At 55.0% G+C, this 57,422-nt stretch carries 62 protein-coding genes (2 of these 62 only partly in view); all 62 read left to right on the forward strand.

Annotated elements, in window-relative coordinates; genetic code table 11:
• Positions 1–27, forward strand: partial view of a flagellar motor switch protein FliG gene (fliG, locus tag JJB07_RS20140; RefSeq protein ID WP_430727236.1) — the 3' end only. The gene continues 984 nt to the left of window position 1, outside the view; 27 of the gene's 1,011 nt are visible here — the last part of the coding sequence; its start codon lies beyond the left edge, outside the window; it ends in the stop codon at positions 25–27.
• A gap of 1 nt (position 28) precedes the next feature.
• Complete coding sequence (locus tag JJB07_RS20145; protein ID WP_347338380.1) at positions 29–784, forward strand: FliH/SctL family protein; 756 nt, start codon at positions 29–31, stop codon at positions 782–784.
• Positions 781–2,106: a flagellar protein export ATPase FliI gene (fliI, locus tag JJB07_RS20150; RefSeq protein WP_201637908.1), complete on the forward strand. Its 1,326-nt coding sequence runs from the start codon at positions 781–783 to the stop codon at positions 2,104–2,106. The genes JJB07_RS20145 and fliI overlap by 4 nt, the downstream gene beginning before the upstream one ends.
• Positions 2,103–2,549, forward strand: a complete 447-nt coding sequence (locus tag JJB07_RS20155) for a flagellar export protein FliJ (RefSeq protein WP_201637909.1) — start codon at positions 2,103–2,105, stop codon at positions 2,547–2,549. Before fliI ends, JJB07_RS20155 begins: the two co-directional genes overlap by 4 nt.
• A 10-nt stretch (positions 2,550–2,559) precedes the next feature.
• Complete coding sequence (locus JJB07_RS20160; RefSeq protein ID WP_201637910.1) at positions 2,560–3,150, forward strand: MotE family protein; 591 nt, start codon at positions 2,560–2,562, stop codon at positions 3,148–3,150.
• A gap of 24 nt (positions 3,151–3,174) precedes the next feature.
• Positions 3,175–4,617, forward strand: coding sequence for a flagellar hook-length control protein FliK (locus JJB07_RS20165; RefSeq protein ID WP_201637911.1), 1,443 nt, complete (start codon positions 3,175–3,177; stop codon positions 4,615–4,617).
• Positions 4,618–4,632: 15 nt separating this feature from the next.
• On the forward strand, positions 4,633–5,028 hold the full coding sequence (locus JJB07_RS20170; protein ID WP_201637912.1) for a flagellar hook capping FlgD N-terminal domain-containing protein: 396 nt from the start codon (positions 4,633–4,635) through the stop codon (positions 5,026–5,028).
• 26 nt (positions 5,029–5,054) lie between these two features.
• Positions 5,055–5,459 (forward strand): TIGR02530 family flagellar biosynthesis protein, encoded by a 405-nt coding sequence (locus JJB07_RS20175; protein ID WP_201637913.1) that lies wholly within the window; start codon positions 5,055–5,057, stop codon positions 5,457–5,459.
• 93 nt (positions 5,460–5,552) lie between these two features.
• The gene (flgG, locus tag JJB07_RS20180; RefSeq protein ID WP_201637914.1) at positions 5,553–6,365 is read left to right on the forward strand and encodes a flagellar basal body rod protein FlgG; all 813 of its coding nucleotides are present in this window, start codon (positions 5,553–5,555) and stop codon (positions 6,363–6,365) included.
• A gap of 16 nt (positions 6,366–6,381) precedes the next feature.
• Positions 6,382–6,621, forward strand: coding sequence for a flagellar FlbD family protein (locus JJB07_RS20185; RefSeq protein ID WP_201637915.1), 240 nt, complete (start codon positions 6,382–6,384; stop codon positions 6,619–6,621).
• Between the two features lie 64 nt (positions 6,622–6,685).
• Positions 6,686–7,033, forward strand: a complete 348-nt coding sequence (locus JJB07_RS20190) for a flagellar basal body-associated FliL family protein (protein WP_201637916.1) — start codon at positions 6,686–6,688, stop codon at positions 7,031–7,033.
• A gap of 32 nt (positions 7,034–7,065) precedes the next feature.
• Entirely contained in the window at positions 7,066–8,064 is a 999-nt protein-coding gene (fliM, locus tag JJB07_RS20195) for a flagellar motor switch protein FliM (protein WP_201637917.1), read from the forward strand.
• Positions 8,057–9,436: a flagellar motor switch phosphatase FliY gene (gene fliY / locus JJB07_RS20200; RefSeq protein ID WP_201637918.1), complete on the forward strand. Its 1,380-nt coding sequence runs from the start codon at positions 8,057–8,059 to the stop codon at positions 9,434–9,436. Before fliM ends, fliY begins: the two co-directional genes overlap by 8 nt.
• A gap of 22 nt (positions 9,437–9,458) precedes the next feature.
• On the forward strand, positions 9,459–9,821 hold the full coding sequence (locus JJB07_RS20205; protein ID WP_201637919.1) for a response regulator: 363 nt from the start codon (positions 9,459–9,461) through the stop codon (positions 9,819–9,821).
• Positions 9,822–9,860: 39 nt separating this feature from the next.
• A complete protein-coding gene (locus JJB07_RS20210) occupies positions 9,861–10,493 on the forward strand; it encodes a flagellar biosynthetic protein FliO (protein WP_201637920.1) in 633 nt (210 codons plus the stop codon).
• Positions 10,490–11,248: a flagellar type III secretion system pore protein FliP gene (gene fliP, locus JJB07_RS20215; RefSeq protein ID WP_201637921.1), complete on the forward strand. Its 759-nt coding sequence runs from the start codon at positions 10,490–10,492 to the stop codon at positions 11,246–11,248. Before JJB07_RS20210 ends, fliP begins: the two co-directional genes overlap by 4 nt.
• A 22-nt stretch (positions 11,249–11,270) precedes the next feature.
• Complete coding sequence (fliQ, locus tag JJB07_RS20220) at positions 11,271–11,540, forward strand: flagellar biosynthesis protein FliQ (RefSeq protein WP_038088881.1); 270 nt, start codon at positions 11,271–11,273, stop codon at positions 11,538–11,540.
• A 12-nt stretch (positions 11,541–11,552) separates the two neighbouring features.
• Positions 11,553–12,338, forward strand: coding sequence for a flagellar biosynthetic protein FliR (gene fliR / locus JJB07_RS20225; RefSeq protein WP_201637922.1), 786 nt, complete (start codon positions 11,553–11,555; stop codon positions 12,336–12,338).
• A gap of 8 nt (positions 12,339–12,346) precedes the next feature.
• Positions 12,347–13,423 (forward strand): flagellar biosynthesis protein FlhB, encoded by a 1,077-nt coding sequence (gene flhB, locus JJB07_RS20230; RefSeq protein WP_201637923.1) that lies wholly within the window; start codon positions 12,347–12,349, stop codon positions 13,421–13,423.
• Between the two features lie 16 nt (positions 13,424–13,439).
• Positions 13,440–15,473, forward strand: coding sequence for a flagellar biosynthesis protein FlhA (flhA, locus tag JJB07_RS20235; protein ID WP_201637924.1), 2,034 nt, complete (start codon positions 13,440–13,442; stop codon positions 15,471–15,473).
• Positions 15,473–16,756: a flagellar biosynthesis GTPase FlhF gene (flhF, locus tag JJB07_RS20240; protein ID WP_201637925.1), complete on the forward strand. Its 1,284-nt coding sequence runs from the start codon at positions 15,473–15,475 to the stop codon at positions 16,754–16,756. Before flhA ends, flhF begins: the two co-directional genes overlap by 1 nt.
• Positions 16,749–17,621 carry a MinD/ParA family protein gene (locus JJB07_RS20245; protein WP_201637926.1) on the forward strand — a complete coding sequence of 291 codons (873 nt, stop codon included), beginning with the start codon at positions 16,749–16,751 and terminating at the stop codon, positions 17,619–17,621. The genes flhF and JJB07_RS20245 overlap by 8 nt, the downstream gene beginning before the upstream one ends.
• A 28-nt stretch (positions 17,622–17,649) precedes the next feature.
• Positions 17,650–18,711 carry a protein-glutamate methylesterase/protein-glutamine glutaminase gene (locus JJB07_RS20250; RefSeq protein WP_201637927.1) on the forward strand — a complete coding sequence of 354 codons (1,062 nt, stop codon included), beginning with the start codon at positions 17,650–17,652 and terminating at the stop codon, positions 18,709–18,711.
• 12 nt (positions 18,712–18,723) lie between these two features.
• Positions 18,724–20,802, forward strand: a complete 2,079-nt coding sequence (locus tag JJB07_RS20255; RefSeq protein ID WP_201637928.1) for a chemotaxis protein CheA — start codon at positions 18,724–18,726, stop codon at positions 20,800–20,802.
• 34 nt (positions 20,803–20,836) lie between these two features.
• Positions 20,837–21,313, forward strand: a complete 477-nt coding sequence (locus JJB07_RS20260) for a chemotaxis protein CheW (RefSeq protein ID WP_201637929.1) — start codon at positions 20,837–20,839, stop codon at positions 21,311–21,313.
• Positions 21,314–21,318: 5 nt separating this feature from the next.
• On the forward strand, positions 21,319–21,939 hold the full coding sequence (locus JJB07_RS20265) for a chemotaxis protein CheC (RefSeq protein WP_201637930.1): 621 nt from the start codon (positions 21,319–21,321) through the stop codon (positions 21,937–21,939).
• Positions 21,936–22,415, forward strand: coding sequence for a chemotaxis protein CheD (locus tag JJB07_RS20270; protein ID WP_201637931.1), 480 nt, complete (start codon positions 21,936–21,938; stop codon positions 22,413–22,415). The genes JJB07_RS20265 and JJB07_RS20270 overlap by 4 nt, the downstream gene beginning before the upstream one ends.
• The gene (locus JJB07_RS20275; protein ID WP_201637932.1) at positions 22,415–22,843 is read left to right on the forward strand and encodes a hypothetical protein; all 429 of its coding nucleotides are present in this window, start codon (positions 22,415–22,417) and stop codon (positions 22,841–22,843) included. Before JJB07_RS20270 ends, JJB07_RS20275 begins: the two co-directional genes overlap by 1 nt.
• 19 nt (positions 22,844–22,862) lie before the next feature.
• Positions 22,863–23,654: a sigma-70 family RNA polymerase sigma factor gene (locus JJB07_RS20280; RefSeq protein ID WP_201637933.1), complete on the forward strand. Its 792-nt coding sequence runs from the start codon at positions 22,863–22,865 to the stop codon at positions 23,652–23,654.
• A 28-nt stretch (positions 23,655–23,682) separates the two neighbouring features.
• Positions 23,683–25,116 carry a flagellar assembly protein A gene (locus JJB07_RS20285; RefSeq protein ID WP_201637934.1) on the forward strand — a complete coding sequence of 478 codons (1,434 nt, stop codon included), beginning with the start codon at positions 23,683–23,685 and terminating at the stop codon, positions 25,114–25,116.
• Positions 25,117–25,149: 33 nt separating this feature from the next.
• A complete protein-coding gene (locus JJB07_RS20290) occupies positions 25,150–25,458 on the forward strand; it encodes a hypothetical protein (RefSeq protein WP_201637979.1) in 309 nt (102 codons plus the stop codon).
• Between the two features lie 13 nt (positions 25,459–25,471).
• A complete protein-coding gene (locus JJB07_RS20295) occupies positions 25,472–26,023 on the forward strand; it encodes a DUF6115 domain-containing protein (protein WP_201637935.1) in 552 nt (183 codons plus the stop codon).
• Complete coding sequence (locus JJB07_RS20300) at positions 26,023–26,499, forward strand: MltG/YceG/YrrL family protein (RefSeq protein WP_201637936.1); 477 nt, start codon at positions 26,023–26,025, stop codon at positions 26,497–26,499. The genes JJB07_RS20295 and JJB07_RS20300 overlap by 1 nt, the downstream gene beginning before the upstream one ends.
• 214 nt (positions 26,500–26,713) lie before the next feature.
• On the forward strand, positions 26,714–27,409 hold the full coding sequence (gene rpsB, locus JJB07_RS20305) for a 30S ribosomal protein S2 (protein ID WP_201637937.1): 696 nt from the start codon (positions 26,714–26,716) through the stop codon (positions 27,407–27,409).
• 113 nt (positions 27,410–27,522) lie between these two features.
• A complete protein-coding gene (gene tsf / locus JJB07_RS20310) occupies positions 27,523–28,176 on the forward strand; it encodes a translation elongation factor Ts (protein WP_201637938.1) in 654 nt (217 codons plus the stop codon).
• A gap of 102 nt (positions 28,177–28,278) precedes the next feature.
• Entirely contained in the window at positions 28,279–28,998 is a 720-nt protein-coding gene (gene pyrH / locus JJB07_RS20315) for a UMP kinase (protein WP_201637939.1), read from the forward strand.
• An 8-nt stretch (positions 28,999–29,006) separates the two neighbouring features.
• A complete protein-coding gene (frr, locus tag JJB07_RS20320) occupies positions 29,007–29,561 on the forward strand; it encodes a ribosome recycling factor (protein WP_201637940.1) in 555 nt (184 codons plus the stop codon).
• Between the two features lie 57 nt (positions 29,562–29,618).
• Entirely contained in the window at positions 29,619–30,392 is a 774-nt protein-coding gene (gene uppS / locus JJB07_RS20325; protein WP_201637941.1) for an undecaprenyl pyrophosphate synthase, read from the forward strand.
• Between the two features lie 10 nt (positions 30,393–30,402).
• Positions 30,403–31,218, forward strand: a complete 816-nt coding sequence (locus JJB07_RS20330) for a phosphatidate cytidylyltransferase (RefSeq protein WP_236588244.1) — start codon at positions 30,403–30,405, stop codon at positions 31,216–31,218.
• A gap of 20 nt (positions 31,219–31,238) precedes the next feature.
• A complete protein-coding gene (locus tag JJB07_RS20335; protein ID WP_201637943.1) occupies positions 31,239–32,393 on the forward strand; it encodes a 1-deoxy-D-xylulose-5-phosphate reductoisomerase in 1,155 nt (384 codons plus the stop codon).
• Positions 32,394–32,412: 19 nt separating this feature from the next.
• Positions 32,413–33,498 carry a flavodoxin-dependent (E)-4-hydroxy-3-methylbut-2-enyl-diphosphate synthase gene (gene ispG, locus JJB07_RS20340; RefSeq protein ID WP_201637944.1) on the forward strand — a complete coding sequence of 362 codons (1,086 nt, stop codon included), beginning with the start codon at positions 32,413–32,415 and terminating at the stop codon, positions 33,496–33,498.
• 92 nt (positions 33,499–33,590) lie between these two features.
• Positions 33,591–35,312, forward strand: a complete 1,722-nt coding sequence (locus tag JJB07_RS20345; protein WP_201637945.1) for a proline--tRNA ligase — start codon at positions 33,591–33,593, stop codon at positions 35,310–35,312.
• 121 nt (positions 35,313–35,433) lie between these two features.
• On the forward strand, positions 35,434–39,795 hold the full coding sequence (locus JJB07_RS20350; protein WP_201637946.1) for a PolC-type DNA polymerase III: 4,362 nt from the start codon (positions 35,434–35,436) through the stop codon (positions 39,793–39,795).
• 180 nt (positions 39,796–39,975) lie between these two features.
• On the forward strand, positions 39,976–40,437 hold the full coding sequence (gene rimP, locus JJB07_RS20355) for a ribosome maturation factor RimP (protein ID WP_201637947.1): 462 nt from the start codon (positions 39,976–39,978) through the stop codon (positions 40,435–40,437).
• A 41-nt stretch (positions 40,438–40,478) separates the two neighbouring features.
• On the forward strand, positions 40,479–41,603 hold the full coding sequence (nusA, locus tag JJB07_RS20360; protein WP_201637948.1) for a transcription termination factor NusA: 1,125 nt from the start codon (positions 40,479–40,481) through the stop codon (positions 41,601–41,603).
• 34 nt (positions 41,604–41,637) lie between these two features.
• Positions 41,638–41,922: an RNase P modulator RnpM gene (gene rnpM / locus JJB07_RS20365; protein WP_201637949.1), complete on the forward strand. Its 285-nt coding sequence runs from the start codon at positions 41,638–41,640 to the stop codon at positions 41,920–41,922.
• On the forward strand, positions 41,915–42,247 hold the full coding sequence (locus tag JJB07_RS20370; protein WP_201637950.1) for a L7Ae/L30e/S12e/Gadd45 family ribosomal protein: 333 nt from the start codon (positions 41,915–41,917) through the stop codon (positions 42,245–42,247). Before rnpM ends, JJB07_RS20370 begins: the two co-directional genes overlap by 8 nt.
• Positions 42,248–42,285: 38 nt before the next feature.
• A complete protein-coding gene (infB, locus tag JJB07_RS20375) occupies positions 42,286–44,589 on the forward strand; it encodes a translation initiation factor IF-2 (RefSeq protein ID WP_236588271.1) in 2,304 nt (767 codons plus the stop codon).
• 102 nt (positions 44,590–44,691) lie between these two features.
• On the forward strand, positions 44,692–45,072 hold the full coding sequence (gene rbfA, locus JJB07_RS20380) for a 30S ribosome-binding factor RbfA (protein ID WP_201637952.1): 381 nt from the start codon (positions 44,692–44,694) through the stop codon (positions 45,070–45,072).
• Positions 45,044–46,042, forward strand: coding sequence for a DHH family phosphoesterase (locus tag JJB07_RS20385; protein WP_201637953.1), 999 nt, complete (start codon positions 45,044–45,046; stop codon positions 46,040–46,042). The genes rbfA and JJB07_RS20385 overlap by 29 nt, the downstream gene beginning before the upstream one ends.
• Entirely contained in the window at positions 46,039–46,959 is a 921-nt protein-coding gene (truB, locus tag JJB07_RS20390) for a tRNA pseudouridine(55) synthase TruB (protein WP_236588245.1), read from the forward strand. The genes JJB07_RS20385 and truB overlap by 4 nt, the downstream gene beginning before the upstream one ends.
• A gap of 18 nt (positions 46,960–46,977) precedes the next feature.
• A complete protein-coding gene (locus tag JJB07_RS20395; RefSeq protein WP_201637954.1) occupies positions 46,978–47,928 on the forward strand; it encodes a bifunctional riboflavin kinase/FAD synthetase in 951 nt (316 codons plus the stop codon).
• A 178-nt stretch (positions 47,929–48,106) separates the two neighbouring features.
• Positions 48,107–48,334 (forward strand): hypothetical protein, encoded by a 228-nt coding sequence (locus tag JJB07_RS20400; RefSeq protein ID WP_201637955.1) that lies wholly within the window; start codon positions 48,107–48,109, stop codon positions 48,332–48,334.
• 306 nt (positions 48,335–48,640) lie between these two features.
• Positions 48,641–48,910, forward strand: a complete 270-nt coding sequence (gene rpsO / locus JJB07_RS20405) for a 30S ribosomal protein S15 (RefSeq protein ID WP_201637956.1) — start codon at positions 48,641–48,643, stop codon at positions 48,908–48,910.
• A gap of 151 nt (positions 48,911–49,061) precedes the next feature.
• Positions 49,062–51,311 (forward strand): polyribonucleotide nucleotidyltransferase, encoded by a 2,250-nt coding sequence (pnp, locus tag JJB07_RS20410; RefSeq protein WP_430727237.1) that lies wholly within the window; start codon positions 49,062–49,064, stop codon positions 51,309–51,311.
• Between the two features lie 109 nt (positions 51,312–51,420).
• Complete coding sequence (locus tag JJB07_RS20415; RefSeq protein ID WP_201637958.1) at positions 51,421–52,173, forward strand: polysaccharide deacetylase family protein; 753 nt, start codon at positions 51,421–51,423, stop codon at positions 52,171–52,173.
• A complete protein-coding gene (locus JJB07_RS24105) occupies positions 52,170–53,180 on the forward strand; it encodes a polysaccharide deacetylase family protein (protein WP_201637959.1) in 1,011 nt (336 codons plus the stop codon). Before JJB07_RS20415 ends, JJB07_RS24105 begins: the two co-directional genes overlap by 4 nt.
• Positions 53,181–53,269: 89 nt before the next feature.
• Complete coding sequence (locus tag JJB07_RS20425) at positions 53,270–54,511, forward strand: M16 family metallopeptidase (protein ID WP_236588246.1); 1,242 nt, start codon at positions 53,270–53,272, stop codon at positions 54,509–54,511.
• Positions 54,512–54,620: 109 nt separating this feature from the next.
• The gene (locus JJB07_RS20430; protein ID WP_201637960.1) at positions 54,621–54,884 is read left to right on the forward strand and encodes a YlmC/YmxH family sporulation protein; all 264 of its coding nucleotides are present in this window, start codon (positions 54,621–54,623) and stop codon (positions 54,882–54,884) included.
• A gap of 108 nt (positions 54,885–54,992) precedes the next feature.
• The gene (dpsA, locus tag JJB07_RS20435) at positions 54,993–55,871 is read left to right on the forward strand and encodes a dipicolinate synthase subunit DpsA (RefSeq protein WP_201637961.1); all 879 of its coding nucleotides are present in this window, start codon (positions 54,993–54,995) and stop codon (positions 55,869–55,871) included.
• 15 nt (positions 55,872–55,886) lie between these two features.
• Entirely contained in the window at positions 55,887–56,489 is a 603-nt protein-coding gene (locus tag JJB07_RS20440) for a dipicolinate synthase subunit B (RefSeq protein WP_201637962.1), read from the forward strand.
• Positions 56,490–56,524: 35 nt separating this feature from the next.
• Positions 56,525–57,422: the 5' portion of an aspartate-semialdehyde dehydrogenase gene (locus JJB07_RS20445; protein WP_201637963.1), read on the forward strand. 140 nt of this gene lie beyond the right edge of the window; the window shows 898 of its 1,038 coding nt (coding positions 1–898); it begins with the start codon at positions 56,525–56,527; its stop codon lies off the right edge, out of view.

Here is a 57,422-nt window from a genome sequence, read left to right on the forward strand (position 1 = left end):
GGCGGAGGAGACGATATCATTGTCTAAGGTGCTAAAAGCTCATCAAGCTCAGTTGACCCAGGGTGCATACTTCGTACACGTTCAACCGATCCGCGAGCCGGAAGCGCCGTTTGACCCGGAAATCGACCAGATCAAACAGGCCGCCTTGCAAGAGGCGGAAAACATCCGAGCGGCTGCCCGTCTTGAGGCGGAGAACATCCTTCTCGCGGCGGAACAGCAAGCTGCACAGCTTCTGGAAGCGGAACGTGCTCGTGTGCAGGCGTTTTTACAGTCGGAAGTCGAGGAAGCAAAGCGCGTCGGATACAACGAAGGCTACGGAGTTGCGCAAGAGACGGTGAACGCTGAGTACGCCGACGCTTTTTCCAACGTGCAACATCTCTACGCGTTGGCAGAAGTAGATCGTCGTCAATTCATCGCTGATTCGGAGCCGATGATCGTCGACCTCGCCTGTCACATCGCCCGCAAGATCATGCACCGCGAGTCTGAAACGGACCGTAGTTGGGTGCTCGATGTGGTTCGAGCGGCGCTGGAGGAAATCAACGACTCCGGCAAAATCGAAGTCCGCGTCCACCCGGACGACTTTGAATTGATCCGCGACAACCGTGACTTTTTGCGAAAGGAAGTGCCGGGCCAAACCGATCTGCTCGTCATCCCCGACCGGGGGGTAGCGACAGGCGGTTGCGTCCTGCACACGTCCTTTGGCAACATCGACGCTCGAATTGATACCCAGTTGGAAGAGGTGAGGAAGGCTTTGCAGGATGTTGCTGCAAACCTGGAATCATGAGCCAAATCCTGCAACTTGACCGTTACCTCAAACGTCTGGACCGCACTCGTACGATCAAAGTCAATGGCAAAGTCACCAAAGTTATCGGTCTGACGATAGAATCCAAAGGCCCGGCTGCTACGATGGGCGATGTCTGCACAATTGAAGCAGAAGGCATGGCTCCGATGTACGCAGAGGTCGTGGGGTTTCGCGAGAACAACGTGCTGCTCATGCCGCTCGGTGACCTTGGCTCGATTGGGCCGGGGCACGATGTGGTTGCAACGGGCAGTTCCTTGCAGATTCCAGTCGGGCCGCACTTGCTCGGACGCGTCTTGAACGGATTAGGCGAACCGATTGACGGCAAAGGACCGCTTGATTGCCATGAGTATGCAAAAGCGACGCAACAACCTCCGAACCCTTTGACCCGCAAGCGCATTCAAGAGCCTCTAAGCGTCGGTGTTCGTTGCATCGATGGTCTGCTGACCGTCGGTCGTGGGCAACGGATCGGTCTCTTCGCGGGTTCCGGTGTCGGAAAATCAACGTTGCTTGGCATGATGGCTCGCAACACCACCGCCGACATCAACGTCATCGCCCTGATTGGCGAGCGGGGGCGTGAAGTACGCGAATTTATCGAGAAAGACTTGGGCGAGGAAGGGTTGAAACGCTCCGTTCTCATCGTCGCAACGTCCGACCAACCGCCTCTCGTTCGCATCAAAGGGGCGATGGTTGCCACTTCGATTGCCGAATACTTCCGCGATCAAGGGCAAGACGTCGTGTTGATGATGGACTCCGTAACCCGATTTGCGATGTCTCAGCGTGAAGTTGGACTGGCTGTTGGCGAACCGCCGACGACTCGCGGGTATACCCCGTCCGTTTTCGCCATGTTACCGCGGCTCTTGGAGCGCGCAGGTACGGGGCACCACGGCACGATTACCGCGTTTTACACGGTCCTCGTGGACGGGGACGACATGAACGAACCGGTCGCCGATGCGGTGCGGGGGATTCTGGACGGACACATCGTTCTCTCTCGAACGCTTGCCAATCGGGGTCATTTTCCTGCGATCGACGTGCTGGCTTCCGTTTCGCGCGTTATGAATGAACTGGTATCACCCGAGCATCGTCGAGCGGCGAATCTGGTCAAACGACTTTCTTCGATTTACAAGGACTCCGAAGACTTGATCAACATCGGGGCCTACCAACGAGGCAGCAACATGCAGATCGACCTCGCGATCCAGTACGCTTCGGCTATTGAACAATTTACCACCCAGGATGTTTACGAGAAAATGGACTTGGAACACACCCAAGCGGTACTGATCGAAGCGTTCGGAGGGATTGACGTATGAGTGTTCGACTGCAGTCCTTGCACAAGATCACCGATCTCAAAAACCGTTTGACCCAACAGGCCAACTGGCGCTACACCGAATCGCTCCGCAATTTGGATACGGAGCGTGAGAAATTGCAAGAATTGCTCAACTCTCACGACCAGGCGATTTTGGAGTTGCACAATCTGACGAACGATGGGGTTTCCGCGCAAGAGTTGCAAGGCTGGATGCATTTTATGCTCTCCCAGCGCACTTTGATCGAGCGGCAGAACCATCTAATAGAAGGAAAACAGTCGGAGTGTACCGAAAAGCGACAAGAGATGACAGATTGTTATCTGGAGGAGCAGAAATGGGTGAAACTCAAGGGGCGTCGATTGGAGGAGTACCAAGAATTCCTGAACAAGATCGGACAGGAAACCTTGGATGAGATCGCCGTGACCGGATATCAACGTACGAAGGGGTGAAGAGAACAGCATGCAAGAGTCAGAACACCGCTACAGCGGGATGGAATGGACGTTTTATATCGTAATCCTCCCGATGCTGTTCACCGCACTGCTGGTTGGAATCATCCTGCAATTCTTAGGCTGGGACATCACCGGCAAGATTGGACATGCGGCACGAGCCATTCCCGGTGTGAGCAAGATCCTCCCGGCAGAACCACAAGAGACGGCGGCGAACGGGGAAACCCAAGCAGATCCTGCCAAGCAACTGCAAGATGCACAAGATCAGATCAAGTCTCTTGAAGACACCAAAAAGCAACTCGAGTCTGACATGGTCAAAAAGGACTCTGAGATCACCAACTTGAAAAAACAGATCGACGATCTCAAGAAAAAACCGGACGCCAAAAAGGACGGCTCCACAACCGGAACCGCCTCGACAACCGATCCTTTTGTCCAACAAGCGCAGGTCTACGCACAGATGAGCCCGACCAAAGCGGCTGCGGTCATGAGCCAGCTCTCCGTCACCGAAGTGAAACACATCTTCTCCAAGATGACCAACGAACAACAAGCAGCGATTCTGGAGAAAATGGACCCGGCGATTGCCAGCAAGATTCTTTCCTCTTGATCCTTTGAAAGGAGGTGAAAGACAATGGATATCCAGGCAACTACAACCCCGGCTGTATCGGGTTCGTCCACCTCGACCGGCACAGCACAGGGCACTGGCAAAACGAATGGCGGCAAGTCGCCTTTCAGCAATCTGTTGCAGACGATTGGCGGCCAAAGCGCTGATTCGGATAACAAGCAAACCGATCCGATGACAGCTGTGCTCGCACTTCTTGCAGGAGGTCTCAATCCGTTTGCACTTCAGCAGATGCCGACCGTAATGACGGCAGATGGTGAGAAAGCGGCAACGCCCGTTGTAAACGTGATGCTTGGCACTCGCTCATTGGATGTGCAACTGGCGGGACTACCGTTGCAAAGCGGAGATCTAGCCGCGTTGTTACAACAATTCGGAGCTTCGTCTAAGCTTCTGGGGGTCTTGCAAGAGCATCCGGAGCAATCTTCGGCCCAAGTGCTGAGCGCACACCCGGAATTGTTCTCTGACGTGGGACAAGCATTGACCAACCTCGTACAACAAGCGGCGCAGAACCCGCAATTGCTTCTGGCACAACCAAAAGCCGCGGTATTAATGGAAGGAATCTTTGCGCAACTGCTGCAATCGGAGGGTGCGGAGGATCGAGCAACGAATGCCACACCGCAAAGCGCGAGCAACGCGCCGGCTGTGAAGCAACCGCAGTTTGGCAAGCTTCAAGCAGCGACGATCACGTCGCTTAACTTGCAAGTCCAAGTCGCGTCTGAACCGACACAAACGACGGCGGCGAGTGCGGGCGCTGCCAACGCGCAGACGTTGCAAGCGACCGTGTTGACGGCCGCGATGCTGTCTGCAGACCATCCGATCCAAGAGCAAGCCAAGTCGGGAGATTCCCTCGACGCAACGCACTTGCTTTCCAACCCGCTTGCAGGAGGGCAAACTCCTTTGCAGAGCGTAAACGCAGAGCGTCTCGCCAAAATGCAACCTGTGGTCACGATGCACGCTGACCAGTTCCACAATCAGTTTGCAGAAATGGTCGTGAAGCGTGCTGCGTTGCTGGAAGCGCCGGGACGTCATGAGTTCCGCATCGTATTGCAACCGCAGGGTCTCGGTGAGATCGAAGTGCGCGTACAAGCGATCGGCAACCAGATTTCCATGCAATTCTCGGCTGACAGTGCAGCAACCAAGGGACTTTTGGATTCGAACCTTTCGAGCCTCAAGTCGCAGTTGCAAGCGCAAGGCATTCAGTTTGACCGTATCGATGTCTCGTCCTCGAACACCAACAACAGCACCAACCAAAATGGAAACGGCAGCCTGAACAGCGGCCTTCCGCAAGATCGTCAATCCGGCCAGAGCTTCCAAGGTCAATCCGGCAACCAGTCGAACCGCAAGCAGAATACCGATCGTTTCTCCATCGACTCTGTTGATGCGGTAGAGATTGCGGCTGCACCTGAGGAGCAGGAGGTACCGGAAGAGGCAAGCCTCGACGTTACGGCGTAAAGGAGGACATTCGAGTTGGCAACGAACAACGTAACATTTGATCCGTCTTCGTATACACGACCGAGCGGCGCGACGACTCCGGCGAAAAAGGAACTCGACCGCGACGCGTTTCTGAAGATATTGATCACCCAATTGCAATACCAAGACCCTTCCGCTCCGATGCAAGACAAGGAATTTATCGCCCAGATGGCGCAATTCAGTTCCTTGGAACAGACAAGCAAAGTCTACCAAGTCAACTCGCTTGCGCTTGGCACGCAGATGATCGGCAACGTCGCCGGTTACCAACTGCCGGACGGCACGATGAAGGAAGGCGAAGTGACCTCTGCTCAAACGGTTGATGGCGTCGTCAAAGTCAAGATCGGCGAAGACATGATCGATTTGAGCCAGATCGTAGAAGTCAAGAAAAAGTAAATCAAAGGCACCAGGGGGTGTAGCTTATGAGTCAGGGATGGCCGATGAGGCCTGTTTCACTGCCGAACGCTCCCCAACCAGAGTTGCCGATCCGAAAGAACCCGACCGCATCTCGAGCGGCCGGTACGGTTTCCTTTCAAGATGAACTGAAGAAGCAACTTCAAACTCAAACGCAACAACCTGTCACGTTTTCCGCGCATGCGCTTGAACGCCTGCGAGTACGCAACATTCGTCTCACTCAGGAGGACATGACTCGTCTTGGAAGTGCCATCGATCGGGTGGCTGCCAAAGGGGGACGCGAGTCTCTGGTGGTCTACCAAGACACCGCCTACTTGATCAACATCAAGAACCGCACGGTGATCACTGCCGTTGACAAGGCGCACATGAACGATCATGTGTTTACCAAAATCGACAGTGCCGTGTTTGCGTAAGGAACTCAATGCAAGGGCTGGCCCACAATGGTGGAGGCCCCTAACCGCCGAATGACAGACGCGGTTACTACCCATAAGAGGAGGAACTAACAAATGCTGCGCTCTCTTTACTCGGGTATTTCCGGCATGCGAGGTTTTCAAACCAAGTTGGACACAATCGGTAACAACGTGGCGAACGTCAACACCGCCGGTTTTAAAGCAGGTCGTGTTATGTTCAAAGACATCATGAGCCAAACGATTCAAGGTGCAGGCGCACCGGCACAAGGTTTCGGCGGGACGAACCCGATACAAGTGGGGCTGGGTGCTACCATTTCGGCAATTGACACCGTCATGAACGACGGTTCGACGCAAGTCACGAACCGTCCGCTTGACTTCGCAATCCAAGGCAACGGCTTCTTCACCTTGATCAATGACAACGGTGAGAAGTTCTACACTCGCCAAGGTAACTTCTACCTCGACAACGCGGGCAACCTCGTCAACTCCGATGGTTGGAAAGTAGCCGATTCCGGGGATCAACCGATCGTCGTGGATATGACAACCGTCAAAGCGTACTCCTTTGACTCCAAAGGGAACCTGTACACAGTTAACAACGACGGAACCACCGACGGAACTCCGACGGCGACCATCGGGTTGACGAAGTTCACGAACCCGTCCGGTCTGGAAAAGGTCGGAGGCAGCCTGTTCCGTGCTTCGGGCAACTCGGGTGATCCGCAACCGGGCACACCGGGCAGTACCGATGTCGGACTTGGCACCCTGCAAGTCGGCGCCTTGGAAATGTCCAACGTGGACCTGACCAACGAGTTTTCCGAGATGATCGTGGCACAGCGCGGTTTCCAAGCGAATTCCCGCACGATCACCGTCGCGGACGAAATTCTCCAAGAAGTCGTCAACCTGAAGCGCGGCTAATCGGTGAACTAAGACCATGATTCCGGTGACCAAATTCAACCGCTCGACGGTGTACGTGAACGCGACACTCGTCGAGCAGGTTGAATCCACTCCAGATACTGTGATCACGCTTGTCAACGGGAAAAAGCTGATCGTTCGCGAGACTGTCGAGGAAGTGTTGAAGAGGGTCGAGGGTTACTACCGAAGAGTTGGACTGATTGCTGTTCAAGTCCAACAGAATGCGGAGGAGACAGATGTTTCGGAACAAGGTATTTAATATCGTCTTACTTATCATTATTTCTGTCGTATTGCTGGGCGTACTAGGAGTAGTCGGGTACAAGATGCTCGGAAGTAAAAGTGCGGACGAACCGGATGTTCCGACCGCAACAGAGTTGCTGGACAGCCAATTTGATATCGGCAAGATGACGACCAATCTGGCAGGCAGTTCCTTGATTCAAGCCACGATCTCCGTACAAGGGGACAGCAAGAAAATGAAGACAGAACTTGAAGAACGCAAAGTGCAAGTGCGTGACATCATCAACTCTGTCTTGCACCAAACCACGCAGGCTGACCTTGAGAAGGCAGATGGCATTGAACTGCTCAAAGTCAAACTGATGGGCGAGTTGAACAAAGTGATGCTTGAGGGGAAAGTGACAAACCTGTACATCTCCGACATCGTCGTTCAATAAAGAACATCCTGGGACAAAGGAGGTGATGACCGATGGCTGAGGTCCTGTCGCAAAATGAAATCGATGCCCTTTTATCCGCTCTCTCTTCGGGTGAGCTCTCAGCAGAAGAAATCCGCAAAGAAGATACGGACCGCAAGATCAAAGTATACGATTTCAAACGCGCCATGCGTTTTTCCAAAGACCACATCCGAAGCATCACGCGGATCTTTGAAAACTTCGCGCGCCTGCTTACCACATACTTTTCAGCCCAATTGCGAACGTTTGTCCAGATTTCCGTTGTCTCTGTCGATCAGTTGCCATACGAAGAGTTCATTCGTTCGATTTCCAAGATGACCATCTTGAACGTATTCAACTGCAAACCGCTTGAAGGAAAGTTCGTCATGGAGGTTCACCCGAACATCGCGTATGCGATGCTCGACCGCTTGCTCGGCGGTGCAGGGCTTGGGACTGATGTCCTGCGTGACCTGACGGAAATCGAGATGACGATTATGGAACGCGTATTCGGACGAGCGCTCGACAATTTCGAAGAGGCCTGGAAAGGCGTCGCAGAGTTGGTGACAGAACTCGATCACTTGGAGGTCAACCCTCAGTTCTTGCAACTGGTATCGCCTAACGAAACGGTTGCCGTTGTCTCCTTGTCAACGAAGATCGGGGAAATCACCGGGATGATCAACATCTGTATGCCGCACGTTGTGCTGGAGCCGATCATTCCGAAACTCTCCACCCACTACTGGATGGGTACTTCGAAGAGTACCAAGGACTTCTCTGAGGAATGGGAAGCCATCCGTCAGAACCTTGGGAAGACCCAAGTGCCGCTGGTTGCTCAACTAGGTTCCTCCACGATCAATGTGGGCGATTTCCTCGCCCTCAATGTCGGGGACGTGATTTCGCTTGACCAAGACGTCAAGGCAAAGCTCCAACTCAAAGTTGGAGAACGCTTGAAGTTCCTTGGACAGCCGGGGACCGTACGGGGCAAAGTTGCGGTACAGATTTCACAAGTAATAGAAGAAGGAGTGGGCGCAGATGAATAAGGATGTGTTGTCTCAACAAGAAATCGATGCCCTCCTTAGGCAGAATGGTGACGACGACGGCACTGACCCGAACTCGGATGATATCCGCTTGTCTGATTACCTGAGTGACTTCGAAACGGACGCACTCGGTGAGATCGGGAATATTTCGTTCGGTACTGCGGCAACGGCGCTTTCGACATTGTTGAGACAGAAAGTTGACATCACGACTCCGAAAGTATCCGCCGTTCTCCGCAGCTCACTGAGCAACGATTTCCCGTTGCCGCATGTGGCGATCAAGGTGGAATATACGGACGGATTTATCGGTGCAAACGTCCTTGCGATTCGCGTGGAGGATGCGCAAATCATCGCGGACCTGATGATGGGGGGCGACGGGACGACAGCTCCGTCTGAGCTCAACGAACTCCACTTGTCAGCTGTTGCCGAAGCCATGAACCAGATGATGGGTTCCGCTTCGACCTCAATGTCCACGATCTTCAATATGATGGTCAACATCACCCCGCCGATTGTGGACGTGATGGACTTTGATAACAAGCAGTCGGCTAGCCTGTTCCCGGATGACGAAGTGCTGATCAAGATTTCCTTCCGTCTGATTATCGGTACGCTGATTGACTCGCACATCATGCAATTGGTTCCGGTGTCATTTGCGAAAGACATGATCTCGAAGTTGACGGGCGGCATGGGCGACAGTGCGGAGCCGGAACCCGCTCCGACACCTGCCCAAGCGATGCCGGAACCGACTCCGGTCGCGACCGCGGCACCTGTACAACCGATGGCTCAACCTTCGCAACCGGTCGCGCAGCCGATGTATGAGGCTCCTGTTGCTGCTGCAGGTGCGCCGGGGCACTACCCGCCGCCGCAACAGCAGTATCCGCCGCAACCGATGTACGCAGAGCAACAACCGCCGGCGGGCTACCCACCGTATCCGCCGCAGCAATACCCGCCGCAATATGCGTACCCTCCGTACCCGCAGCCATATCCGCCACAAGGGTACCCGGGCTATGGGGACCCGGCTGCTCAAGCCACTGGAAACCAACCGCGTCCCATTCAACAAAATGTCAATGTACAACCGGCTCAATTTTCTTCTTTCGATGCGTCCGACATTACTGGTGGACAAGGGAATCTTGACCTCTTGCTAGATATCCCGCTTTCGATTACTGTTGAGTTAGGACGTACGAAGAAATTAATCCGCGACATTTTGGAACTCGTGCCCGGTTCCATCGTACAATTGGATAAATTGGCGGGGGACCCGGTTGATATCATGGTCAACAACAAGTTGGTCGCCAAAGGAGAAGTCGTGGTCATTGACGAAAACTTTGGTGTACGGGTAACGGACATTATCAGTCCGGCCGAACGAGTTCGCAAATTACAGTAATTAGACTAGGGGGAACCAAACAATGTCTCACAAAATCTTGATCGTTGACGATGCGGCATTTATGCGAATGATGATTAAGGAAATTCTCACCCGCAATGGCTATAACGTAGTGGGCGAGGCACAAGACGGCGCACAAGCTGTTGAAAAATACAAAGAACTGCGTCCGGACCTTGTCACCATGGACATCACGATGCCGGAAATGGACGGTATTCACGCGCTGAAGGAAATCCGTGCTTTCGATGTAAACGCACGCGTTATCATGTGCTCCGCAATGGGTCAACAAGCGATGGTTATCGACGCAATCCAAGCGGGTGCGAAAGACTTCATCGTCAAGCCGTTCCAAGCAGATCGCGTTATCGAAGCGATCAAGAAAACTTTGGGCTAAACGTTCCCTGAACGTCAACATTTTAGAAAGGGTGGGGTCATGCGACCGACGATCACTCGTACTATTACCACTTGGTCTGTTGCACTGAGTGTCTTCTGGTTCTCCTCCCCACCTCATGTGTTGGCGGTTGGCGAAAACGTCACAAAAGCGATTCAGGACAAGCAAAACGGTTCCACTCAGACGGTTCCGCCAACTGCCACCGGCGATGGTTCGCTCCTATGGTCGTTGTTGCAACTGGTCTTCGCCTTAGGAATCATAATTGCCATCATCTATTTCTTGATTCGATTCCTTTCGCAGAGGACGAATCTCTCTCGCAACCAAGTGTTCCAATCGCTCGGCGCTCAAGCGCTTGGCAAGGATCGTTCGGTACACCTGGTCTCAGTAGGGGACAAGGTGTATCTGCTCGGGGTGGGGGATACGATTACACTGCTTGATACCGTAACGGATGCGGAATTGATTGAGCGCCTGCGGGAGAATGTCCAACAGCCGATCGTACGTCCCGTTTCCGGTATGCAAGACTGGATCAACCGCCTGCGCCCCAAAGCGAAAGCCCAGGCGGAAGAGATCCAAGTAGAAGAATTGCCGTTTGACGCTGCTCTGCGTGAGAAGCTGAACAACTTGAAGGAAAGGCGTCAACAGACGGTCGACGATTGGCAGGATCCATCCAAATGAAAAACTTGAGAATGCTCTTTCTCTTCGTCGTCATGCTGCTGAGCCTGATGTGGGCCCATCCGGCGCTTGCCGAAGGGACGGTCATCCCAGGGGTGAATATCGGAGTTTCGACTTCGGACAACCCCGAATCTGTTGCAACTTCTCTGCAGATCATCACCATCTTGACGGTGCTTTCCTTGGCGCCGTCCATCTTGGTATTGATGACCTGCTTTACGCGTATCGTCGTCGTGTTGGGATTTGTGCGCAACGCTTTGGCGTTGCAACAGATGCCGCCGACACAGGTTTTGGTCGGATTGGCTTTGTTCATGACGCTGTTTGTCATGTATCCGACTTTCAACCAAATCAATGACCAAGCGCTTCAACCGTATTTGAATGGTCAACTCACACAAACTCAGGCCCTTACAAAAGCTGAGATTCCGCTGAAGCATTTTATGGCCAACCAGACCCGCCCGCAGGACTTGCAGTTGTTCTTGGATTACCGCAAGCAGGCACTGCCGGACTCCGTCGAGGCGATTCCGCTCTCCACGCTGGTTCCGTCCTATGTCATCAGCGAACTGAAGACTGCATTTGAGCTTGGCTTCATGATCTTCATCCCGTTTTTGATCATCGACATGGTCGTTGCGAGTGTGTTGATGTCCATGGGGATGATGATGCTACCGCCAGTGATGATCTCCATGCCGTTCAAGGTTTTGTTGTTTATCATGGTTGACGGTTGGTATCTCGTCGTCAAGTCCCTGTTAGCCGGTTATCAATAAGGTTTTGGGAAGGGTGTTACGCGTGAGCAGTGATTTTGTCCTCTCGCTCGGTCAAAACGCCATCTGGACGATGCTCAAGATCTGTGCGCCATTGCTTGGGGTCGGCCTTTTGGTCGGGTTGATTGTCAGCGTGTTTCAAGCCACCACACAAATTCAAGAACAGTCGTTGCAATTCATTCCGAAGTTGATCGCCGTTTTTGCGGCCATGTTGATTTTCGGTCCGTGGATGCTGTCGCTGACCTTGGATTTTACACGTGGAATCCTTGGCAACTTAAGCTCGTTTATTCGATAGGGGCGATGTCGGATGTTAGATGTCGCACTGCAGTATTCACAGGTATTCCTCTTGGTACTCGTTCGCATGTCCAGCTTCTTTTTCCTGACGCCGTTTTTCGGAACCCGGAACGTCCCGGCGGCCGCGAAAACGGGGCTGGCTTTTTTGTTGACAATCATCGTAACTCCTGCCGTCGCTGATACGAAGATGGGGGCCCTCTACTTGGGAGCCTCGTTTGCCGACTTGGTGCTGGTCTTGCTGAAAGAACTGATGGTGGGACTGACGCTAGGATTGACAGCGGCGATGATCTTCGCAGCCGTGCAGGTGGGTGGGATGTTCATCGACCTTCAGATCGGCTTCGCGATGGCAAACGTTTTTGACCCGATGTCGGGAGCTTCGGCACCGTTGACAGGTCAATTTAAGTATGCACTCGCGTTTTTGCTGTTTTTGGGTCTGGACGGTCATCATGGACTGATTGCCGCCATGCTGCAAAGCTATAACTTCGTGCCCATCGGCGCGTTTCAAATCACGGACAACCTGATGTCCGTGTTGATGCAGACGTTCTCGGCGATGTTCTTGTTGGGGCTGAAAATCGCCATCCCGGTTGTCGCAGCGCTTTTCCTAGTCGATTTCGGGTTTGCGATGCTCTCCAAAGCCGTGCCGCAGATGAACGTTTTCGCTCTCGGGATGTCGGTTAAGACCATCGTTGGCGGTTTGATGATCATCTTCACGTTGCCGGCGTTTGTCTACCTTCTCCGTGGGATGTTCCATACGATGTTTGATCAGATGGACACTATCTTGCGGGTGCTGGGAGGGTAACACCACACATGATTCGTCTGAATCTCCAGTTTTTCTCGGGCGAGAAGACTGAGAAGCCAACCTCCAAAAAACGCGGAGATGCCAGAAAAAAGGGGCAAGTCGCCCGCAGTCAGGAATTTGGACAAGCGGCTGTCCTTCTCAGTGGTCTCTTCACGCTCAAACTGCTGTCCGGGTACTACATCGACCAGTTGACGCACATGTTCCAATTGAATCTCACCACCGGGTTGTACACGCAAATTACTGATCAATCGGTCATTCCGTTATTTTTGCAAATGCTGCTACTCTTGGCCAAGCTCATCTTGCCGATTGCCGGCGTTGTGATGGTCATCGGTGCTTTCACTTCTTATCTACAAGTGGGAACACTGTTTACGTTGAAGCCTCTGATGCCTGACTTCAACAAGATCAACCCGATCGAGGGGTTCAAACGCATCTTCTCGGCGCGCACGTTCGTCGAGCTTTTGAAATCGATTTTAAAAATGGCTGTTATCGGATTCATCGTTTACAGCGAATTGATGGGTGATTGGCAACGGGTTTCACAGCTGGGGGATATGGGCGTGGTAGATATGCTCACTGTCGTCAGCTCTCTGGTCTACGGAATCTTCTGGAAAGTCGGCTTTGCGATGTTGGCACTCGCGGTCGCCGATCTGCTCTACCAACGCTTCGATTTCGAACGCGGACTCAAGATGTCCAAGCAAGAAATCAAAGAAGAGTACAAGCAGCAGGAGGGGAGCCCGGAAGTCAAGGGCAAGATCAAAGAGCGCCAGCGTGCCATGGCGATGCGTCGCATGATGGCCGACGTTCCGAAGGCCGATGTGGTCATTACCAACCCGACGCACTTTGCGATCGCTCTCAAATATGACCCGAATAACATGGAATCTCCGCAGGTGATCGCCAAAGGTGTCGATGAAACCGCCCAACGGATCAAAAAAGTCGCCCGCGACAACAACGTGATCTGCGTCGAAAACCGCCCACTGGCGCAAACGCTCTACAGAACGGTCGAGATCGGGGATGCCGTCCCGGGAGAACTGTTCCAAGCGGTTGCCGAAGTGCTCGCGTATGTATACAGACTAAAAGGCAAGGTGTAGGTAGGAGGGACCGGAGTTGAAACTCAAGGACTTAGGTGTAATCGGGGCTGTCATCGGAATTGTCGTCATGATGGTCATCCCTATGCCTACTTTTTTGCTGGACTTTTTGTTGATCATCAACTTGAGCATCGCCTTGACGATTTTGCTCGTGGCGATGAATACCAAGGAACCGCTTGATTTTGCGATCTTCCCGTCCTTGTTGCTCTTGACTACGCTGTTTCGATTGGCTCTGAACGTGTCGTCGACGCGCTCGATCCTCTCCTCCGGAGAAGCGGGGGATGTCATCCACACCTTCGGGACATTCGTTATCGGTGGGAACGCGGTCGTCGGTTTTATCGTGTTCCTTATTCTCGTCATTATCCAATTTATCGTTATTACCAAAGGTTCGGAGCGCGTGGCGGAAGTTGCGGCCCGCTTCACCTTGGACGCGATGCCGGGTAAGCAGATCTCCATCGATGCGGACTTGAACGCAGGTCTGTTGAATGAAAAAGAAGCACGAGAGAAACGTACGAAGATTGCACGCGAAGCCGACTTCTACGGAGCAATGGATGGTGCCTCGAAGTTTGTCAAAGGGGACGCCATCGCCGGGATGATTATCGTAGCGATCAACATCATCGCCGGTTTTGTCATCGGCGTGGCGATGCGTGGTGAATCTGCGACACAAGCGATGCAGAATTACACGATCCTCTCGGTCGGTGATGGTCTTGTCTCGCAGATTCCGGCGCTGTTGATTTCGACGGCAACCGGTCTCGTCGTGACTCGAGCCGCTTCCGACAATAACTTGTCCGACGACATCTCCAAGCAGTTGCTCGCGTACCCGAAAATGCTCTTCATCGTCGGGGGCGTCATTGCCATGATGGGCGTGTTCACTCCGATCGGCGTCCTCAAGACTTGGCCGGTTGCCGGATTGATCGCATACGGCGGCTTCCAAATGCAGCGCTCCATGAAATTGGAAACCATCCGAGAACTTGAACAAGTCGAGGAGAACAAAAACGAAGAGGTACGCAGTCCGGAAAGCGTCATCTCGTTGATCCAAGTTGATCCAATCGAATTCGAGTTTGGGTATGCGCTGATTCCGTTAGCTGACGTCAACCAAGGCGGCGACTTGCTCGACCGCGTCATCATGATCCGTCGCCAGTTCGCGATGGAGATGGGATTGGTTGTGCCGGTGATTCGCATCCGTGACAACATCCAACTGCGTCCGAACGAGTATGTGATCAAGATCAAGGGTAACGAGGTTGCACGCGGCGAACTGCTGCTTGACCACTACCTCGCGATGAGTCCGGGCTTCGACGATGAGAACATCGTCGGGATTCCGACCAAGGAACCTGCGTTCGGTTTACCGGCGCTCTGGGTTGCGGACAACATGCGCGAACAGGCGGAGTTCTCCGGCTACACCGTGGTTGATCCGCCGTCTGTCGTGGCCACGCACCTTACAGAAGTCCTCCGCAAACATGCCAGCGAACTGCTGGGACGCCAAGAGACCAAGCAGCTCATCGATTCGCTGCGTGAAACCTACCCGGCGTTGGTTGATGAGGTTGTACCGAACCAGATGTCGATCGGTGAAGTGCAAAAAGTACTTATCAATCTGTTGCGTGAAAAAGTTTCCATCCGTGACCTCGTCACAATTCTGGAGGCTTTGGCCGACTATGTTGGGTATACCAAGGATACAGACATTTTGACCGAGTATGTCCGCCAAGCGCTTTCACGTCAGATTACGAATCAATACAAAGCCGGCGGCGGTCCGCTCAAAGTGATCACGCTGAGCCCGAATGTGGAGAAACTGTTGCTCGACAACATCCAAGGTTCGGACCAAGGTACGTACTTGGCGCTCGATCCGCGCGTTTCTCAACAGATCTATCAGAAGTTGGCCGAACAGGTGCAGGTGGTGACGAACCTTGGACATCCGCCGCTCCTGCTCACCTCGCCGAATACCCGCATGCATGTGCGCAAACTGATTGAGCGCGTCTTGCCGGACGTGGCGGTGCTTTCCTTTAATGAACTCGATACGACCGTTGATGTTCAAAGCGGAGGGGTGGTGAACCTGTAATGCTCGTCAAACGCTATGTGGTCAAGGAAATGCCGGAAGCTGTCGCGATGATCCGCGAAGACCTCGGCAAGGACGCGGTGATTCTCTCGACCAAGAAGATTCAAAGTCGAGGGTTTCTCGGTCTGTTCAGCAAGACACAAATCGAAGTGGTGGCGGCGGCCAACGAGGAAAAAACGGAGGAACGTCCGGCAGCTGCGACCATGCCGCGAAACTTTGCGATGGGGGCTTATCAGCAACAGACTCGCCCGCAATCCGGTGGAGCAACCGCGACATTGGAGCCCTCTGCACCTTTTGTTCCCCAGGAGGTGCCGGAGCCTGTTGCGGCTGTGGCGGCGTTTCAAGCCGCCGTGTCTGCTCCGCCGCCGGCTCCTGCCTCGACTGTGGTCATGACTTCCGAGAAGGAAGACGACACACAGGTGCTCAAGGAAGTTCAAGACTTGCGAAAATTGATCCGCAGTCTCATCAACGCCAACGACACCAAGATGTTGCCTGAGTCCGTTTCCCGCGTTCGCAAACAACTTTTGGCAAATAATGTCGAAGAAGAACTGGTTGATGAGCTGATTGAACGAGGAATTCGCGAGTTTCAGGAAGTTCAGGACATCAGTGAGCAGGAATTTCGAGGTATTTTGACAAAATTAATACGTAAGGAGTTGGAGAAAGCCGGTGAACCGTCGCCGATCGCTCCAACTACCCGTGTCGCTTCGTTCATGGGACCGACCGGTGTCGGCAAAACCACAACGATTGCGAAGCTTGCGGCCGGGCAAGTGTTGACGTACGGCAGGCGAGTTGGACTGATCACCACGGATACGTACCGGATCGCAGCAGTGGAGCAATTGCGCACTTATGCCACGATCTTGAACGTTCCGTTGGAAGTCTGCTACTCACCCGACGACGTGCAACGCGCCATGGAGAGATTCGCCGACTATGACTTGATTCTCGTAGATACGGCGGGTCGAAACTACCACAACCGGCTGAACGTGCGAGAGTTGAACCCGTTTCTTCAGGCGCTCTCTCCGGATGAGACTTTCTTGGTGCTGGCCCTGACGTCCAAGTCGTCCGATCTATCGGACATCGTGGAGAATTTTGATCAGGTGCCGATTCAGAAGTTCCTGTTCACAAAGGCGGACGAAACCACAAGTTACGGCTCCATCTACAACTTGGTCGCTCGCCACGGTATCTCGCTTTCCTACCTGACCACAGGTCAGACGGTACCGGATGACATCGAACTTGCATCTGTCCAGAAAGTAGCAAGTCTGTTGGTGGGAGAGAAGTCCGATGCATGATCAGGCACAGCGTTTGCGTACGATGGTCGCTCAAGCCAACCGCGATTCGTCCGGTCGTAACACGCGGGTGATCACGATCTCCAGCGGCAAGGGAGGCGTCGGCAAGTCGAACTTCACTCTGAACTACGCGCTTGCATTGGCGGAACAGGGGAAGAAAGTCGTCATCCTCGATGCGGACGTCGGGTTTGCCAACATCGATGTGCTGATGGGGGTTAAGCCCAAACTTACCTTGGCCGAATTGATCCGCAAGCAAGCCACCTTGTGGGACATCTTGGAGACGGGTCCGATGGATATCAAGTTCATCGCCGGCGGCTCCGGATTTCAAGACTTACTTGACCTGCAACCGGAGCAATTCGATTATCTGGTTGAACAGTTAGGCCTGTTGCAGGGATACGCAGACTATGTGCTGATCGACACGGGGGCAGGGTTGAATGCACAATCCCTGCGGTTGATTTTGGCGGCCGACGAGATTTACGTCGTCCTGACGCCGGAACCGACATCGATCACCGATGCGTACGCGCTGATCAAGATGGTCGTCAACCGCGATCCGGACGCCAACATGAGATTGTTGGTCAATCGAGCGCAGACGGCCGGAGAAGGTCGGGAAGCGGCAGACAAGATCAGCCTCGTGGCCGAGCGCTTCCTGAATCTCAAGATTCCGATGCTGGGCATCCTTCCGGATGATCCGAACGTGACCAAATCGGTCAAACAACAAGTGCCCTTTTTCATCGCGCACCCGGATACCACGGCATCCCGAAGTCTGAAACAATTGATTCAAGCGCAGCTCCACGGAGAAGCGGCACTGGATGCACCTCCCAAGGGGATGAAACAGTTTTTACATCGAATGGTACGACTGTTTCGATAAATTTCGAACCAAAGGATGAATGACCGGGATGAAGCCGATTCAAGTTCTCGTCTGTGACGATTCAGCACTTATGCGTCGCATCATCAGCGACATTCTCAAGTCGGACCCTGAAATCATCGTAGTAGGAACAGCTAAGAACGGTCAGGAAGCGCTCGAATTGATCCCGCACTTGAAACCGGATGTCTTGACGCTTGATATTGAGATGCCGGTGCTCAACGGGCTGGAAGCATTGCCGATGATCTGGCGCAAGTTCAAACTGCCGACCATCATGCTTTCCTCCCTCACCCAAGAAGGTGCAGATGCGACGATCAAAGCCTTGGAATTGGGCGCGTTCGATTTTGTGGGAAAACCATCCGGGTCGATCTCGCTTGATTTGGCGAAGGTCGGTCAGGATCTGATTCATAAAATTAAGGCAGCGGCAAAAAAGGAACAAGTCGTTCAGAGCACGAAGTACTTTAGACCGCAACCGAAGCCAACTCCCGCACCGCCAAAGCCAATGAGAACGGCCAAGCGCGTCGAGGAGATTCTGGCAATCGGTACGTCCACTGGCGGGCCGCGTGCTTTGCAGATGGTTCTCTCACATCTGCCGGCGTCTCTGCCGGCCGCCGTCGTGGTAGTTCAACACATGCCGGCGGGCTTTACCCGATCATTAGCACAACGCCTCGACCATCTCTGTCTCGTCAGTGTCCATGAAGCGCACGACGGACAAGTATTGGAAGAGGGTCATGTGTATATCGCTCCGGGCGATTACCACATGCGTATCATGGAAAAGTCGCCCGGCACTTATGTCATTCGTTTGAATCAAGAACCGCCGGTTAGCGGTCATCGTCCCGCTGTTGACATCATGTATGACTCGCTGGCAGAGCTTCGCGGTGTTCGAGTACGAGCTGCGATCCTGACGGGAATGGGCGGAGATGGCGCAAACGGCATGGTGAAAATCAAAGACCAAGGCGGTCGCACGATCGCGGAAGCACAGGAATCATGCGTTGTTTTTGGAATGCCGCGCACGGCGATCGCCAAGGGTTGCGTTGACATCATCGCCCCGTTGGACCGCATCGCGGACGAACTCACGAAGCCTTGGAATTGCTAGGAGGTGTCAGACATGGACATGAATCAATATTTGGATATGTTCATTGAAGAGTCAAAAGAGCATTTGCAGGCGATTAACGAGAACCTGCTGGCTTTAGAGCAAAACCCGCAATCCCTCGACATCGTCAATGTCATTTTCCGTTCGGCTCACACGCTGAAAGGGATGGCGGCTACGATGGGGTTTGAGAAGATGGCGCACCTGACGCACGATATGGAGAACGGTCTGGATCTGATGCGCAACGGCAAACTCGCCGTTACGCAGATCGTCATGGACGTGCTGTTCAGCTGTGTTGACGTTTTGGAAACCCAACTTAACCAAATCATCGAAACCGGCACAGATGCAGGTGTCAACGTTGACTCCCTCGTGGAACAACTCAAAGCGATTGCATCCGGCAAACCGGCTCCGGTCGCGGCTGCAAGCACTCCCACCGCTGTTTCCACTGATTCAGCTCCGGCCCCGCAAGCAGACGATGTTGACCTCAACGAGTACGAATCGACCATTCTCCAGCAATCGAAGGAGAAGGGCTTTAACGGGTACAAGATCATCGTTCGCCTCGAAGAAAAATGCGTCATGCGCGCAGCACGTGCCTACATGGTGTTTGACGCCTACGAGCGTGTCGGCGAGATCATCAAGTCAGAGCCGCGCGTCGAAGATCTTGAAGAAGAGAAGTTCGAGAATGAATTCATGCTCGTCCTTGTCACACAAGAAGATATCGAAAAAGTCCGTAAAACGGGTTTGAACGTCTCGGAAGTTGCAACGGTGGAAGTCACGGCCATCGACGTACATCAGTCTCCGGCTGACTCGGTCGCTCAACAAGTGGCGAGCCAAATGGAACCGATCGTCGAAGCGGTCCAACAAACGGCTGCAGCGGCTGTTGTGGCAGCTCCGGTTGCAGAAGCTCCGAAAGCAGCGGCGCAGGACATCAAGAAGCCGCAACTTGGCAAGTCGGTTCGCGTTGACATCGAGCGTCTCGACGTCCTGATCAACTTGTTCTCGGAGTTGGTTATCGACCGTACTCGCCTCGAACAGATCGCTCGTGAACTGGGCAACCAAAGCTTGTATGAAACGGTCGAGCACATGAGCCGTATCTCCACCGACTTGCAGAACATCGTCATGACGATCCGCATGGTTCCGGTTGAGACCGTCTTCAACCGCTTCCCGCGCATGGTTCGCGACCTAGCGCGCGACCTGAATAAGAAAGTCAATTTCGTCGTTCGTGGTCAAGAAACTGAACTCGACCGCACGGTTATCGACGAAATCGGCGATCCGCTGGTTCACTTGCTACGCAACTCGCTCGACCATGGTCTTGAGAACCCGGAAACTCGCCGCGCGAATGGCAAGGACGAAACCGGCCTCGTCGAACTGGTGGCTTTCCACTCCGGCAACCATGTCTTCATCGAAATTACGGATGATGGCAACGGCATCAACCGCAACGGCGTCTTGAAGAAAGCGATCGAAAAGGGCATTGTCGACCAGTTCGCCGCTGAGAGCATGACAGACCAACAAGTGTACGATCTGCTGTTCCATTCCGGCTTCTCCACGGCAGAGAAAATTTCGGACGTGTCCGGTCGCGGTGTCGGTCTCGATGTCGTCAAGACCAAGATTGAATCACTTGGCGGTCGCGTCCTGGTGCAGTCTACACCGGGCAAAGGCACCAAGTTCAGCATTCAATTGCCGCTGACCCTGTCGATCATTCAAGCGATGCTCGTACAGATTTCCGATGAGAAATATGCGATTCCGCTCAGCTCGATCATCGAGACGGCGATTATCAACAAAGCTGACATCAAGCGTGTTCACAAACAAGCTGTGATCGACTTCCGCGGACGCGTCGTTCCGCTGCTGTCTCTCGAAGACCTCTTCTCCATTCCGCGTCCGGAGCCGCTTGGGCTCGAAGAAGAGAACGTTGTCATCGTCCGCAAGGGTGACAAGATGGCCGCTCTCGTTGTGGATGCCTTTATCGGGCAACAGGAAGTGGTCCTCAAATCGCTTGGCAAGTACCTGACCGGCGGTGTGTTCGCCATCTCGGGTGCTACGATCCTCGGCGACGGCCAAGTGGCGCTGATCATGGACTGCAACGCACTGATTCAATAATCGTTGGGAGTTATTTTGAGGAGGGGGAATTGGCATGTTGGAGCACAAAGATATCGTAGAAGAAGTCAAGGTAATCGTCTTCCGTTTGGAAGATGAAGAGTACGGTGTGGAAGTTAACCAAGTTCGCTCGATCGAACATATGCAAAAAATCACCCGCGTTCCGCGCACCCCGGAGTTCGTCAAGGGCGTCATCAACCTGCGTGGGATCGTGACTCCGGTCATCGACCTGAAATCCCGTTTTGATCTCGGCGAAGAGAACTACACCGACACCACTCGTATCATCATCGTTGCGGTTGATGACATGGAAGTGGGCTTGATCGTAGATGCGGCGAACGATGTCATCGACATTCCGGTAAACAAAATCGAGCAGCCCCCGGCGGTTGTTGGCGGTATCAACAAAGCGTATCTGCGCGGTGTGGCGAAACTGTCTGATCGTCTGCTGATCATGCTGAACTTGGATAAAGTCCTGAGCAACGAAGAGATTCAAGCGATGTCCTCGATGGAGAGGTAGTCGACATGAGCGAAGAAATTCGTAACTTAGGCGAATTTCAACTGAGCGTCCTGCGCGAAGTCGGAAACATTGGCGCAGGACATGCGGCTACGGCACTCTCCAAGTTGCTTGGCTCGGAGATTCAAATGAACGTACCGCGCGTCTCCGTTGTCGGATTCGAAGAGATCTCCGAGATTGTCGGCGGCTCTGAGAAGTTTGTCATCGGGATCTTCCTACGCGTTGAGGGGGACATTCCGGGCAGTATCTTTTTCCTGCTGCAAGTCGAGAGTGCGAAACGCCTGGTCACCGATCTGATCGGCAACATGGGCTCCGCAGAACCGGATGAGTTTTCTGAGATGGAGATCTCCGCTTTGCAAGAGATCGGCAACATCCTCGCAGGTTCCTATCTTTCGTCTCTTGCGGATTTCACGAAAAAAGAAATGTCCCCGACACCGCCGGCGATTGCCGTTGACATGGCGGGCGCAATTTTGAGCATCGGGTTGGTTCAACTCGGCGCCGATTTTGCCCTGCTTGTGGACACGGAATTTGTTCAAGGGGAGCGCAACATCGAAGGCCACTTCTTCATGTTGCCTGACCCGGGTTCTGTGTCGATTCTGTTCGAGTCATTAGGGGTGGAACTCCAATGACTGTAATCAGAGTGGGGATGGCCGACTTGAACGTGGCGGATGGGGAGGATTCGTTGCGAACGACCGGACTTGGATCTTGTGTGGGGATCGCTTTGTACGATTCCCAGACCAAGGTCACGGGGCTGGCGCACATCATGCTTCCGACCTCAGCCAATGCCAATGAGACGAATCGTGCCAAGTATGCCAACACCGCCGTGCCCCTCCTGATCGAAATGATGGAGAAAAAAGGGGCGAACAGACGCCGCTTGTCCGCAAAACTCGCGGGTGGCGCGCAGATGTTCACGTTCGCCGGACAGAGCGATCTGATGCGCATCGGTCCGCGCAACGTCGAAGCGGTCAAAGAGGCGCTTCGCCTGAACACGATTCCAGTCGTGGCAGAGGATACGGGTGGAAATTGTGGTCGCACGATCGAGTTATTTTCCGCAGACGGTTCTCTGGTTATTCGTACGGCTAAGCAAGGAGTCAGCACACTGTAATGAATACCAACAAACAGAAGCAAGCAGAACTTGGACTTGCGGTCGCGTTTGGCGTTGTGGGGTTTTTCTTCACAGGCGGATTGAGTCTCATGGCGGGAAACACCGTGATGACAAGTGTCTTGCGCGGGGCCGTCGGACTTTTTGGTGCTTTTTTCCTAGGCTATATCATACGGCTTGCTTTGCAAACGTTTCTTGTTTCCAAGGAACAGAAACAGGATGAGTTCATCGGGAAGCATCTGGATTTGTTGCTCCCGGAACATCCATCCAAAAAAGGAACGAAGTCAACTTCGGGTGCTGAAGCGGAGGACGATGAAGGCCTTTCCGCCGATTTCGTGCCTTGGAATCCGAATGCAGCATCCTCGAAGGACAAGTTCGAGGAGATCGACCCGGAGAAATTGGCAGAAGCGTTGCGTCATCTCGACGATTAGTAGAAGGTGGTGAGTGGAGATGCAGGAGCTGAATCATTCGTTCAAAGAGCAGACGGACCTGTGGACCCAATACGGCCAACATCGAGACAAGCAGTCGCGGGATGCTCTGGTTCTGGCGCATCTTCCACTGGTACACAAAGTAGTTCGTAAAATGACAAGTCATTGGAACGGTCCTATCAACACGGACGACCTCATTGGGATGGGAACGCTCGGTCTCCTTGATGCCGTTACACGATTTGATCCAGCTCGTGGATATGAATTCCAGACATTTGCCACCCATCGGATTCGCGGGGCCGTTTTGGACGGCCTCCGCAGTCTGGATTGGGTTCCGCGTTCGCTTCGTGCCAAGGCGAAGGAGATTGAATCGGCTTATGCTGAGTTGGAGCATCGCAATCTCCGATCGGCCAAGGACGAGGAGATCGCAGAGCGCTTAGGCGTGAGTGTCGCGGAATTTCAAAATGTGTTGTACGAGCTCTCGGTGTCGCCTTTGGTGTCGCTTGACGGTATGCTTTCAAACGACGATCCGGGCAGTGACCTAAAGGTCGCAGATACGATTGTAGACAGCAACGCTCTCCAACCTCATGTCGAGTTGGAACGTGCAGATGTTCAAGCGATCTTGACCGGTGTGTTGGATCGATTGCCTGAAAAGGAACGACTTGTGGTCACGTTGCACTACTATGAAGAGTTTACTTTCAAAGAAATTGCAGAGATATTGGAGTTGTCCTCTTCACGGGTGTCTCAACTGCACACCAAGGCGATCTACCGTTTACGGGGCGCCTTGAGCCGCAGAAAAAAAGAACTGAGAGCGTGAGTCTGGGGATCGATCAGGGGGTGTTACGATGGCGACTAGACAAGAAGAGATGAGTTGGTGGGCAAAGAACTCGAAGGTAACCATTGATCAGGGCGGGTTGGCCGCCTCTTTGAGTTTGAGCGAAACCCTGTTGGAAGAACAGGAACTACCGGCACTGAACTATGATTGTCTGGTGGATCATTTGCGGCAGAACGGTGTCTCCTATGGTGTAGACATGGTCTCGTGTCAGCAACTTGTTATGAATCCGCGTGCTTATATCGGAGGCAAGACCAAGATCGCGATGGGCAAGGAGCCGATCAACGGCGAGAATGCTTCGATCGAGATCATGATCAACAACGAGTCCGAGCAGAGCCCGCGTATGTTGGAGGACGGTCGAGTCGACTTTTACAACCTTGGGGTCGTCAATACGGTTCTCAAAGGCCAGCTCTTGGCGAGAAAGACACCGGCTACCGAAGGCATTCAAGGGGTTGGGGTAGGTGGAGCAGCTCTGATGGCAAAACCGGGTCGAGACGTACGTCTCCCGGCGGGCAAGAACACCACCATCTCCGAAGACACCCTCAATTTGTTGGCCGATGCAGACGGTCATGTATCCTACAACCCGCGCGAGAGCAAGATCAACGTGTTTAACGTGTTCGAAGTCAAAGGCGATGTAGACTTCTCCGTCGGAAACATCGACTTTTTGGGCAATGTTAAAGTCAACGGCAGCGTGTTGCCGGGCTTTAAGATCGTCGCAGCAGGGGATATCGAAGTTGCTGGATTTGTCGATGGGGCGATCTTGGAAGCGGGGGGAGACATCCTCATCCGAGGCGGTGTGCAGATGCGAAGCAAGGGCTTGATCAAAGCATCTGGCACGGTGCGTTCACGCTTCATGCAAGGGGCGAACGTGGAGGCGGGCCTTGATGTCATCGTCCGTGACTCGATCATGCATTGTCACATCTCGGCAGGACGCCACGTGTTGATGGAAGCGCAAAAATCGGTTATCGTCGGTGGTTTGGTGCGTGCAGGGGAAGAAGTACGCACGAGAACACTCGGTTCACCGATGGCGACACCGACGGAGATCGAAGTCGGGGTGCATCCACATCTGCGCACCGAGATGCAAGAGTTGCAAGTTCGATTAAAAGAACTCTACTTGCATGTGGACAAAACCAAGAAAGCGCTCGCACTTCTTGACAACATGGCAGGAGTGGGCAACCAACTTCCGCCGGAAAAAGAAGCTCTACGTCAGAACCTCACCCATACCTACGAACACTACCAGCATGAAGAGGAAGAGTTGATGTATCGCCGCTCAGAGATCGAAGTGATCTTGCTCGATACGCGCAACGCCAAAGTCTTTGTCACGGATGTAGCGTACGCCGGGGTGAAACTCACGTTGGGCCAACAGGTCACCTACCTGCGCGACCCGCAACGCGGTCCGGTTGTCTACGGCATCTCGGACGGCGAGATCACATCTTCGCGTTTCTAGTCAGGCGCAACACCCTGAAGGGGGAGAGTCGTCATGTCTTTGAAAGCCGTGGAGTTGCAAGTCGCGTTGCCCCGTACCCTCGACAACAGTCGCAACCAGCAGATTCAACAGAATCAAGCTTCGTTGCAAAATGCGATGGACGGAGAGCAGTTAACCCAGCAGACGATTGTGAACGATCAAACGGTGGGCGAAGCGGAAGACAAAGACCGCGCCCAATGGCGCGACCGACAGAAGGGGCCGGGACCCGACCCACGCAAGGGCAGGCGAGCTTCTGCCGGAGAACCGGAGTCCGCCCAAGCTCCGCATCCCTTCAAGGGACACCGCTTGGACATTAAAATGTAAGGAAGGACGTTCGATGAACCAATTGTATCTCTACGTCGCTTTAGTTGGTGTCGTCATCGTTCTGTTCGCCTTGACCCGTGCGAAGTCCACCTCCGCCGGGTCTTCTGTCGTTCCCGCCGCAACGCTTCCTTCTTCAGCCGTCGATCAAGAGTTGAAGAATACGTTCGATGAGTTTATGAACGAACTGGAGCGGGAGAACGGCCGCATCCTCGACTCGTTTTCCAATCTGGAACGAGAGACGCGAGAGCAGTTGGCGGCACAACAGAACGTGATTCAAGCTCTGGATCAACGCGTACAGGAGTTGGAGCAACTCGTGGCTTCGCAGGCACTTGTGCCAGCCCTTGCCGCGGCTGCAACCACAGACAGTGCGGTCGTCCCCGGAACGGAACCTCAAGCGGCAGAACAGCCCAAGGTTCCGGGCTTTTTGGTCAATGAGAAATACACCAAAGTCGTAGAACTGGCGAACCGTGGTCTTGCCGAGCCGCAGATCGCTCGTGAGACGGGCATCGGCATCGGGGAGATCCGACTCGTGTTGGGTTTGGTGAAGCGGGAGGAGGAGCGCTGATGGAGAGCCGCAGCCTCTTGTTCGGCCTTGGCGCAGGTCTCGTGGTCGCCACGCTTGTGTTTGGCGTTGGCTCCGCGCTGATTCCCGTGAACGCAAGTTCGTCAGCCCCCGCAACCCCGCAAGCTGCAGCCGATTGGAAAGCAGAAGCCGAGAAAGCCGGGATGGTGGTGCTTGCCCAGGACGAGCTGCAGACGCGCTTGCAAACCGCACATGACGAAGGCGCGAAGCAAAAAGAGACGGAGTTGGCCGCGAAACCGTCGCCGGTGCAGACCGTGCATGTCTACATCCAACCCGGTATGGGCACGACGGACGTGGCTCGTCTATTGCAAGCCTCCGGGGTGCTGGAGGACGGCAACCAGTTGATCAATCTGCGCAACACGTCCACGAACCCGATACGAGCGGGTGTGTACGACCTGCCGCTCAAGGGCGATCCGGCAGCTGTGTTGAAGGCGATTGCTACGCCGCCGAGCCAATAAAAAAGCAACCAAAGCCACGGCACGCGCGGCTTGGTTGTTTTTTTGTTGGGAAGTCTTGCACAGATGGCGCACGATATGGTATATTAACTTCCGGTGTGAATACACAACACACGTTGCCCGACCTTGTCGAAGGTGCTTGTCCGATTGGACAAGTGTCGAGGAGGGTGGACGGCAACGGAGGAAAAAACCATTTTTTGAGAGGAGGTTGAAGATTATGGCGATCATCAGCATGAAACAACTGCTGGAGGCAGGCGTTCACTTCGGTCATCAAACCCGTCGTTGGAACCCGAAAATGTCTCGCTACATCTTCACCGAACGTAACGGTATCTACATCATTGACCTGCAGAAAACTGTTAAAAAAGTAGAGGAAGCGTACAACTTTGTACGTGAACTCGCTGCAGAAGGCAAGACGGTTCTCTTCGTGGGCACCAAGAAACAAGCGCAAGACTCCGTGAAGGAAGAAGCGGAGCGCGTAGGTCAGTACTTCGTCAACCAACGTTGGCTCGGCGGTACCCTGACCAACTTCTCCACCATCCAAAAACGTATTGAGCGTCTGACCCTGCTCGAGACGATGGAACAAGACGGCACCTTCGAAGTCCTTCCGAAGAAAGAAGTAATCGTTCTCAAGAAGGAAATGGACCGTCTCGAAAAGTTCCTCGGCGGCATCAAAGGCATGAAGTCTCTGCCGGGCGCTCTGTTCATCATCGACCCGCGCAAAGAGCGCATCGCTGTTGCAGAAGCTCGCAAACTTGGTATCCCGATTGTTGCAATCGTCGACACCAACTGCGATCCGGATGAAATCGACTACGTGATTCCGGGCAACGACGACGCAATCCGCGCTGTCAAACTGCTGACCGCTAAGATCGCTGATGCGATCATGGAAGGCAAGCAAGGCGAACAAAACGCGTAATCGTTTGGTACTGGGGGTGACCTTAGGGTTGTAGAACCCTGAGTTCACCCTTTTTATCTGTATGATGCAGAATACACAATATGGGCATGATAGTAATCAAGGAGGCGACAGACATGAGCATTTCTGCTGCACTTGTTAAAGAACTGCGCGAACGTACCGGCGCAGGTATGATGGACTGCAAAAAAGCACTGGTTGAAACGAACGGTGATATCGAAAAAGCAATCGACTTCCTTCGCGAAAAGGGTCTGGCTGCTGCTGCGAAAAAATCCGGCCGTATCGCTGCTGAGGGCGTCGTAGAATCCTACATACATGCAGGCGGTAAAATCGGCGTTCTGCTCGAAGTCAACTGCGAAACCGACTTCGTAGCGAAAAACGAAGACTTCAAATCCTTCGTTCGCGACATCGCAATGCACATCGTAGCTGCGAAGCCGCTCTACCTGACCCGTGACGAAGTTTCCGCTGAGACCATTGAACACGAGAAAGAAATCCTCCGTGCACAAGCTCTCAACGAAGGCAAGCCGGAAAACATCGTCGACAAAATGGTCGAAGGCCGCGTTGCGAAGTACTACAAAGAGAACTGCCTGCTCGAGCAACAGTTCGTCAAAGACCCGGACAAAACCATCGAAGTGATCGTGAAGGAAAAAATCTCGACCATCGGTGAAAACATCAACATCCGTCGTTTCGTCCGTTGGGAAATGGGCGAAGGCCTCGAAAAGAAAGTTGATAACTTCGTAGAAGAAGTTATGAGCCAAGTCAACAAGGGCTAATGCTTTAGTCCTGACAGGGAACACTCTCCGTGTTCCCTTTTTTTAAGGCCCAAGCAGGAAAGTTTACAACTTTGTAGAAACTAGAGTATTGGAGGATGGGCAATGCTTCAACCGAAGTACAAACGTGTCGTTCTCAAATTGAGCGGGGAAGCGCTGTCTGGAGATGCCGGTTACGGGATCCAAGCCTCCGTGATCAACTCGGTAGCGGACCAGATCCGCGAGATCGTCGAACTCGGAGCCGAAGTCGCCATCGTCGTCGGCGGCGGTAACATCTGGCGCGGAGTGTCCGGCAGCTCGCAGGGGATGGACCGTGCGAACGCCGATTATATGGGAATGCTCGCGACCGTGTTGAACGCGCTCGCCCTGCAGGACGCGCTCGAGAAGGCAGGGGTCAGTACCCGTGTACAGACTTCCATCGAGATGCGCCAAGTGGCGGAACCTTACATACGACGCCGTGCAATCCGACACCTGGAGAAGGGTCGCGTTGTGATTTTTGCGGCGGGTAACGGCAACCCGTTCTTCTCCACGGACACGACCGCAGCTCTGCGTGCAGCAGAGATTGAGGCGGAAGTTGTGCTCATGGCGAAAAATGATGTGGACGGCGTCTACGACGCAGACCCGAAAAAAGTTCCGGATGCGAAGAAATTTGAGCATCTGTCCTATATGGATGTGTTGAACAAAGGTCTGAAAGTCATGGATACGACCGCAATCTCGCTTTGCATGGACAACAACATTCGGATCCTCGTGTTCAACATCTCCGTTGAAGGCAACATCAAGCGTGCCATCGTCGGCGAAGAAATCGGTACAACTGTTGAGGGGTGAACCAACCAATGAGTATCCAAGACATTATGAAATCGCTCGATGAGCGTATGGAAAAAGCGCTCTCCAACGTCAAGCGTGAATTCAGCACGATCCGTGCAGGCCGTGCGAATGCTTCGATGCTGGATCGCGTCCAAGTTGACTACTACGGCAGCATGATGCCGATCAACCAATTGGCGAACGTCACCGTTCCGGAACCGCGCCAACTCGTCATCACACCGTGGGACAAAGGTTCCCTCGCGGCGATCGACAAAGCGATCACCAAGTCGGACCTCGGCATCACCCCGTCCAACGACGGGAACGTGATCCGTTTGACCATTCCGCAACTGACCGAGCAACGCCGCAAAGACCTTGCAAAGCAAGTCAAAGGTCTGGCAGAAGACGGTCGCGTAGCGGTTCGTAACATCCGTCGCGACGTCAACGACTCCCTCAAGAAGCTTGAGAAGGAAGTCTCTGAGGACGAAATTCGTCGTGAGCAGGACAAAGTCCAAGCCGTGACGGACAAGACCATCGCGGAAATTGACAAATTGCTCTCTGCCAAAGAAGCGGAGATTATGGAAGTGTAAAGACCTTCGGACCCCCTTCGTATCGAAGGGGGTTATTTTTCACGTGGAGGACTCCTAATGCTGCAACGACTGAAGCGACTATTTAGCTCAAAACCGCAACCGCAGACGGACGAGCACGGAATTGTACCCGATGCCGTGCCGAACCACGTCGCGATCATCATGGACGGCAACGGGCGTTGGGCACGCCGCCGTGGCTTGCCTCGCATCGCCGGACACCGTGCCGGGATGAACAAAGTCAAGGAAATCTCCTTGGCGGCTGACGACATCGGCATCAAGGTGTTGACGTTGTACGCATTCTCCACGGAGAACTGGAAACGCCCCACCGAAGAAGTTGAATTTCTCATGCGCCTGCCGGAAGAGTGGTTGTCGAAGGAACTTGACACCTTGATTGCGCGCAATTGCAGGATTCGGATCATCGGTGAACCGGAAGGCTTGCCGTCGCACACGTCTCGCGTTGTGCGTGAAGCGGAAGAGAAGACCAAAGCAAATACAGGGATGATCTTGAATATCGCCTTGAACTACGGGTCCCGTCGCGAGATTCTTGCGGCTGTCAAGCAACTTGCAACCGATGTCCAAGAGGGGCGTTTGACCCTTGATGAGATTGACGACGCGGCGATGGGCGAACGCTTGCTGACCCGTGGATTGCCCGATCCTGACCTCATGATTCGCACGAGTGGTGAAGTACGGCTGTCCAACTTTTTGCTGTGGCAGTCTGCGTACACGGAATTATGGTTTACCGATGTGTTTTGGCCTGATTTTTCAAGAGAATATTTCTTCCAAGCGATTCGCGCCTTCCAAGGCCGCGGCCGTCGATTTGGTGGTCTGAAGTAGGGGGATTCCTATGTTGGGTCAACGAGTAGTGACCGGAATCATTGGAGGCGCTATTTTTCTGGGTGCCGTGTGGTACGGCGGGTTTCCGTTTGCCCTGCTGATCGCGTTGATGGCGGTCGTCGGATTTAGCGAACTGGTGCGCATGCGCGGCTGGTCGCTTTTTTCCGCACCTGCTTTGATTGGGTATGTCGTGACGCTGATGTGGTTGGTCGGCTCGATCTGGCAGCCTTTTGCTGACCTGTGGATGCCGGCGACCGATACGGTCTCCGGGCTGTGGTTGTTGGTCGCGTTGTTCGTATTTCTTTCGATCAGTGTGGTTTCGAAAAACAAGTTCTCGTTCCAAGACATGACGTACCTGTTTGCCGGGACGCTTTATGTCGGGCTGACGTTGCACTCGGCGCTGTTGCTTCGGGTGGACGACCGCATGGGACTGTCGTATTTTCTGTTTGTGCTCTTGACGATCTGGACGACCGATACGGCTGCGTATTTCGTCGGTCGCACGTTCAAAGGCCCGAAGTTGTGGCCGGCCATCTCGCCGAACAAAACCGTCTCCGGGTCGCTCGGCGGCGTGGTAGGTGCGGTGGTCGTCGGCGTGGTCTTCGCGCAAGTGATGGGCTTGGCGATGGGGCCGTGGATGTTGCTCGCGGCGCTGTTGTCGGTGTTCGGTCAATTCGGAGACTTCGTGGAATCCGGATTGAAGCGTGCGCTGGACGTCAAGGATTCGGGAACGATTCTGCCCGGTCACGGCGGTGTGCTGGACCGTTTTGATAGTTTTCTGTTTACGGCACCGATTGCGTATTATGGTATCTTATTGCTAGTTTCCTAAAGAGTGGGAGAGGTGACGAAATGTCTCGTACGATCACAATTCTCGGCTCCACAGGCTCCATCGGCACCTCGACGCTCGACGTAGTCGCCAGCCACCCGGACCAATACCGGGTCGCCGCCATCGCGGCCGGCAACAACCTCGACGTGCTGTTGAAACAGATCGAACAGTTCCGTCCTGAATTGGTCAGCGTGGCAACAGAAGAGGGCGCACGAGCGGTTCAAGACCGCTTCGGCTCGTCTGTTGAAGTGATGGTCGGGCAGGAAGGCCTGGTCGCCGTCGCGACACACGAAGCGGCAGACCTCGTTCTCACGGCTGTCGTCGGGGCCGTGGGGCTCTTGCCAACCTTGGAAGCGTTGAAAAAAGGCAAGCACATCGCGCTTGCCAACAAAGAAACGCTCGTCGCAGCCGGTCACCTCGTCACAGCTCTGGCGAAGGAAAAAGGCTGCGATCTGCTTCCGGTCGATTCCGAGCATTCGGCGATCTTCCAATGCTTGAACGGGGAGCGATTGACAGATGTCGAGCGAATCATCGTGACGGCCTCTGGCGGTCCGTTCCGGGACAAGACCCGTGACGAGATGGCGCAAGTCACCGTCAAGGACGCGTTGAACCACCCGAACTGGGCGATGGGCGCGAAGATCACGATCGACTCGGCGACTTTGATGAACAAAGGCCTTGAAGTGATCGAGGCACACTGGTTGTTCGACATGCCGTACGACAAAATCGACGTCATCGTTCATCCGGAGAGCATCGTGCATTCCTTGGTGGAATTTGCGGACGGCTCGATGATGGCGCAGATGGGTGCGCCGGACATGCGCGTGCCGATCCAATATGCGTTGACGCATCCGACCCGTTTGCCGGGCAGCTATAAACGATTGAATCTGTTGGAAGCCAACTCGCTGCATTTCCGTGCACCAGACCTTGACCGCTTCCCGTGCCTGCGCTACGCTTACGATGCAGGTCGCATCGGCGGCTCGATGCCGGCTGTGCTGAACGCCGCCAATGAAGTGGCGAACGGCATGTTCCGGGAGGAGCGCATCTCGTTCCTCGACATTGAGCGTGTCAACGCGGCTGTGATGGAGCGTCATGACGTGCTGACCAACCCCGGCCTCGACGATATCTTGTCGGCAGATGCTTGGGCGCGGATTGCAGCACGCGAAGTCGCTCAAAAACTGTAAATACGGGAGCGTGTACCCCATGTACCATCGTTCTGAAACTCGCCCGGTCAACGTGGGCAATGTCACCATCGGCGGTTCCGACTCGGTCGTGCTGCAGTCGATGACCATGACGAAAACGGCCGATGTCAAAGCGACCGTGGAACAGATTCACCGTCTCGAAGAAGCGGGCTGCCAGATCGTCCGCGTCACGGTGAACAACATGGAAGCGGCTGAAGCCATCAAGTTGATCAAAAAAGAAATCCACATCCCGCTGGTTGCGGATATCCATTTCGATTACAAACTTGCGCTCAAAGCAATTGAAAACGGCATCGACAAAGTCCGGATCAACCCGGGCAACATCGGCAAGCGCGAGAAAGTCCAAGAAGTCGTCAAAGCGGCTCAAGAGCGCAAGATTCCGATCCGTATCGGCGTCAATGCGGGATCGCTTGAGAAGCACATCCTCGACAAGTACGGCTATCCGACAGCGCAAGGGATGCTTGAGTCGGCCGAATACCATGTCGGAATCTTGGAAGACCTTGGCTTCGAGGACATCATCATCTCGATGAAAGCGTCCGACGTGCCGCTGGCGATCGATGCGTATACCTTGGCAGCCGAGCGTTTTCGCTACCCGCTGCACTTGGGCATCACCGAAGCGGGCACGCTGTTCTCCGGTTCCATCAAAAGCGCCGCCGGCCTCGGCGCATTGCTGGCGAAAGGCATTGGCTCCACGATGCGCGTCTCGCTGTCGGCCGACGTTGTCGAAGAGATCAAAGTCGGTCGCGAATTGCTCAAAGCGTTCGGCTTGGCATCCAATGCGGTCACGCTGATCTCTTGCCCGACCTGCGGGCGTATCGAAATCGACCTCGTGGCGATTGCCAACGAGATCGAAGAGTATGTGTCGAACATCAAAGCCCCGATCAAGGTCGCCGTCCTCGGCTGTGCAGTCAACGGCCCCGGCGAGGCGCGTGAAGCGGACATCGGCATCGCCGGTTCCCGCAACGAAGGCCTGCTGTTCAAACACGGAGAGATCGTGCGCAAAATTCCGGAAGACATTCTCGTCAGCGAATTGAAAAAAGAAATTGACGAGATGGCGAAACGGTACGAACTGACCGGATCGCTTGAGTAAAAAGAAACCCGGCTCTTCATGAGCCGGGTTTGTCTTTTACCATGAAATGCCGTAGAATAGAGAATCATGTCTAGATGTGGAGGAAACACAATATGCGTCAGAACCGAATGATCCTTCCCACCCTCCGAGAGGTTCCGAAGGAAGCCGAAGTTATCAGTCACAAATTAATGCTGCGTGCCGGACTGGTTCGCCAGCTGGCAGCGGGCGTGTATACATATCTGCCACTCGGCCTGCGAGTGCTCAAGAAAGTCGAAAACATCGTGCGTGAAGAGATGAACAAATCCGGCGCACAAGAGTTGATGATGTCCGTTCTCCAACCGGCGGAAGTTTGGCACAACACCGGTCGCTGGGACGACTACGGCCCGGAATTGGTGCGCCTCAAGGACCGTCACGACCGCGATTTCGTTCTCGGCCCGACCCACGAGGAAGTCATCACCGCGCTGATCAAGGATGAGATCAACTCCTACAAGAAACTCCCGATCAACGTCTACCAGATCCAAACCAAGTTCCGTGACGAGCGCCGCCCGCGCTTTGGCTTGATGCGCGGCCGTGAATTCCTGATGAAGGACGCGTACTCGTTCCACACCTCTTGGGAAAGTCTGAACGAGACCTACGATCAAATGTACAAAACCTACAACTCGATTTTCTCCCGTCTGGGTCTGAACTTCCGCCCGGTCGAAGCAAACGCAGGGGCAATCGGCGGTTCCGGCCGTAACCACGAGTTCATGGTGCTGGCAGACGTCGGCGAAGACACCATCGCAACGTGTACGCACTGTGACTACGCGGCGAACTTGGAGCAAGCCACCGCTCACCTTGAGTACGCGGCGGCGGGCGTCGCGCCGTCGGCGGATGCGCCCGTTTTTGAAAAAATCCACACCCCGAACACCAAGACGATCGACCAACTCGTCTCCTCGCTGGGTGTAGAAGCAAGCTCGTTCTTCAAGACCTTGCTCTACATCATCGACGGCAAAACGGTCGCTGTCGTCGTCCGTGGTGACCACGAAGTCAACGAACTGAAACTCAAAGGCCTGTTCGATGCCAAATCGGTCGAACTTGCTGACGATGCGACCATCGAGCGTGTCACCGGAGCACCGACCGGCTTCATCGGCCCGGTTGGACTCAAAGGCGTGGAAGTGATCGTGGACGAAGCGATCGCCAACGCGGGGGCCGGTTTCGCAGGTGCAAACGAGCGCGACTACCACTTGCAAAACGTCGTGCCGAGCCGCGACTTTGCAGCGGGTCGCGTCGCGGACGTTCGCAACGTTCTGGAAGGCGACACCTGCCCGAAATGTAAGGAAGGCAAGATCGAGTTCTACCGCGGCATCGAGTGCGGCCACATCTTCGAACTTGGCACAAAGTACTCCGTGCCGGTCGGCGCCACCTACCTCGATGAGAACCAGAAAGCGCAGACGATGATCATGGGGTGCTACGGCATCGGTGTTTCCCGAATCATGTCTGCCGTGTTGGAACAGTCCAACGACGACAACGGCATCATCTGGCCGATGCCGATCGCACCGTTCCAAGTGCATCTGATCCCGGTCAACGTCAAGGACGAGACCCAAGTCAAAGTGGCGGAACAACTCTACGCACGCCTGCAACAGCAAGGCGTCGAAGTGTTGCTGGACGACCGCGACGAGCGCGCAGGCGTCAAGTTCAAAGACTCCGACCTGATCGGGCTCCCGGTTCGCGTCACCGTCGGCAAAAAAGCCGAAGAAGGCATCGTGGAGTTCAAAGTTCGCAAAACCGGCGAATCCCAAGAACTCACCCTCGAGCAAGCCTTTGAAGAGATTCTCGGGCTCGTTCTCGGTCACTAATCTCGATTTCGTAGAAAAACCGCCCGCCTCCGATGAGGCGGGCGGTTTTGACTTGTGCTACAATAGTACCGACATCAGGACTAGAATCAGATTCTTTGGAAGATGGAGGGGATTTCCCATTATGAGTTTAGTGGACGTGAATGGGCAAAGTCTCTCTGCATTTGTAGAACGGGCCGGGATTCCCGACGCGAGACTCGCAGGACCGGCCATTGTGAACAAACGCGAGCGCACCGTCGCCGTGAAGCTGCACCTGCCGAACCGTGTACCGTTTAACGTGTACGCACATGCGCAGGAAGCGTTTCGTGCGTATTTTGGCGAGGACGCGCGCCAGGTGGACGTTCGTTTTCAATACGGACAGGCGGAGGCGGACGTTTTTGCCTGCATTCAAGATTATTGGGTGTACGCCGTGGACCAAGTGCTGGGCGATGACATCGTGCTCAAAGGCGAGTTGAAGAACCCGGCCGGTTTGCATTTGGACGGTCACATGTTGCGTGTGCCGATGCTCTCGGACGCCACTGTGACGCGTGCAAAGCAGAAGGGATACGACGAAAAACTTACGCAATGGTTCAAGGACTTCCTTGACTTGAGCGTGATGATCCAGTTCTTCCGCGATGAGAAGAAACTGGAGCAGGACATGGAGAATTTCCGTTCCTTGATCGAAGAGGAAGACCGTCTCGAAGGGCAAAAGGCATTCGTTGCGGTCGAAGAGGAGAAAAAGCAGGAAGCCACTCGCGGACCGGGTGGGGGAGGCGGCGGGAAAAAAGGCGACGCCGGACCGCCGCCTGACAAAGTCGAACTCGGACATCCGATCGAAGACCCGCCGACTTCGCTCAAGGAGATTCAAGATGAGATGCGCCGCGTGACGGTGGAAGGGCGCATTTTCTCCGTGGATACGCGGGAACTGGCGTCCGGCAGGACGCTTTTTACCTTCAACATCACCGACAACAGCGACTCCATCTCGTGCAAAACGTTCTCCAAGGGCGACAAGCAGTTGGAAGTGTTGAAGCTCTTGAAGGACGGCATGCACTTGAAAGTGCGCGGAACGGTGCAGTTTGACACGTTTGCCAAAGAGTTGGTGCTGATGATTCAGGACATGGTCGAAGTGCCGAAGCCGTCGCGCAAGGATACGGCCGAAGTGAAGCGTGTCGAGTTGCATCTGCATACCCCGATGTCGTCGCTCGACGGCGTGGCTCCGGTCAAAGATTTGATCGGACAGGCGGCCAAATGGGGGCATACCGCCATTGCGATCACCGACCACGGCGTCGTGCAGTCCTTCCCGGAAGCCTATTCGCTTGCGAAGAAGAACAACATGAAAGCTCTCTTGGGACTGGAAGCGTATGTAGTGGACGACGGCGTGCCGATCGTTTTGCAACTGAACGGTCGTGACTTCCCGATTGACGAGAACACCGAGTGGGTCGTGTTCGACACGGAGACCACCGGTTTGAACGCTGCGGAGAACACGATCATCGAGATCGCGGCTGTGAAAATGAAAGGCCGTGAAATCGTCGGCGAGTGGACAGAATTGATCGATCCGGGCGTGCCGATCTCGGCGAAGATCACCGAACTTACGCACATCACCAACGACATGGTGCGCGGCAAACGCAAGATCAACGAAGTGTTGCCGGAGTTCCGCGACTACGTGGGCGACGCGATTCTCGTCGCGCACAACGCGGAGTTCGACTTGGGCTTCATCCGGGCATGTGCGATGCGCATCGGGATGGAGCCGTGGGACAACATCTTCCTCGACACGTTGCCGCTGGCTCGCAAGATCTACCCGAAGGAGAAAAACTACCGCCTCGGGACGCTTGCCAAAAAGTTCGAAGTCAGTTTGCTCAACGCTCACCGTGCGCTTGACGATACCGTGGCATTGGCGAAAATATACCAATACATGTTGAAAGACATGGTGGAAAAGGGTTTTAAGTCGCTCGCCCAGCTCAATGAGCAAGACGGCGAGGTCGATTACAGCCGCCAACGTCCGTTCCATGCCACAATCCTCGTCAAGAACAAGACCGGGCTCAAGAACCTGTACAAAATCGTCTCGGAATCGCACTTGAAGCATTTCTTCCGTGTGCCGCGTGTACCGAGATCGTTGATCGCCAAGTACCGCGAAGGCTTGGTCGTCGGCACGGCTTGCCAACAGGGCGAACTGTTCGACGGCATCTTGCGCGGGAAAACCAAGGAAGAGCTGATGGAGATCGCGGAGTTCTACGACTACCTCGAAATCCAACCGCTGCTGCACTACAAGCCGCTCCTGCGCAACGAGTCGATCTCGACGTTGGATTCGGTTCAAGGCTACCACCGCACGATCATCGAAGTCGGGAAAGCGTTGGACAAGCCGGTCGTTGCCACGGGGGACGTGCATTTCTTGAACCCGGAGGACGCGATCTATCGTCAAGTCTTCCTGCAGGCGACAAACGACCGCGATGCGGCCGACCAACCGCCGTTGTACTTCATGTCGACCAACGAGATGTTGGAGGCGTTCTCTTACCTCGGACCGGAACTGGCGCGCGAAGTGGTCGTCACCAACACGAACAAAGTGGCGGACATGATCGAGGACGTCTCTCCGATCCCGGATCAACTCTACACGCCGAAGATCGAGGGTACCGACGAAGAGATTCGCGAGATGTGCTACGAAAAAGCGCATGAGCTCTACGGCAATCCGTTGCCGAAGATCGTTCACGATCGTTTGGAAAAAGAGTTGAAGTCGATCATCACCCACGGATTCGCCGTCATCTATCTGATTTCTGCGAAGATCGTAAAAAAATCGCTCAGCGACGGCTACCTCGTCGGCTCCCGGGGGTCTGTCGGTTCTTCGATCGTTGCGACGTTCACCGAGATCACCGAGGTCAACCCGCTGCAACCGCACTATCGTTGCCCGAATCCGGACTGCAAGCACAGCGAATGGATCGAGGACGGCTCTGTCGGTTCCGGATTCGACTTGCCGGACAAGGATTGTACGAAGTGCGGCACGACGTTTGAAAAGGACGGACACGACATCCCGTTTGAAACCTTCCTTGGTTTCAAGGGCGACAAAGTCCCGGATATCGATCTGAACTTCTCCGGCGAGTATCAATCGCAAGCCCACGCCTACACGAAAGTCCTGTTCGGGGACGAGTACGTGTACCGTGCAGGGACGATTGCGACGGTCGCGGAGAAGACCGCGTTTGGGTATGTGAAGAAATTCGCGGAAGAGAAGGGCTGGACGTTGCGCAATGCGGAGATGGCGCGTCTCGTGAACGGTTGTACGGGGATCAAACGCACCACCGGCCAGCATCCGGGCGGCATCCTCGTAGTGCCGGACTATATGGACGTATACGACTTCTGCCCGATCCAGTTCCCGGCCGATGATAAAAACGCCGAGTGGCGCACGTCGCACTTCGACTTCCATTCCATTCACGACAACTTGCTGAAACTCGATATTCTGGGGCACGATGACCCGACCGTTATTCGGATGCTCCAAGACTTGACGGGCCTCGACCCGAAAAAAATTCCGACCTCCGACCCGAAGGTTATGTCGCTGTTCTCCGGCACGGACGCGCTGACGATCGACCCGGACAACCCGGTCACTCCGAAGATGATCCGATCTAAGACCGGCACCTACGGCATCCCGGAGTTTGGTACGAAGTTCGTCCGTCAGATGCTCGAAGACACGAAGCCGGCGACGTTCTCAGAGCTTTTGCAGATCTCCGGTCTGTCCCACGGGACGGACGTCTGGCTGAACAACGCCCAGAAGCTGATTCAAGACAAGATTTGCAAGCTGAAAGACGTTATCGGTTGCCGGGACGACATCATGGTCTACCTGATCTACGCGGGTCTTGAACCGTCGTTTGCCTTCAAGATCATGGAGAGCGTGCGAAAAGGGAAAGGCTTGACCCCGGAGATGGAAGAAGAAATGAAGAAAAACAACGTGCCCGACTGGTACATTTGGTCTTGCAAACAGATCAAGTACATGTTCCCGAAGGCGCACGCCACCGCGTACGTGCTCATGGCGGTACGGATCGCCTACTTCAAGGTGCATTATCCGCTGGAGTTCTACGCGACCTACTTCTCCGTTCGCGCCGACGACTTCGATCTGGAAATCATGGGTCGCGGGTATGATGCGATCTATGCCAAGATCGAAGAGATCGAAGCCAAAGGCTTCAACGCCGCTCCGAAGGAGAAAGCGTTGCACACCGTCTTGGAGATGGCGCTTGAGATGACCTCTCGCGGCTATAAGTTCTTGCCGCTGGACCTCTACAAGTCCGGTGCAACCCGATTCCAAGTTATTAAGGAAGAAAACGGATTGCTCCCGCCGTTTGGCGCCCTCGCCGGATGCGGTGAATCGGCGGCGAAGGCGATTGAAGAGGCGGCCAAACAGGGCGAGTTCCTGTCTGTCCAAGACCTGCAAGAGCGCTCCCGCATCTCGAAAACGGTCATCGAACTCTTGGAAGCTCACAAGTGTTTGGTGGGACTTCCGGAGACCAACCAACTGTCTCTGTTCTAGGGGCACAGGTTGCATAGAATTGTGAGCCATGCTATACTTTGGGTAAGACGTAGAATACGGTACGTATGAAGAGTGGGGAAACCCACTCTTTCGGTTTATCTAGGTGTTTCATCAGACGGAATTTGTGGGAATACTACTTCTCACGAGGCCGTCTGTTCTTGAAACACAAGGAGGGTACAAATGACCAAGCGCAAAGTCACCGAGATCGTCGAGGAACTCGCGGCACCCATCGTAGAAGGCGAGGGTCTCGAGCTGGTCGACGTAGAGTACAAAAAAGAGGGAGCCAACTGGTTCTTGCGCATTTTCATCGACAAGCCGGAGGGCGTTGATATTGACGACTGCGGCCGTGTTAGCGAGAAAGTGTCCGACATGCTGGACGAAGTGGACCCGATTCCGGACAGCTATTTCCTTGAAGTATCGAGCCCGGGTGCAGAACGTCCGTTGAAAAAGCCAGCCGACTTCGAACGATCAATCGGCAAGCAAGTATACATAACCACGTACGAACCGGTGGAAGGACAGAAAACATTCGAAGGGGTGTTGGCGGGTTACGACGGGGATCAAGTCACGGTCACCGAAGCCAAAAAGACCATCACCTTGTCAGCTGAGAAAATCGCCTCGGCTCGTCTTGCTGTCGTCTTCTAAATGGACGCCGGCGTCCGCTAGATAGGAGGATCGAGTATCAAATGAATACAGATTTTATGGATGCATTGGAACAGATCGAGCGTGAGAAGGGTATCGCCAAGGAAATCTTGATCGAAGCGATCGAGGCAGCCTTGATCTCCGGCTACAAGCGCAACTTCAACTCCGCACAAAACGTGCGCGTCGACGTAAACCGTCACACTGGCATGGTCAAAGTCTATGCCCGCAAGACGGTCGTCGAAGACCCGACCGACCCGCGCCTGGAAATCTCGCTCGACGCGGCGGAACAGATCGACCCCGGCTTCGAAATCGGCGACATTGCCGAGATCGAAGTGACCCCGCGCGACTTTGGCCGCATCGCGGCACAGACTGCGAAGCAAGTCGTCACCCAGCGCATCCGCGAAGCAGAGCGCGGTCTCATCTACTCTGCATTCGTTGACCGCGAACATGACATCGTCACCGGCATTGTGCAACGTCAAGACAGCCGGTTCTACTACGTCGACCTCGGCAAGATCGAAGCGGTTATGCCGCTCAACGAAGTCATGCCGACGGAGAAGTTCAAGCACAATGATCGTGTGAAAGCCTACATCACCAAGGTTGAGAAGACCACCAAGGGCCCGCAAGTCATGCTGTCCCGCACGCATCCGGGTCTGCTCAAACGTCTGTTTGAGCTGGAAGTTCCGGAGATCTACGAAGGTGTCGTCGAACTGAAATCGGTCGCTCGTGAAGCGGGCTACCGTTCGAAGATCGCCGTGTACTCCCGCAATGAGGACGTGGATCCGGTCGGCTCTTGCGTCGGCCCGCGCGGCATGCGCGTACAAACGATCGTCAACGAACTCAAAGGCGAGAAGATCGACATCGTCAAATGGAGCGAAGACCCGGTGGAACTCGTCGCCAACTCGCTCTCGCCGTCGAAGGTCGTCTCTGTTGACGTGGACGAAGAGAACAAAGTCGCCCGCGTCGTCGTGCCGGACTACCAACTGTCGCTTGCCATCGGCAAAGAGGGCCAAAACGCCCGCCTTGCTGCGAAGTTGACCGGTTGGAAGATCGACATCAAGAGCGAGACCCAAGCAGGCGGGACTCCGAGTGTTGCTCCGGATGAGGAAGTTATGGACGAAACCGCATTTGAAGACACCGACCTCGCTGTAGCTGAGGAAGTGCAGGAATAACCCAACTGAATACGTATAGGAGGGAGTTTCCACAATGAAAAAGATCCCTCTTCGCAAATGCGTGGGCTGTCAAGAAATGAAGCCCAAGCGTGAATTAATTCGGATTGTCTACAATTCGACAGCTGGCAGCGTGGACCTCGACCCGTCCGGGCGTAAGCCCGGTCGCGGGGCCTATATCTGCCGCAATGTTAATTGTTTGACTCCGGCCCGCAAGAAAAAAGCGCTCGACCGATCTCTGAAAACGTCAGTGTCGGAAGCAATCTACGACAACCTCGCGGCCCAATTGGCCGAGGTGGAACCGGAGGGACCCGATGAGTGAAGAAAAAATCGCGAATCTCTTAGGTTTGGCAAAGCGTGCCAGCGGCCTGATCACCGGCAACGACGCCTGCATGCAGGCGATCCGTTCCGGCGCAGGCAAAGCACTGTTGGCCATCGTAGCTACCGACACGGGCGACAACGCCATGAAGAAGTATCACGACAAATGCAAGAGCTTCGGCGTTCCGCTTCTCAAGATGTTTGACAAGGAACGCCTTGGCCGTGCGGTCGGCAAAGAACATGGAGCTATCGTCGTGATCACCGACAAAGGATTTGCGAATCGCATCCTCCAATTGTCGGATGAATTGGACGGGAGTGAGGCCGATTGAGCAAATTGCGGGTGTATGAATACGCGAAGCAGCAGAACATGACCTCCAAGGAAATCATTACGATCCTCGACCGTGTGGGCGTCACTGTGACCAACCACATGAGCGTGCTGGATGGATCGATGGTCGAGCAGGTGGAAACGTTTATGCGCAAAATCAAGGAAGAATCCAATCATCAATCTGGTGGAGAACGGAGAACACAGGGGAATATGAATCAAAACAAAAAACCGAATGAAACCACACAGTCGCAGACGACAGAGGCAGCAGCAGGCAACGAAAAGGATTACGACACGCTCGTACCGGATCGTGTAGCAGGCGTAGCCGCGCAACCGCGCAATCAACGCATCCCGAAGAAACCGGGTGTGACGCCGGGAGCGAAACCGGGCACTAGTGGTGCCAAACCGAACACTGCCGGCGGAACTCAAAACCGCGGCGGTGGGAACAACAACAACCGTGGGGGCAACAACAACCGTGGGGGCAACAACAACCGCGGTGGGAATAACAACCGTGGCGGCGGCAACAACCGCGGCGGCGGTCGCGGTGGGTATCAAAACCAAGGCGGCGGCCGTCCGGCTCCGAGACAAGTCGAGCTGCCGAAGCAAATTGAGATCGATGGACCGATCACCGTTGGCGACCTCGCCAAGGCGATGAAGCGCGAAGCGTCCGAGATCATCAAAAAGCTCCTCTTCCTCGGCATCATGGCGACGATCAACCAAGAGATCGACACCGACGCTGTTCAACTCGTCGGCGAAGACCTCGGCGTCACCGTCATCGTCAAAGAGCCGGTGGACGAAGAAGCACTCGACATGCTGGTCGAAGAAGAAACCCCGGAAAGCTTGCATGAACGCTCTCCGATCGTAACGATCATGGGCCACGTCGACCACGGGAAGACCACCCTCCTCGACGCAATCCGCACCACCAACGTTACCGCATCTGAGGCAGGCGGGATCACTCAGCACATCGGGGCGTACCAAGTCGAGATCAACAACAAGAAAATCACCTTCCTCGACACCCCGGGTCACGCCGCGTTTACCGCGATGCGTGCGCGCGGTGCGCAAGTTACCGACATCACGATCCTCGTCGTAGCAGCGGATGACGGCGTCATGCCGCAAACCGTGGAAGCGATCAACCACGCGAAGGCGGCAAACGTGCCGATCATCGTCGCGATCAACAAGATCGACAAGCCGGATGCAAACCCGGATAAAATTAAGCAAGAACTCACCGAGTACGGCCTTGTTTCCGAAGAGTGGGGCGGCGAAACGATCTTCGTCAACGTCTCTGCGAAACAACGCATGCACCTCGAAGACCTGCTGGAAATGATCTTGCTCGTTTCCGAAGTTCAAGAGTTCAAAGCGAACAAAGACGGCCGCCCGCGCGGTACTGTCATCGAGGCCGAGCTGGACAAAGGCCGTGGTGCAGTTGCTACCGTCCTCGTTCAAAACGGTACGCTGCGTGTCGGCGATGTCGTCGTCTGCGGTACCACCTACGGGAAAGTCCGCGCAATGGTCAACGACCGCGGTCGTCGTATCAAAGAAGCGGGTCCGTCGATGCCGGTTGAGATCCTCGGCTTGTCCGATGTACCGTCTGCAGGTGACCCCTTCGTCGTGTACGACGACGAGCGCAAAGCTTCCAAACTGGTCGACAAGCGCGTCGCGAAGCAACGTGCCGAAGCTGTCTCCGCACAAAGCCGCGTGACCCTCGACGACCTGTTCAGCAAGATCAAAGACGGTGAGATGAAGGAACTGAATGTCATCCTCAAAGCTGACGTTCAAGGTTCTCTCGAAGCTCTGCGTGGCTCTCTTGAGAAGATCGATGTCGAAGGCGTGCGCGTCCGCGTCGTCCACCAGGGCGTTGGTGCGATCAACGAATCCGACATCATCCTCTCCACGGCGTCCAACGCAATCGTCATCGGCTTCAACGTTCGTCCGCAACCGAACGCTGAGAAAATGGCTGAATCCGAGAAAGTCGACGTTCGCCTGTACCGCGTCATCTACAACGCGATCGAAGAAGTCGAGGCTGCACTCAAAGGGATGCTCGACCCGGAATTCAAGGAAGTCATCAACGGCCGCGCCGAAGTTCGCCAGACCTTCAAGGTCTCCAAAGTCGGCACCATCGCAGGTTGCATGGTCACCGAAGGCAAGATCGTGCGCAACGCAGAAGCTCGCTTGATCCGCGACGGCATCGTCCTCTACGAAGGCAAGCTCGACGCTCTCAAGCGTTTCAAGGACGACGCACGCGAAGTGGCAACCAACTTCGAATGCGGGATCACGTTGGAAAAGTTCAACAACATCCAAGAAGGCGACATCATCGAGTCCTTCCAGATGGAACAGATCAAGATCGTATAAGGTTTACCACATGGAGTTGGGTCTCGCGTTCGCGCGCAGGCGCAACTCCAACTTCTACATACCGATAGAACTTACATCCTTGAACGAGAGGTGGAACCCTACATGGCCAAGATCCGTGTTAGCCGCGTTGGTGAACAAATCAAAAAGGAAATCGTTGATATTGTTCGCACCGAAATCAAAGACCCACGCGTCGGGTTCGTCACAATCACCGGCGTCGAGGCATCCGGCGACTTGCAACATGCAACCGTCTTTGTCAGCGTGTTAGGGAACGACGACCAACGCAAAGGCTCGCTCGACGCTCTGCAAAAAGCCACCGGCTTTATCCGCGCAGAAGTCGGACGTCGCATTCGTCTGCGCCGTACCCCGGAACTGCATTTTAAGCTCGACACGTCGCTCGACTATTCTACCCGCATCTCCGAAGTCCTGCGGGATATCAAAGAGGGTGAAACCACCGATGACCCCGGATCTGAAACAGGCGTATAAAACCGCTGCTCAGTTCTTCCGCGAATACGATGATTTCCTCTTGCTCGTGCATGAGAAGCCGGACGGCGACGCCCTCGGCTCCGTGCTCGGCGCCGCCCATTTGCTCCAGCAACTGGGCAAAACCTTCACGCTCGTCAACGACGATCCCATTCCGGACAAGTTCCAGTTCCTGCCGATGGCAGACCGCTTTCTCCTCCCCAAGAATGTCCAGACTCGCTTCCGCTCCGTGATTTCCTTTGACTGCGGCGATCGCAAACGTCTCGGACTGTCCGGGGAGTTGATCGCGCCCGATGCTGTGATCTTGAACATCGATCATCATAAAACCAACGATTTCTTTGGCACGGAGAACCTTGTCGATCTCGACGCAGCGGCTACTTGCCAAATCGTCTACAAGATCTCGCGTGAACTCCAAGCGGATCTTTCTCTTGACGCTGCCACTTGCCTCTACACGGGCTTGGTCACCGACACGGGCGGCTTCCGGTACTCGAATACCTCTGAGGAAGTGATGTTGATCGCAGCATCCTTGCTCAAACTGGGCGTGAAACCGTACAACGTGATTGACAAAGTCATGGAGACGATGACGTGGCCGCAAGTGCTCTTGATTCGCTCCGCTCTGGAGAACCTCGGGCGAAGTGAAGACGGGAAGTACGCGTGGGTCGTTGTCACCCGCGACATGATCAATTGTGCGAACGGTTGCGACGATGACGTGGAAGGGCTGGTCAACTACCCGCGCAATGTCGAAGGGGTGGAAGTCGGCATCCTCTTCCGCGAAGCAGCGCCCGGCAAGACCAAAGTCAGCTTCCGTTCCAAGTACGTCATCGACGTCGGCGCTTTGGCGCTCGAACTCGGCGGCGGGGGTCACGCCCGTGCGTCTGGTTGCACGGTAGACGGAGACCTTGAAGAAGTGAAGGACCGCGTGCTCGCTCGCGTCGCGCGCGCTTTTTCCGAGACAGGAGCAACGGAGGCATGATGAACGGAATTCTCGTTGTGAACAAACCGGCGGGTCTGACTTCCCAGCAAGTGGTGGGTCGCGCCCGCCGAATTCTCGGCATGAAAAAAATCGGCCATACCGGCACGCTCGATCCGGACGTCACCGGCGTTCTCCCGCTGTGCCTCGGCACCGCCACCCGCGTCGCAGAATACCTGCTTGATCAGGCCAAAGCGTACCGGGGCGAAGTGACATTCGGCTGGTCCTCGACCACGCAGGATGCATCCGGTGAAGTCGTGGAACAGGTGGAGGAAGTTCATCTGACCGAAGAAGCGGTGCGTGCAGCGTTCGACAGTTTCATCGGCACGATCTCCCAGATTCCGCCGGCTTACTCCGCGATCAAGATCGACGGCAAGCGTGCCTACGATCTGGCGAGGCAGGGAGAGGACGTCGAAATTCCGGCGCGCAACGTGACGATCTACAAGTTGGAGATTCACGAGTTGGAACTCGACATGCCGCACCCCAAGGTGCGTTTCACCGTCGAGTGCTCCAAGGGCACGTACGTTCGTACGCTCTGCCACGACCTCGGACAGAAGCTCGGCGTTCCTGCGCACATGTCCCACCTCGTGCGCACACGCTCCGGCCCTTTTACGCTGGAACAAGCGATGACGCTGGAAGAGATCGAAGCAGCCGTAGGGGATGGAACGATTGAACAGCGCCTGCAACCGCTCGGCGCCGCCATCCCGCACATGACGGTACACGTTGTACCGGAAGTGTTGGAACGTCGTGTACACAACGGTCGTGATTTCACGATCAAAAAAGTTTTGCCGGATGTAGAAGTCGGCTCGCTGATTCGCATGGAGACACGAGGCGGGCAGTTGCTCGCTCTGTATCGTGTAGAGTCCTTTGCGGACGGGGAGACGCATACACTGCCGGAGAAGGTGTTCAAAGAGCAGTAACAGGGGTGAGAGAGTGACATGGAGATCCTGAAGATCAACGGTCTTCCGGAAGGTCGTGCCGAACGGCCGTCGGTGATGGCGCTCGGCAATTTTGACGGCTTGCATATCGGGCACCAACAACTGATTTGTCGGGCCAAGGAATTGGCGGATGCGTCCGGTTTGCCGGCGAGCGTTTTGACGTTCGACCCGCATCCACGCGTCGTGTTGGGTCGCGGCCACTACAACAACTTGCTGACTCCGTTTGAGGAGAAGATGCGGGTCCTGGAGGGGCTCGGTGTGCAGACCACGTATGTGGTGGATTTCACAACCGAGTTTTCCACGTTGACGGCGGAGGAGTTTGTATTCCGTTTCTTGGCGGCGTTGAACCCGCAGACCGTGGTAGTCGGGTTTGATTACGCGTTTGGACGCGGCGGGCAAGCGGATGCGTCTCTTTTGAAAAAACTCGCGGAGCAGATCGGCATCTACGTCGAAATCGTCGGCGCGGTCAACCGCTACGGGGAGAAAGTCAGTTCGACTCTGATCCGCGAGAAACTGAGCTACGGCGACATGCGGCTGGTTCACGAATTGCTCGGCCGTCCGTATGGCGTCGGGGGTCAGGTTGTACACGGGGAGAAGCGCGGGCGATTGCTCGGCTTCCCCACTGCGAACATCGAATTGTCCGAATCGTACTCGCTTCCGAAAAACGGCGTCTACTTGGTCCGTGTGCTCATCGGCGGCGACTATGGCGGCGTATGGCACGCCGGTGTGATGAACATCGGCACGAAGCCCACGTTCCACGATCAAGCGCATCGGTCGCTGGAAGCGCATCTGTTCCACTTCGACGGCGACATTTACGGTCAGCCCGTCTATGTGGAAGTGCTCGACTTCCTGCGCGATGAGAAAAAGTTTTTCTCCATCGACGAACTGATCGCCCAGATCGGGGCCGACGTGCAAGAAGCGCAAGCGAGGCTGGCGCAATACTCGACCTGATCTTCAGACTTTGCAACTCGGGTCTGAATCGAATCCCTTGGCGCATACACTTGAAGCACAAGTGCTGGTATTGTGCCAGGGATTCTGTTATGCTATAATCTCTTAGTGGTTCTTAACGTCGTCCTACTAGACCCAGCTCCCGGCCTTACTTGATCGTGAAGCGAGGGATGGATGAGCCGTGAGATACCCCTACGTCGATGAACGAGATGAAAAGTTGATGGAGTGGTGCCGCGAAGTGGCACGCATCTGCGTCAGCGATGAGTTTAAACGACTCAACCGTGACTTGCTGAAATTCTATCGCAAGTCCGGGATGGATGATCCCTTTTTGCTAGCTTTCCAAGACTCGCTGTTTTCCTTGTTTACCGAGGGAGACGACGACTTTCAACTGTCGTTTGAGTACAACTGATCATGAGGGTCATCGTCACAGCCCACGCAAAGCAGCGCCTCTATGAGGAGCGGCAGCGAGGCATTCACGTGGACGATATCGTGAGAGCCGCGCGGCTGTTACCGGGCGTGCTGCCGGTTGCGACGAGATTCCGGGGATTTATCTCCTTACATGGAAGAGCCTTTGACATTGTAGCGAAAGACATTGCACAGGGACGCCTTGTCATCACAGTAATCGGCAAATGACACAGTAACCATGAGCGCGGATTGTCGAGCACACCGACGACATTCTGGGCCTTGGGGATATATCAATAGGAGGTGTATTGAGATGGCATTGTCTCAAGACGCGAAAAAAACACTGATCGAAAACTTCCAAGTACACGAAACCGATACGGGTTCCCCGGAAGTGCAAATCGCAATCCTGACCAACAAAATCAACTACCTGAACGACCACCTGCGCACGCATAAGAAAGACCACCACTCCCGTCGTGGCCTTCTGAAAATGGTCGGTCATCGCCGTAACCTGTTGAACTACCTCCGCAAGTCGGATGTAAACCGTTACCGCGAAACCGTTGCGAAACTGGGTCTGCGTAAGTAACAACATGCAAGAAGCGGGAAATTGTTTCCCGCTTCTTCTTTGTGTCTGCAATGATTTTTCTGGATCAAAGAAGGAAATACTATCCTCATGTGCGAAGTAATATTAGATTTTAGATCGTTCATACATAAGGCCTATTCCGTAAGGAGGTATCTTGCATACCATGCACAAAGTCTTTACGACAACGCTTGGCGGTCGCACGCTGAGCATCGAGATTGGTAAAGTTGCGAAGCAAGCCAGTGGCTCTTGCCTCGTTCGCTACGGCGATACGGTTGTTCTGTCGACCGTTACAGCATCGAAAGAACCGAAGGACCTCGATTTCTTCCCGCTGACGGTCAACTACGAAGAGCGTCTCTACTCGGTCGGTAAAATTCCGGGTGGCTTCATCAAGCGTGAAGGTCGTCCGTCCGAAAAAGCGATCTTGGCGTCCCGCCTGATCGACCGCCCGATTCGCCCGTTGTTCCCGGATGGGTTCCGCAACGACATTCAAGTCATGGACATCGTCATGTCGGTGGACCAAGACTGCGCACCGGAAATCGTTGCGATGATCGGTACATCCGTTTCTCTGATGACCTCCAACGTTCCGTTTGAAGGTCCGATTGCAGGCGTCATCATCGGTCGCATCGACGGCGAACTGATCGTCAACCCGACCGTCGAACAAGCGGCACTGTCGGACATGCATCTCGTAGTAGCAGGGACCAAGCATGCGATCAACATGGTCGAAGCGGGTGCCAAGGAAGTTACGGAAGCAGACATGATCGAAGCGATCATGTTCGGCCACGACCGCATCAAGGAACTGGTCGAGTTCCAAGAGCAGATCGTCGCAGAACTGCAACCGGAGAAAATGGAAGTCGTTCTCCGCGCAGTCGATGCAGAGATCAACGAAAAAGTCCGCGCTCTGGCAACGGACAAGCTCAAGGAAGCGATTCGCACTTTCGACAAGCACGAGCGTGAACAAAACATCTCGTCCGTGAAGGATGAAGTGAAAGCTGCAATGCTCGAAGAGCTTGGCGAGGAAGCCTTTGGCACGCACGCCAAGGACATCGGCGAAGTTCTCTACGACATCGTGAAGGAACAAGTTCGTTACGCAATCGTACACGAAGGCGTTCGTCCGGACGGCCGCAAGATCGACGAAGTTCGTCCGATCTCGACCGAAGTCGGCATCCTCCCGCGCGTTCACGGTTCCGGCCTGTTCACCCGCGGTCAAACGCAAGTGCTCTCCGTCTGTACCCTCGGCGTCCTCGGCGATGCACAGGAAATCGACGGCATCGGCCTCGAAGAAGAGAAGCGCTTCATGCACCATTACAACTTCCCGCCGTTCTCCGTCGGCGAAGCTCGCCCGTTGCGCGCTCCGTCTCGCCGCGACATCGGTCACGGCGCTCTCGGCGAACGTGCGATGGAACCGGTGATCCCGGACAAAGAAGAATTCCCGTACACCATCCGTCTCGTTTCCGAAGTTCTCGAATCGAACGGTTCCTCTTCGCAAGCGTCGATCTGCGGCTCCATCCTCGCGATGATGGACGCAGGCGTGCCGATCAAAGCTCCGGTGTCCGGCGTTGCGATGGGTCTGATTGCCGACGGCGACAAAATGGCCGTCCTCACCGACATCCAAGGCATGGAAGACCATCTCGGCGACATGGACTTCAAAGTTGCGGGCACCGAGAAGGGCATCACCGCGCTGCAAATGGACATCAAGATCAAGGGCATCAACCGCGAAGTCCTTGAAACGGCGATGGAGCAGGCTCACCGCGGCCGCGCACACATCCTCGCCAAGATGATGGAAGCACTCGCGCAACCGCGCGAAGATCTGTCCCCGTACGCACCGCGCATCATCACCCTGCGCATCAACCCGGACAAGATCCGCGACGTCATTGGACCGGGTGGTCGCGTGATCAACAAGATCATCGACGAAACCGGCGTCAAGATCGACATCGAGCAAGACGGCCGCGTCTTCATCGCTGCAACCAACGGTGAAGCGGGTGCCAAGGCGAAAGCGATCATCGAAGGCATCGTCAAGGAAGTCGAAGCCGGCGTCACCTACAACGGCAAAGTCACCCGCGTTGAGAAGTACGGCGCGTTCGTGGAAGTTCTGCCGGGCAAGGAAGGTCTCGTCCACATTTCGCAACTCGGCGAAGAGCGTGTCGCAAACACCGAAGACGTTGTCAAAGTCGGTGACATGCTGCTCGTCAAATGTACCGAGATCGACCCGCAAGGCCGCGTCAACCTCTCGCACAAAGAAGCACTCCGCGAGTTGAAAGGTCTCCCGCCGTCTCCTCCGTCGGAAACCCGCCCGCCGCGTCGTGAAAACCGCGAAGGCGACCGTGGTCCGCGTGGTGGTGGTGACCGTGGCGGCGACCGTCGTCCGTACAACGGCGACCGTCCGCGCCAAGAAACCAAGCAATAACACACTTTACAAAAAGAGAGACAGTCCGCATCTTGGCGGCCTGTCTCTTTTTTTCGGTCTAGCCTCCTCCTTTTTCGCATACAATCTCCTAGCACAAGGAGGAGGTACGATGATGAAGACCAAAACGACCTCGACGGCGCGGCGGGTACAAGCCGGCAAACTGCTGGCCGCAGCGGCGGTGTGCCTGCTGCTGTACTCCGGCCTCAGCGACACGTTGGCGATCAATACATACGTACGTGACCTGAAAGGCATGGCAATTCCCGTCCAAAGCTACAACGTCCAAGAACGCGCAGTCGCGCTCACCTTCGATGTCGGCACATCCGACAGCGAACATGTAGCCGATGTCCTGAATCAACTGCGAGCCGGGCGCGTACACGCGACCTTTTTCCTAACGGGGGAGTGGGTGGAGAAAAACCCGCGCACGGCGATGGAGATCGTGCGCCAAGGCCATGAAGTCGGCCAATCCCTCTACACCTACCGCAAAGCCACCGATCTCTCCACAGCAGACGTTCAAGCGGAACTTAGCAAATCGGATCAAGCTTGGAAAAAAGCGGGCTTGCCCGACTCCACGCTGTTTCGCATCCCGTTTGGCGAATCCAAGGGAGCGGTCGCCAAAGTGATTCGCGAACGCCACGAAGACCTCATCTCTTGGTCGGTTAACGCGGCGCCGCAAACCGGGCAAGACCCGACCGCAGTCTGGAGCGGGGTCGAGAACGCCTTGCAACCGGGTGACATCTTGCGCCTGCGCACCGACTCCGACACGGCGGCCCGGCTGCCGCAACTCTTGAAGGCTGTGCAAGGAGCGGGCTTCCACTGGCGCACGTGCTCCGACCTGCAAGGGGAGGGGGAGCGACGCTCGTGAAAAAACCGATCTCCAAGCCGATTCTCTCCATCAAAGTCAAACTTCCACGCGGCCGCTTGATCGCGGGGGCAGCCGCCGCGCTGCTGCTCGCCGGCGGCTTTTTTTGGAGCGGACAACCCGAGGGGTTTTCGACGCAACCGCTGGCTGTCGTGAGCGCCATGGCGGGCTCAAATCAAACCGAGTCGCTTCAACAACGCGTGCAGGCGCTTGCCGCGCAGTACGACGCCAAACCGATCGACGCACACAACGATCGAGTCTGGAAGGGCATCCCTGGACTGAACGGTATCAAAATCGACGTCGACGCAACCGTCCGCAAAACGGAAAAGGTCAACGACGGCCGCATCCAACTCGTCGCCGAGCAAATTCCCCCCAAAGTCTCGCTCGACGACCTCGGACCCGTGCCGATCTATCGGGGCAACGCAGAAAAAAAACAAATGGCACTTATGATAAACGTCGCTTGGGGGACAGAATATATAGAGGAGATTTTAAAAACGTTAGATGAGTACGGCGTGAAAGCGACGTTTTTCCTCGACGGCTCGTGGACGGCGGACAACCCCGCCGTCGCCAAAGAAATCGTCGCGCGCGGGCATGAAGTCGGAAACCATGCCTACACGCACCCGGACATGTCGAAATTGAACGCCGGCTCCCAACAAAGCCAGATCTCCCGCACCAACCAAGCCATCCAAAAAGCGACCGGGGTCACCCCGAAGCTGTTCGGCCCACCGTCCGGCGCGTACAACGACACCACGGTGAAAACGGCATACGGGCAGAAGATGCGCACGATCCTCTGGACGCTCGACACGATCGACTGGAAAAAACCGCCGGCCTCCGACATCTCAAACCGCGTGCTCAGCCGTGCGGAAAACGGAGCTCTCGTGCTCATGCATCCCACGGCACCGACACGTGACGCTCTGCGTACCATACTGCAAGGATTGCAGAAAAAAGGCTACGGACTCGTCACCGTCTCCCAACTGCTCGACCCGGTGCGACCGTTGCCGACACCGTAAGCCGTAAGCTCTCCGCTTGTTCCGATTGGAATGTTCTGTTATAGTAGTGGCAGTTTCTATATGACGTAACGTGTACGAGGAGGATGTCCTTGATCTACCGTGAAGTACTCCCGAACGGAATCCGTGTGGTCATCGAAGAGATTCCAACCGTTCGTTCCGTGTCGCTCGGCATTTGGGTCGGCACAGGTTCCCGCGAGGAGAACCCTCAGAACAACGGCGTGACCCATTTTATCGAACATATGATGTTCAAAGGCACCGACAAGCTCAACGCGCGCCAAATCGCCGAGCTGTTTGACGGAATCGGCGGCCAAGTGAACGCTTTTACATCGAAGGAATACACCTGCTACTACGCTAAAGTTCTCGACGAGCACTTCGGTCTCGCGCTCTCGACGCTCTCCGACATGTTGTTGAACTCGAAATTTGCGGAGGAAGAACTCGTCAAGGAGCGCCGTGTCGTCGTTGAAGAGATCAAAATGTACGAAGACGCGCCCGACGAACTCGTCCACGACCTGATCGCGGAAGTGATTTTCCCCACGCATCCGCTCGGGTACAACATCCTCGGCACCGAGGAGAACTTGAACGCGTTCACCTCCAAGGACCTGTTCGGCTACATGGCGGAGCAGTACACGACCGACAACATCGTGCTCGCCATCGCGGGCAACATCAAGCGCGACGATGTGCTGAAGCAAGCGGAGCAGTTGTTTGGCGGCATCAAGCAATCCCGTCGCGACCGCACGCTTGAGAAAGCGACGTTCACGGCGGGGCAAGCGATCCGCCACAAAGCGACGGAGCAGACGCACATCGTGCTCGGGATGCCGGGCTTCCAGTACGACCACCCGATGATCTACCCGTGCATTCTCTTCAACAACATTCTCGGCGGCACCTCGTCGTCGCGTCTCTTCCAAGAAGTGCGGGAGGAGCGCGGGTTGGCGTACTCGATCTACTCCTACCACACCGCGTACAAAGACACCGGCGTGTTCGGTCTCTACTGCGGCACGGCACCGGAGCGCGCGCAGACCGTTCTCGATTTGACCGGCGAAATCTTCGAGACGATGGTGCGCCAAGGTGTGTCGCAGGACGAATTGACCAAAGCGAAGGAACAAGTCAAAGGTTCGCTGATGCTGTCGATGGAGAGCACATCGAGCCGCATGAGTCGCTTGGGCAAAAACGAACTGCTCGGCCGCCACAACACGCTCGACGAGCTGGTGGCGAAGGTGCAGTCCGTCACCCTCGACCAAGTTCACGAAGCAGCGAAATTGATGCTGGGCGGCTCCACGTCTGCGATGGCGGCTGTCGGCCCCAACGAGACGTTGCTCGGCTTGCATCGCTAAATCGAATCTCCGAAAAAAGTACCGGCCCTCGGGCGGGTACTTTTTACTTTTTCGAACGCATAAGCCATTACGAAACGAACCATTTTCGAGGAGAGGGGCTGTGCGTAGGATGAGACTGAGCGAATTGGCGGGCAAGGAAATGATCGACATGCAATCGGGAACGAAGATCGGGTCTCTTGGCGGGGCGGATCTGTGGGTGGATGAAGAGACGGGGCGCATCGATTCGATTCTGTTGGTGCCGGCCGGATTTTTTTCTAAGCGACGGGAGGAGACGGTGATTCCGTGGGATGCGATCGTGAAAATCGGGCCGGATATGATCATCCTCGATTCGGAATCCACTCCGCGAGTCACCAGACACAACGCCCATGAATAGGATATCTCACTGCAACGGTCGCGGCATGGAGCATCCCCGTTCTCGTGTTGCGCAGTCTATGCAAATTCAAGGGTTTGGCGTAAAATGTTCTGAAAGGGGCACCGGAGCATGCTGACTGGGATCAAAATGGCGTTCGTCGGCGGAGACGCCCGCATCATCGAAGTGATCAAACATGCGAGTGAATTGGATGCGAGCATCGTCTTGATCGGCTTCGACCAACTTGAGACTCCGCTGCCGGACACGGTGAAGGCGGCGCTCTCCCCGGACGTATTGTCCGATGTGGATGCAATCGTACTTCCCGTTTCCGGGATGGATGACGAAGGCAAAGTGCAAGCACAATATTCTTCGAGTCCGATTGTCCTCGAGGAGTCTCATTTTGAAGCGATGCAACGCCAGACGATGGTCTTCACCGGCATCGCTCGCAAACGTCTGAACGAACTGTGCCAGAAACGGGAACTGCGGTTGTTCAAATTGATGGAGCTCGACGAAGTGGCGATTCACAACTCGATCCCCTCTGCAGAAGGGGCGATCCAGTTCGCGATGCAGAACACCGACATCACCCTGCATGGGTCGAATTCGGTCGTCCTCGGTTTCGGTCGCTGCGGCGTCACGCTGGCTCGGATGCTTGACGGCATCGGCGCGAACGTCACCGTCTGCGCACGACGGGCACCCGATCTGGCACGAATCGAAGAGATGGGATTGAAAGCCCTCGCGATGGAGGACCTATTACTCGCAGTCAAAGAGGCACAGATCCTCTTCAACACGGTGCCGGCGATGATCTTGTCGGCAGAAGTCCTTGCGAAGGTGCCGAAGTCTTGCGTAATTATCGACATTGCCTCCAATCCCGGTGGCACAGACTTCCGCTATGCAGAGAAACGGGGAATCAAGGCTATCCTTGCTCCAAGCTTGCCGGGCATCGTTGCGCCCAAAACATCCGGCCAGATTTTGGCACGTACCTTGTGCCGGCTGTTGTGGGAACACGCATAACCGGAGGTATCGACTATGGATCTCAAAGGAAAGACCGTAGGCTTTGCATTGACCGGTTCGCATTGCACGTATGCGGACGTCCAACCGGCCCTGGAAGAGCTGGTCAAGATCGGAGCGCGCGTCATTCCGATCCTCTCTTATACAGTGCAATCGACGAGCACTCGTTTCGCGGAAGCAGACGAATGGGTCGCAACGATTGAGAGAATCACGGGGGAGAAAGCCATCCGTTCGATCCCGGAAGCAGAACCGCTTGGACCTTCCTTGCTGTGTGACGTGGTGCTGATTGCACCGTGCACCGGCAACACGCTGAGCAAACTTGCCAACGCATTGACCGAGTCGCCGGTGTTGATGGCGGCGAAGGCTACGCTTCGCAATGAGCGGCCCGTCGTGCTGTCGATCTCGACCAACGACGGTTTGGGTCTGAACATGGCCAATTTGGCACGCTTGATGGCGACCAAGAACATCTTTTTCGTCCCGTTCGGGCAAGACGACCCGGTGAAGAAGGTCAACTCGTTGGTAGCGCGCAACGAGATGATCATCCCGACTTTGGAAGCCGCACTGGAGAAGAAACAAATCCAGCCGGTCCTGGTTGAAAAATGGCGGGATTTACAAAAATAAAAGGCAAGTCCTATGTTGAGGAGATGGAATACCAGATGGAGAAAAAGGATCGCTACAACGTCGCGGTGGTGGGAGCCACGGGCGCAGTCGGACAAAAAATCATCGAAACGCTGGAGAAACGCAACTTTCCGGTAGGCGAACTGAAACTGCTCGCGTCCGCGCGTTCCGCAGGGCAACAGGTGAAGTTTCAAGGCCAAATGTACACGGTCGAAGAAGCGCGTCCGGAGGCGTTTGAAGGCATTGACTTCGCCCTGTTCTCCGCTGGTGGCTCTATCAGTGAAAAATTGGCGCCCGCTGCCGTCGAACACGGCGCGGTCGTCATTGACAATACCTCGGCGTTCCGCATGGTGCCGGAAGTGCCGCTCGTCGTGCCTGAAGTCAACCCGCACATGATCGGTCAACACCAAGGCATCATCGCGAACCCGAACTGCTCCACCATCCAGATGGTCGTGGCCCTCAAGCCGCTCTACGATGCGTATGGCATCGACCGCATCATCGTTTCCACCTATCAAGCAGTCTCCGGGGCGGGTCAGAACGCGATCAACGACCTCCTCGATCAAACTCGTGACATTCTCGACGGCAAACAACCGGAGCCCAAAGTGCTCCCGGTCGGTTCGCTTCCGAAAAAACACCAACAGGCGTTCAACGTCATTCCGCAGATTGACGCCTTTACCGATAACGGTTTTACCAAGGAAGAAATGAAGATGGTCAACGAAACCCGCAAGATCTTCGGCGACCCGGAGATCCAAGTTACGCCGACCACCGTCCGCGTGCCGGTGCTCTATGGACACTCCGAGTCTGTATACCTTGAACTCAAGGATTCGTTTGACCTCGAAGAAGTGGTGCAATTGTTGCAAACGGCGCCGGGCGTAAAAGTCGTTGACAACCCGGAGGCTCAAGAATACCCGATGGCGGTTACCGCAGAGGGCTCCT

It is taken from the genome of Tumebacillus amylolyticus (assembly GCF_016722965.1).
GTDB lineage: Bacteria > Bacillota > Bacilli > Tumebacillales > Tumebacillaceae > Tumebacillus > Tumebacillus amylolyticus.

Bases quoted from the DNA above. Each gene is read 5' to 3' on its own strand.
- JJB07_RS20265 (WP_201637930.1), top strand. From the start codon at position 21,319: ATGAGCGAAGAAATTCGTAACTTAGGCGAATTTCAACTGAGCGTCCTG.
- rnpM (WP_201637949.1), top strand. From the start codon at position 41,638: ATGAAAAAGATCCCTCTTCGCAAATGCGTGGGCTGTCAAGAAATGAAG.
- JJB07_RS20185 (WP_201637915.1), top strand. From the start codon at position 6,382: ATGATTCCGGTGACCAAATTCAACCGCTCGACGGTGTACGTGAACGCG.
- rpsB (WP_201637937.1), top strand. From the start codon at position 26,714: ATGGCGATCATCAGCATGAAACAACTGCTGGAGGCAGGCGTTCACTTC.
- rpsO (WP_201637956.1), top strand. From the start codon at position 48,641: ATGGCATTGTCTCAAGACGCGAAAAAAACACTGATCGAAAACTTCCAA.
- JJB07_RS20205 (WP_201637919.1), top strand. From the start codon at position 9,459: ATGTCTCACAAAATCTTGATCGTTGACGATGCGGCATTTATGCGAATG.
- JJB07_RS20165 (WP_201637911.1), top strand. From the start codon at position 3,175: ATGGATATCCAGGCAACTACAACCCCGGCTGTATCGGGTTCGTCCACC.
- JJB07_RS20330 (WP_236588244.1), top strand. From the start codon at position 30,403: ATGTTGGGTCAACGAGTAGTGACCGGAATCATTGGAGGCGCTATTTTT.
- truB (WP_236588245.1), top strand. From the start codon at position 46,039: ATGATGAACGGAATTCTCGTTGTGAACAAACCGGCGGGTCTGACTTCC.
- infB (WP_236588271.1), top strand. From the start codon at position 42,286: ATGACCTCCAAGGAAATCATTACGATCCTCGACCGTGTGGGCGTCACT.
- JJB07_RS20415 (WP_201637958.1), top strand. From the start codon at position 51,421: ATGATGAAGACCAAAACGACCTCGACGGCGCGGCGGGTACAAGCCGGC.
- flhF (WP_201637925.1), top strand. From the start codon at position 15,473: ATGCTCGTCAAACGCTATGTGGTCAAGGAAATGCCGGAAGCTGTCGCG.
- JJB07_RS20255 (WP_201637928.1), top strand. From the start codon at position 18,724: ATGGACATGAATCAATATTTGGATATGTTCATTGAAGAGTCAAAAGAG.
- JJB07_RS20290 (WP_201637979.1), top strand. From the start codon at position 25,150: ATGTCTTTGAAAGCCGTGGAGTTGCAAGTCGCGTTGCCCCGTACCCTC.
- fliI (WP_201637908.1), top strand. From the start codon at position 781: ATGAGCCAAATCCTGCAACTTGACCGTTACCTCAAACGTCTGGACCGC.
- rimP (WP_201637947.1), top strand. From the start codon at position 39,976: ATGACCAAGCGCAAAGTCACCGAGATCGTCGAGGAACTCGCGGCACCC.
- JJB07_RS20270 (WP_201637931.1), top strand. From the start codon at position 21,936: ATGACTGTAATCAGAGTGGGGATGGCCGACTTGAACGTGGCGGATGGG.
- JJB07_RS20275 (WP_201637932.1), top strand. From the start codon at position 22,415: ATGAATACCAACAAACAGAAGCAAGCAGAACTTGGACTTGCGGTCGCG.
- JJB07_RS20430 (WP_201637960.1), top strand. From the start codon at position 54,621: ATGAGACTGAGCGAATTGGCGGGCAAGGAAATGATCGACATGCAATCG.
- JJB07_RS20280 (WP_201637933.1), top strand. From the start codon at position 22,863: ATGCAGGAGCTGAATCATTCGTTCAAAGAGCAGACGGACCTGTGGACC.
- fliR (WP_201637922.1), top strand. From the start codon at position 11,553: ATGTTAGATGTCGCACTGCAGTATTCACAGGTATTCCTCTTGGTACTC.
- fliY (WP_201637918.1), top strand. From the start codon at position 8,057: ATGAATAAGGATGTGTTGTCTCAACAAGAAATCGATGCCCTCCTTAGG.
- JJB07_RS20385 (WP_201637953.1), top strand. From the start codon at position 45,044: ATGACCCCGGATCTGAAACAGGCGTATAAAACCGCTGCTCAGTTCTTC.
- pyrH (WP_201637939.1), top strand. From the start codon at position 28,279: ATGCTTCAACCGAAGTACAAACGTGTCGTTCTCAAATTGAGCGGGGAA.
- JJB07_RS20440 (WP_201637962.1), top strand. From the start codon at position 55,887: ATGGATCTCAAAGGAAAGACCGTAGGCTTTGCATTGACCGGTTCGCAT.
- flhB (WP_201637923.1), top strand. From the start codon at position 12,347: ATGATTCGTCTGAATCTCCAGTTTTTCTCGGGCGAGAAGACTGAGAAG.
- JJB07_RS20370 (WP_201637950.1), top strand. From the start codon at position 41,915: ATGAGTGAAGAAAAAATCGCGAATCTCTTAGGTTTGGCAAAGCGTGCC.
- JJB07_RS20210 (WP_201637920.1), top strand. From the start codon at position 9,861: ATGCGACCGACGATCACTCGTACTATTACCACTTGGTCTGTTGCACTG.
- JJB07_RS20245 (WP_201637926.1), top strand. From the start codon at position 16,749: ATGCATGATCAGGCACAGCGTTTGCGTACGATGGTCGCTCAAGCCAAC.
- fliP (WP_201637921.1), top strand. From the start codon at position 10,490: ATGAAAAACTTGAGAATGCTCTTTCTCTTCGTCGTCATGCTGCTGAGC.
- ispG (WP_201637944.1), top strand. From the start codon at position 32,413: ATGTACCATCGTTCTGAAACTCGCCCGGTCAACGTGGGCAATGTCACC.
- nusA (WP_201637948.1), top strand. From the start codon at position 40,479: ATGAATACAGATTTTATGGATGCATTGGAACAGATCGAGCGTGAGAAG.
- JJB07_RS20300 (WP_201637936.1), top strand. From the start codon at position 26,023: ATGGAGAGCCGCAGCCTCTTGTTCGGCCTTGGCGCAGGTCTCGTGGTC.
- dpsA (WP_201637961.1), top strand. From the start codon at position 54,993: ATGCTGACTGGGATCAAAATGGCGTTCGTCGGCGGAGACGCCCGCATC.
- JJB07_RS20350 (WP_201637946.1), top strand. From the start codon at position 35,434: ATGAGTTTAGTGGACGTGAATGGGCAAAGTCTCTCTGCATTTGTAGAA.
- JJB07_RS20345 (WP_201637945.1), top strand. From the start codon at position 33,591: ATGCGTCAGAACCGAATGATCCTTCCCACCCTCCGAGAGGTTCCGAAG.
- rbfA (WP_201637952.1), top strand. From the start codon at position 44,692: ATGGCCAAGATCCGTGTTAGCCGCGTTGGTGAACAAATCAAAAAGGAA.
- JJB07_RS20250 (WP_201637927.1), top strand. From the start codon at position 17,650: ATGAAGCCGATTCAAGTTCTCGTCTGTGACGATTCAGCACTTATGCGT.
- JJB07_RS20295 (WP_201637935.1), top strand. From the start codon at position 25,472: ATGAACCAATTGTATCTCTACGTCGCTTTAGTTGGTGTCGTCATCGTT.
- JJB07_RS20160 (WP_201637910.1), top strand. From the start codon at position 2,560: ATGCAAGAGTCAGAACACCGCTACAGCGGGATGGAATGGACGTTTTAT.
- JJB07_RS20190 (WP_201637916.1), top strand. From the start codon at position 6,686: ATGCTCGGAAGTAAAAGTGCGGACGAACCGGATGTTCCGACCGCAACA.
- flgG (WP_201637914.1), top strand. From the start codon at position 5,553: ATGCTGCGCTCTCTTTACTCGGGTATTTCCGGCATGCGAGGTTTTCAA.
- JJB07_RS20285 (WP_201637934.1), top strand. From the start codon at position 23,683: ATGGCGACTAGACAAGAAGAGATGAGTTGGTGGGCAAAGAACTCGAAG.
- JJB07_RS20260 (WP_201637929.1), top strand. From the start codon at position 20,837: ATGTTGGAGCACAAAGATATCGTAGAAGAAGTCAAGGTAATCGTCTTC.
- JJB07_RS20395 (WP_201637954.1), top strand. From the start codon at position 46,978: ATGGAGATCCTGAAGATCAACGGTCTTCCGGAAGGTCGTGCCGAACGG.
- uppS (WP_201637941.1), top strand. From the start codon at position 29,619: ATGCTGCAACGACTGAAGCGACTATTTAGCTCAAAACCGCAACCGCAG.
- JJB07_RS20335 (WP_201637943.1), top strand. From the start codon at position 31,239: ATGTCTCGTACGATCACAATTCTCGGCTCCACAGGCTCCATCGGCACC.
- JJB07_RS20155 (WP_201637909.1), top strand. From the start codon at position 2,103: ATGAGTGTTCGACTGCAGTCCTTGCACAAGATCACCGATCTCAAAAAC.
- JJB07_RS20175 (WP_201637913.1), top strand. From the start codon at position 5,055: ATGAGTCAGGGATGGCCGATGAGGCCTGTTTCACTGCCGAACGCTCCC.
- frr (WP_201637940.1), top strand. From the start codon at position 29,007: ATGAGTATCCAAGACATTATGAAATCGCTCGATGAGCGTATGGAAAAA.
- tsf (WP_201637938.1), top strand. From the start codon at position 27,523: ATGAGCATTTCTGCTGCACTTGTTAAAGAACTGCGCGAACGTACCGGC.
- fliM (WP_201637917.1), top strand. From the start codon at position 7,066: ATGGCTGAGGTCCTGTCGCAAAATGAAATCGATGCCCTTTTATCCGCT.